This window comes from Frateuria sp. YIM B11624 (assembly GCF_049727805.1).
Lineage (GTDB): Bacteria > Pseudomonadota > Gammaproteobacteria > Xanthomonadales > Rhodanobacteraceae > Frateuria_A.
Window position 1 is genome coordinate 57,672 of sequence record NZ_JBCNYA010000009.1, and the last position, 56,130, is coordinate 113,801.

49 protein-coding genes and 1 pseudogene (2 of these 50 running past the window's edge) are annotated in these 56,130 nt (G+C 69.7%); 27 read left to right on the top strand and 23 right to left on the bottom strand.

Features of this window, described 5'->3' with window-relative positions; genetic code table 11:
- Positions 1 to 1,095, top strand: partial view of a monovalent cation:proton antiporter-2 (CPA2) family protein gene (locus AAIL17_RS06390; protein WP_424681991.1) — the 3' portion only. Its footprint begins 714 nt before the window's first position; only the last 1,095 of its 1,809 coding nucleotides appear in the window; its start codon lies beyond the left edge, outside the window; the stop codon is at positions 1,093 to 1,095.
- Between the two features lie 133 nt (positions 1,096 to 1,228).
- On the opposite strand, the gene AAIL17_RS06395 is transcribed toward AAIL17_RS06390, so the two are convergent.
- Positions 1,229 to 4,657 carry an ankyrin repeat domain-containing protein gene (locus AAIL17_RS06395; RefSeq protein ID WP_424681992.1) on the bottom strand — a complete coding sequence of 1,143 codons (3,429 nt, stop codon included), beginning with the start codon at positions 4,655 to 4,657 and terminating at the stop codon, positions 1,229 to 1,231.
- 64 nt (positions 4,658 to 4,721) lie between these two features.
- Positions 4,722 to 5,009, bottom strand: a complete 288-nt coding sequence (locus AAIL17_RS06400; protein ID WP_424681993.1) for a YcgL domain-containing protein — start codon at positions 5,007 to 5,009, stop codon at positions 4,722 to 4,724.
- Positions 5,010 to 5,207: 198 nt separating this feature from the next.
- Between AAIL17_RS06400 and AAIL17_RS06405 the strand changes: the two genes are divergently transcribed.
- Positions 5,208 to 6,647, top strand: coding sequence for an OmpP1/FadL family transporter (locus AAIL17_RS06405; protein WP_424681994.1), 1,440 nt, complete (start codon positions 5,208 to 5,210; stop codon positions 6,645 to 6,647).
- A gap of 58 nt (positions 6,648 to 6,705) precedes the next feature.
- Here the strand turns inward: AAIL17_RS06405 and AAIL17_RS06410 are convergent, their stop codons facing one another.
- From AAIL17_RS06410 to putA, 7 genes are all read right to left on the bottom strand, one after another.
- Complete coding sequence (locus AAIL17_RS06410; RefSeq protein WP_424681995.1) at positions 6,706 to 7,032, bottom strand: hypothetical protein; 327 nt, start codon at positions 7,030 to 7,032, stop codon at positions 6,706 to 6,708.
- 78 nt (positions 7,033 to 7,110) lie between these two features.
- Complete coding sequence (locus AAIL17_RS06415; protein ID WP_424681996.1) at positions 7,111 to 8,508, bottom strand: coniferyl aldehyde dehydrogenase; 1,398 nt, start codon at positions 8,506 to 8,508, stop codon at positions 7,111 to 7,113.
- On the bottom strand, positions 8,508 to 10,922 hold the full coding sequence (locus AAIL17_RS06420; protein WP_424681997.1) for a TonB-dependent receptor: 2,415 nt from the start codon (positions 10,920 to 10,922) through the stop codon (positions 8,508 to 8,510). Before AAIL17_RS06420 ends, AAIL17_RS06415 begins: the two co-directional genes overlap by 1 nt.
- Before the next feature lie 41 nt (positions 10,923 to 10,963).
- Entirely contained in the window at positions 10,964 to 12,103 is a 1,140-nt protein-coding gene (locus AAIL17_RS06425; RefSeq protein ID WP_424681998.1) for an SO2930 family diheme c-type cytochrome, read from the bottom strand.
- A 17-nt stretch (positions 12,104 to 12,120) separates the two neighbouring features.
- The gene (locus AAIL17_RS06430) at positions 12,121 to 13,359 is read right to left on the bottom strand and encodes a parallel beta-helix domain-containing protein (protein WP_424681999.1); all 1,239 of its coding nucleotides are present in this window, start codon (positions 13,357 to 13,359) and stop codon (positions 12,121 to 12,123) included.
- 122 nt (positions 13,360 to 13,481) lie between these two features.
- Entirely contained in the window at positions 13,482 to 14,558 is a 1,077-nt protein-coding gene (locus AAIL17_RS06435; RefSeq protein WP_424682000.1) for an AraC family transcriptional regulator, read from the bottom strand.
- 189 nt (positions 14,559 to 14,747) lie between these two features.
- A complete protein-coding gene (gene putA / locus AAIL17_RS06440; protein WP_424682001.1) occupies positions 14,748 to 17,903 on the bottom strand; it encodes a bifunctional proline dehydrogenase/L-glutamate gamma-semialdehyde dehydrogenase PutA in 3,156 nt (1,051 codons plus the stop codon).
- 375 nt (positions 17,904 to 18,278) lie between these two features.
- On the opposite strand from putA, the gene AAIL17_RS06445 reads away from it, so the two are divergent.
- The 5 genes from AAIL17_RS06445 to AAIL17_RS06465 all read left to right on the top strand — a co-directional run bounded on the left by AAIL17_RS06445 (position 18,279) and on the right by AAIL17_RS06465 (position 22,541).
- Positions 18,279 to 18,719, top strand: coding sequence for a DUF2244 domain-containing protein (locus tag AAIL17_RS06445; RefSeq protein WP_424682050.1), 441 nt, complete (start codon positions 18,279 to 18,281; stop codon positions 18,717 to 18,719).
- 20 nt (positions 18,720 to 18,739) lie between these two features.
- Positions 18,740 to 19,696, top strand: a complete 957-nt coding sequence (gene coxB / locus AAIL17_RS06450; protein ID WP_424682002.1) for a cytochrome c oxidase subunit II — start codon at positions 18,740 to 18,742, stop codon at positions 19,694 to 19,696.
- A 57-nt stretch (positions 19,697 to 19,753) separates the two neighbouring features.
- Positions 19,754 to 21,370, top strand: a complete 1,617-nt coding sequence (gene ctaD, locus AAIL17_RS06455; RefSeq protein ID WP_424682003.1) for a cytochrome c oxidase subunit I — start codon at positions 19,754 to 19,756, stop codon at positions 21,368 to 21,370.
- Between the two features lie 49 nt (positions 21,371 to 21,419).
- Positions 21,420 to 21,554, top strand: a complete 135-nt coding sequence (locus AAIL17_RS06460) for a hypothetical protein (RefSeq protein WP_424682004.1) — start codon at positions 21,420 to 21,422, stop codon at positions 21,552 to 21,554.
- A gap of 99 nt (positions 21,555 to 21,653) precedes the next feature.
- A complete protein-coding gene (locus tag AAIL17_RS06465; RefSeq protein WP_424682005.1) occupies positions 21,654 to 22,541 on the top strand; it encodes a cytochrome c oxidase subunit 3 in 888 nt (295 codons plus the stop codon).
- A 127-nt stretch (positions 22,542 to 22,668) separates the two neighbouring features.
- On the opposite strand, the gene AAIL17_RS06470 is transcribed toward AAIL17_RS06465, so the two are convergent.
- The gene (locus tag AAIL17_RS06470) at positions 22,669 to 22,884 is read right to left on the bottom strand and encodes a twin transmembrane helix small protein (protein WP_424682006.1); all 216 of its coding nucleotides are present in this window, start codon (positions 22,882 to 22,884) and stop codon (positions 22,669 to 22,671) included.
- A gap of 59 nt (positions 22,885 to 22,943) precedes the next feature.
- Between AAIL17_RS06470 and AAIL17_RS06475 the strand changes: the two genes are divergently transcribed.
- From AAIL17_RS06475 to cyoE, 5 genes are read left to right on the top strand one after another with little or no spacing between them, the layout of a single operon-like run.
- Positions 22,944 to 23,684 carry an SURF1 family protein gene (locus AAIL17_RS06475; RefSeq protein ID WP_424682007.1) on the top strand — a complete coding sequence of 247 codons (741 nt, stop codon included), beginning with the start codon at positions 22,944 to 22,946 and terminating at the stop codon, positions 23,682 to 23,684.
- Positions 23,681 to 24,256, top strand: coding sequence for a hypothetical protein (locus tag AAIL17_RS06480; protein WP_424682008.1), 576 nt, complete (start codon positions 23,681 to 23,683; stop codon positions 24,254 to 24,256). Before AAIL17_RS06475 ends, AAIL17_RS06480 begins: the two co-directional genes overlap by 4 nt.
- Before the next feature lie 20 nt (positions 24,257 to 24,276).
- Positions 24,277 to 25,494, top strand: a complete 1,218-nt coding sequence (locus tag AAIL17_RS06485; RefSeq protein ID WP_424682051.1) for a COX15/CtaA family protein — start codon at positions 24,277 to 24,279, stop codon at positions 25,492 to 25,494.
- Between the two features lie 17 nt (positions 25,495 to 25,511).
- Positions 25,512 to 25,919 (top strand): hypothetical protein, encoded by a 408-nt coding sequence (locus tag AAIL17_RS06490; protein WP_424682009.1) that lies wholly within the window; start codon positions 25,512 to 25,514, stop codon positions 25,917 to 25,919.
- Positions 25,920 to 25,938: 19 nt separating this feature from the next.
- A complete protein-coding gene (gene cyoE, locus AAIL17_RS06495) occupies positions 25,939 to 26,922 on the top strand; it encodes a heme o synthase (RefSeq protein ID WP_424682052.1) in 984 nt (327 codons plus the stop codon).
- A gap of 34 nt (positions 26,923 to 26,956) precedes the next feature.
- On the opposite strand, the gene AAIL17_RS06500 is transcribed toward cyoE, so the two are convergent.
- Both AAIL17_RS06500 and AAIL17_RS06505 read right to left on the bottom strand, forming a co-directional pair.
- The gene (locus tag AAIL17_RS06500; RefSeq protein WP_424682010.1) at positions 26,957 to 28,552 is read right to left on the bottom strand and encodes a sulfotransferase; all 1,596 of its coding nucleotides are present in this window, start codon (positions 28,550 to 28,552) and stop codon (positions 26,957 to 26,959) included.
- 121 nt (positions 28,553 to 28,673) lie between these two features.
- Positions 28,674 to 30,266, bottom strand: a complete 1,593-nt coding sequence (locus AAIL17_RS06505) for a sulfotransferase (protein ID WP_424682011.1) — start codon at positions 30,264 to 30,266, stop codon at positions 28,674 to 28,676.
- 354 nt (positions 30,267 to 30,620) lie between these two features.
- Between AAIL17_RS06505 and AAIL17_RS06510 the strand changes: the two genes are divergently transcribed.
- From AAIL17_RS06510 to AAIL17_RS06520, 3 genes are all read left to right on the top strand, one after another.
- On the top strand, positions 30,621 to 30,806 hold the full coding sequence (locus tag AAIL17_RS06510; protein WP_424682012.1) for a hypothetical protein: 186 nt from the start codon (positions 30,621 to 30,623) through the stop codon (positions 30,804 to 30,806).
- A gap of 141 nt (positions 30,807 to 30,947) precedes the next feature.
- Positions 30,948 to 33,599 carry a magnesium-translocating P-type ATPase gene (gene mgtA / locus AAIL17_RS06515; protein WP_424682013.1) on the top strand — a complete coding sequence of 884 codons (2,652 nt, stop codon included), beginning with the start codon at positions 30,948 to 30,950 and terminating at the stop codon, positions 33,597 to 33,599.
- Positions 33,600 to 33,740: 141 nt separating this feature from the next.
- Entirely contained in the window at positions 33,741 to 36,176 is a 2,436-nt protein-coding gene (locus AAIL17_RS06520) for a CehA/McbA family metallohydrolase (RefSeq protein WP_424682014.1), read from the top strand.
- Between the two features lie 22 nt (positions 36,177 to 36,198).
- Here the strand turns inward: AAIL17_RS06520 and AAIL17_RS06525 are convergent, their stop codons facing one another.
- The 3 genes from AAIL17_RS06525 to dnaG form a co-directional block, all read right to left on the bottom strand.
- Positions 36,199 to 37,203: a bile acid:sodium symporter family protein gene (locus tag AAIL17_RS06525; RefSeq protein WP_424682015.1), complete on the bottom strand. Its 1,005-nt coding sequence runs from the start codon at positions 37,201 to 37,203 to the stop codon at positions 36,199 to 36,201.
- Positions 37,204 to 37,255: 52 nt separating this feature from the next.
- Positions 37,256 to 37,879 (bottom strand): DedA family protein, encoded by a 624-nt coding sequence (locus AAIL17_RS06530; RefSeq protein ID WP_424682016.1) that lies wholly within the window; start codon positions 37,877 to 37,879, stop codon positions 37,256 to 37,258.
- Between the two features lie 82 nt (positions 37,880 to 37,961).
- Positions 37,962 to 39,695, bottom strand: a complete 1,734-nt coding sequence (dnaG, locus tag AAIL17_RS06535) for a DNA primase (RefSeq protein ID WP_424682017.1) — start codon at positions 39,693 to 39,695, stop codon at positions 37,962 to 37,964.
- A gap of 244 nt (positions 39,696 to 39,939) precedes the next feature.
- Here dnaG and AAIL17_RS06540 point away from each other — a divergent pair, with 244 nt between their 5' ends.
- Entirely contained in the window at positions 39,940 to 40,581 is a 642-nt protein-coding gene (locus tag AAIL17_RS06540) for a GNAT family N-acetyltransferase (protein ID WP_424682018.1), read from the top strand.
- Between the two features lie 75 nt (positions 40,582 to 40,656).
- Here the strand turns inward: AAIL17_RS06540 and AAIL17_RS06545 are convergent, their stop codons facing one another.
- From AAIL17_RS06545 to rpsU, 3 genes are all read right to left on the bottom strand, one after another.
- Positions 40,657 to 40,827: a DUF1328 domain-containing protein gene (locus tag AAIL17_RS06545; RefSeq protein ID WP_424682019.1), complete on the bottom strand. Its 171-nt coding sequence runs from the start codon at positions 40,825 to 40,827 to the stop codon at positions 40,657 to 40,659.
- Between the two features lie 160 nt (positions 40,828 to 40,987).
- Positions 40,988 to 41,434 (bottom strand): GatB/YqeY domain-containing protein, encoded by a 447-nt coding sequence (locus AAIL17_RS06550; protein WP_424682020.1) that lies wholly within the window; start codon positions 41,432 to 41,434, stop codon positions 40,988 to 40,990.
- 101 nt (positions 41,435 to 41,535) lie between these two features.
- Entirely contained in the window at positions 41,536 to 41,751 is a 216-nt protein-coding gene (gene rpsU, locus AAIL17_RS06555; protein ID WP_055999514.1) for a 30S ribosomal protein S21, read from the bottom strand.
- 73 nt (positions 41,752 to 41,824) lie between these two features.
- On the opposite strand from rpsU, the gene tsaD reads away from it, so the two are divergent.
- From tsaD to AAIL17_RS06575, 4 genes are all read left to right on the top strand, one after another.
- Entirely contained in the window at positions 41,825 to 42,886 is a 1,062-nt protein-coding gene (tsaD, locus tag AAIL17_RS06560) for a tRNA (adenosine(37)-N6)-threonylcarbamoyltransferase complex transferase subunit TsaD (RefSeq protein ID WP_424682021.1), read from the top strand.
- 58 nt (positions 42,887 to 42,944) lie between these two features.
- Positions 42,945 to 43,301 (top strand): dihydroneopterin aldolase, encoded by a 357-nt coding sequence (folB, locus tag AAIL17_RS06565; protein WP_424682022.1) that lies wholly within the window; start codon positions 42,945 to 42,947, stop codon positions 43,299 to 43,301.
- Positions 43,298 to 43,780, top strand: a complete 483-nt coding sequence (gene folK / locus AAIL17_RS06570) for a 2-amino-4-hydroxy-6-hydroxymethyldihydropteridine diphosphokinase (protein ID WP_424682023.1) — start codon at positions 43,298 to 43,300, stop codon at positions 43,778 to 43,780. Before folB ends, folK begins: the two co-directional genes overlap by 4 nt.
- An 83-nt stretch (positions 43,781 to 43,863) precedes the next feature.
- Positions 43,864 to 44,718: a DUF6159 family protein gene (locus AAIL17_RS06575; protein ID WP_424682024.1), complete on the top strand. Its 855-nt coding sequence runs from the start codon at positions 43,864 to 43,866 to the stop codon at positions 44,716 to 44,718.
- Between the two features lie 3 nt (positions 44,719 to 44,721).
- On the opposite strand, the gene AAIL17_RS06580 is transcribed toward AAIL17_RS06575, so the two are convergent.
- Entirely contained in the window at positions 44,722 to 45,465 is a 744-nt protein-coding gene (locus AAIL17_RS06580) for a pteridine reductase (protein ID WP_424682025.1), read from the bottom strand.
- A gap of 31 nt (positions 45,466 to 45,496) precedes the next feature.
- The gene (locus AAIL17_RS06585; protein WP_424682026.1) at positions 45,497 to 46,207 is read right to left on the bottom strand and encodes a hypothetical protein; all 711 of its coding nucleotides are present in this window, start codon (positions 46,205 to 46,207) and stop codon (positions 45,497 to 45,499) included.
- 151 nt (positions 46,208 to 46,358) lie between these two features.
- Between AAIL17_RS06585 and AAIL17_RS06590 the strand changes: the two genes are divergently transcribed.
- From AAIL17_RS06590 to AAIL17_RS06600, 3 genes are all read left to right on the top strand, one after another.
- Positions 46,359 to 48,476: a TonB-dependent receptor gene (locus AAIL17_RS06590; protein ID WP_424682027.1), complete on the top strand. Its 2,118-nt coding sequence runs from the start codon at positions 46,359 to 46,361 to the stop codon at positions 48,474 to 48,476.
- Between the two features lie 174 nt (positions 48,477 to 48,650).
- Positions 48,651 to 49,844 carry a class I SAM-dependent methyltransferase gene (locus tag AAIL17_RS06595; protein WP_424682028.1) on the top strand — a complete coding sequence of 398 codons (1,194 nt, stop codon included), beginning with the start codon at positions 48,651 to 48,653 and terminating at the stop codon, positions 49,842 to 49,844.
- Between the two features lie 26 nt (positions 49,845 to 49,870).
- Positions 49,871 to 50,260, top strand: a complete 390-nt coding sequence (locus AAIL17_RS06600; RefSeq protein WP_424682029.1) for a VanZ family protein — start codon at positions 49,871 to 49,873, stop codon at positions 50,258 to 50,260.
- Between the two features lie 89 nt (positions 50,261 to 50,349).
- Here the strand turns inward: AAIL17_RS06600 and hemH are convergent, their stop codons facing one another.
- Positions 50,350 to 51,420: a ferrochelatase gene (gene hemH / locus AAIL17_RS06605; protein ID WP_424682030.1), complete on the bottom strand. Its 1,071-nt coding sequence runs from the start codon at positions 51,418 to 51,420 to the stop codon at positions 50,350 to 50,352.
- A 266-nt stretch (positions 51,421 to 51,686) separates the two neighbouring features.
- Between hemH and AAIL17_RS06610 the strand changes: the two are divergent.
- The 4 genes and pseudogenes from AAIL17_RS06610 to tatC form a co-directional block, all read left to right on the top strand.
- Positions 51,687 to 52,370: pseudogene (locus AAIL17_RS06610) on the top strand (lipid-binding SYLF domain-containing protein); the annotation flags it as partial.
- A 71-nt stretch (positions 52,371 to 52,441) separates the two neighbouring features.
- Positions 52,442 to 52,687: a twin-arginine translocase TatA/TatE family subunit gene (gene tatA / locus AAIL17_RS06615; RefSeq protein WP_424682031.1), complete on the top strand. Its 246-nt coding sequence runs from the start codon at positions 52,442 to 52,444 to the stop codon at positions 52,685 to 52,687.
- Positions 52,688 to 52,705: 18 nt separating this feature from the next.
- The gene (gene tatB, locus AAIL17_RS06620) at positions 52,706 to 53,155 is read left to right on the top strand and encodes a Sec-independent protein translocase protein TatB (RefSeq protein WP_424682032.1); all 450 of its coding nucleotides are present in this window, start codon (positions 52,706 to 52,708) and stop codon (positions 53,153 to 53,155) included.
- A complete protein-coding gene (gene tatC, locus AAIL17_RS06625; RefSeq protein WP_424682033.1) occupies positions 53,142 to 53,900 on the top strand; it encodes a twin-arginine translocase subunit TatC in 759 nt (252 codons plus the stop codon). Before tatB ends, tatC begins: the two co-directional genes overlap by 14 nt.
- 183 nt (positions 53,901 to 54,083) lie before the next feature.
- On the opposite strand, the gene AAIL17_RS06630 is transcribed toward tatC, so the two are convergent.
- The gene (locus AAIL17_RS06630; protein WP_424682034.1) at positions 54,084 to 55,427 is read right to left on the bottom strand and encodes a S41 family peptidase; all 1,344 of its coding nucleotides are present in this window, start codon (positions 55,425 to 55,427) and stop codon (positions 54,084 to 54,086) included.
- Between the two features lie 86 nt (positions 55,428 to 55,513).
- Positions 55,514 to 56,130, bottom strand: partial view of a murein hydrolase activator EnvC family protein gene (locus AAIL17_RS06635; RefSeq protein ID WP_424682035.1) — the 3' portion only. The gene runs 556 nt beyond the window's last position; only the last 617 of its 1,173 coding nucleotides appear in the window; the start codon falls outside the window, past its right edge; its stop codon occupies positions 55,514 to 55,516.

Sequence of the window (56,130 nt, forward strand, 5' to 3'; positions counted from 1 at the left end):
TCTTCCACGCTGGGCGCGTTCCTGGCCGGCGTGCTGCTGGCCGATTCGGAATACCGGCACGAGCTCGAGTCGCACCTGGAGCCGTTCAAGGGCCTGCTGCTCGGGCTGTTCTTCATCAGCGTGGGCATGTCGATGGATCTCTCGCTGCTGCTGAGCGAGCCGCTGCGCGTGCTGGCGCTGGTTGCCGGACTGCTGCTGCTCAAGGGCGTGCTGCTGTGGCCGCTGGGACGGCTGCTGGGCGGGCTCGACCGCGGCGAGTCCCTGCGGCTGGCCGTGCTGCTGGCTTCCGGCGGCGAGTTCGCCTTCGTGGTGTTGAACCTGGCCGCCGGGCAGCGCGTGCTCGACGGCGTGCTGCACAACCGGCTGGTGCTGGCGATCACGCTGTCGATGGCGCTGACGCCGCTGCTGGTGGCGCTCACCGGGCGGCTGCTCGGCGCGCGGCCGAAGAAGGCGGTGCGCGAGTACGACACCATCGAGACCGAAACGCCCAAGGTGATCATCGCCGGCTACGGCCGCATGGGACAGATCGTGGCGCGCGTGCTGCGCGCGCAGGGCATCCGCTTCGTGGCGCTGGACCACTCGGTGGAGCAGATCGACCTGGTGCAGCGCTTCGGTGGCTGGAACGACATCTTCTACGGCGATCCGGCGCGGCCGGAGCTGCTGCGCGCGGCGCAGGCGGACAAGGCCGAGGTGTTCGTGCTGGCCAGCGACGATCCCGAGTCCAGCCTGCGCGTGGCGCGGCTGGTCCGGCGGCAGTACCCGCACCTGAAGGTGATCGCCCGCGCGCGCAACCGCCAGCACGTGTGGCGCCTGATGGACCTGGGGATCGAGGCGCCGGTGCGCGAGACGCTCTGCTCCAGCCTGGAAATGACGCGCATGACGCTGGAGGCGCTGGGCGTGGCGACGGACGTGGCGGCGGCGCGGGTGGAGCGCTTCCGCCAGCAGGACGCCGAGCTGCTCAAGCGGCAGTACCTGGTCTACGACGACGATGCGCGCATCGTGCAGACCACGCGCGAGGCGCTGGCCGACCTGGAGCAGTTGTTCGAGGCGGATGCGGAGCGCGAAAGCTCGGGGTCGCCCTCGCCTTCCGCGTGATTCGCTTCCGTTCGCCCGCCGTGGGATGGGCGATGGAAGCTGCCGGCGGCCTCGATGGGCTTCCGCACGAGCCCCGGTCCCACCCGAGCCCTCTCCCCCGCAGGGAAGAGGGCTTCACATCGGCGCGGGTTGGTTACTCCGCAGGTTGCGCCGGCTGGCGCAGCATCTGCCGCACGCTGGGCACGGCGTTGCTGCGCACGGCCAGTTCATGCGCGATATCGACCAGGCCCAGGTGGCGCGCGACGTCGGCCGCGGTACGGCCGAAGGCGTCGGCGGCCTGGCGATCGGCACCGCGCGCGAGCAGCACGCGCGCGGCCGGCAGCAGCGCATGCATGGCGCAGGCGTGCAGGGCGGTGACGCCGCGCTGGTCGGCATGTTCCAGTTGCGCGCCGGCATCGAGCAGCACCGGCAGCAGCGCGGCCAGGTGGGTGGCGTCGCCGTCGGCGCCCGGCTTGAACTGCGCGCCGAGCAGCAGCAGCAGCGGCGTCTTGCCTTCGTGGTCGGCGCGGTTGACCTCCGCGCCGTGCTTGAGCAGCACGTCGAACAGGCGCCGTGCGCGCAGGCTGTCGTTGTGCTCGAAGCCGAACTGCGCCGCCGCATGTAGCGCGCTGCGTCCGCGCAGGTCGACCGCGTGGACGTCGGCGCCTCCGCCGAGCAGGTGCTCGGCGATGTCCGGATAGCCCAGCGCGGCGGCGACCATCAACGCGGTCGACTCGCCGGGCAGGCGCTGGTCGACCGCCACGCCATGGTCGAGCAGCATGCCGACCAGCCCGTCGCGGCGCGCGCCCACCGCGGCGGCGAGCGGCGTGACGCCGGTGCCGGCGGCCAGCGTGGCGTCGGCGCCGGCCTCGAGCAGGCGCGCGGCGATCTCGCGGTGGCCGGCGCCGCAGGCATGCAGCAGCGCGGTGGCGCCCTGGGCGTCGCGGGTATCGACGTCGAAGCCGAGTTCGAGCAGGCGCTCGACCGCGGTCAGCGCGCCGGCGCGGGTGGCGGCCGGCAGGTCCGTCGCGGTCAGCGCGCGGCGCGGGCGCGCCCAGTCGCCCCAGTCCAGCCAGTGCTGGACGACGCCGTGTTCCAGCGCGAGGCCGAGCGGCGTCTCGCCGTTGACATCGGTCGCCTCCGCATCGGCGCCGTGGGCGATCAGCGCGCGCACCAGTCCGAGCCCGCCCTCGCCGTGTTCGATGGCGGCGAACAGCGGCGTACGGCCGGCACCGTCGCGCGGGTTGGGATTGCAGCCGCGCGCCAGCAAGGCGTCGAGCAGTGCGGCGTGGCGGTGCAGCGCGGCCAGGTGCAGCGGCGTGCGCTCGCGCGCATCCGCGCCGAAGGCGTCGGCGCCGCCGTCGAGCAGCTTCAGCGGCAGCGCCGCGCCCTGCGCGTTGTCGCCCAGCGCATCCAGCGCCTGCGCGAGCAGGCCGGCGCCCGCGGGCGTGGCGCCGGCCTTGAGCAGGTCGTCGATGGCCTCGGTGGAAGCGGGCAACTGCATCAGCAAGGCATCGAACAGGCGCCGGCCAGGCGTGCCATCGCCCGCTTCGTCGGCCACGGGCAGACGTGCCTCGGCCGCCAGGCCGTGGTCGAGCAGCCAGCGGCGTGCCGCGCCCAAGCCGGGCGCCGACACGTCCAGATACAACTGCGCGAGCTGGGCCTGCGGCCACTGTGGCGTGAGTTCGGCGAAGGTGGCGACCATCGCCCACTGGCCCTGGCGCAGGGCGCCGAGCAGGCGCACCGGGGTATCGGCGTCCTCCTGCGTATCGCCGCCCAGGCTGGCGGGCAATGGTGACTCGGGATCGAGCAGGGCGACCAGATCCCAGCGGCCGGCCGCGGCGGCGTGATCCAGCGCGCTGCGGCCGTCGCTGCCGGGACGCTTGGGCTCGGCGCCGAGCGCGAGCAGTGCGCGCACCGTGTCGGCCTGCGCGCGCGGCGACTGGCAGGCGAGGGTCAGCGCGTCGCGATCGTGGCTGTCGCGCGTGCGGGCGTCGGCGTGGGCCTCGGCCAGCACCTGCACGATGGCGCTGGCGCCGCTGCGTGCGGCCTCCATCAGGGCCGTGGTGCCGTGGCGGTCGGCCAGGTTCGGGTCGGCGCCGGCGGCCAGCAGCGCGCGCGAAATCTGCAGGTGGCCTTCGGCGGCGGCGGCCAGCAGCGCCGTGCGCTGGTGCGCATCGGTCGCATTGACTGGCGCGCGGTGCTTGAGCAGCACCTTGACGCCTGCCGGGTCGTCGTCGGCGATGCCGGCGGCGGCCACCAGTGCAGGCTCGCCTTCGGCCGGTGCCGGCTTCGCGCCGTGCTCGAGCAGGAACCTGGCAAGCGGCCAGTTGGCGGCGCGGCAGGCGGCGGCGAGCGGGCTGATGCCCGCCTTGTTGAGCGCGTTCACCGGCGCGGCGGCATCCAGCAGCATGGCCGCCACGATCGGCTCCTCGCTCAACGCCGCGCCGTGCAGGGCGGTGTTGCCTTCGCCATCGGCGACCAGCGGGCTGGCGCCGTTGGCGAGCAGCGTCATCACCGCCTCGGCGCGGCCGTGCCAGCTGTCGCGGGTGGCGGCCAGCAGCGCGGTGAGGCCGCCGCTGGCGCGGTTGACCTCGGCGCCCTTGGCGATCAGCGCGCGCAGCAGGCGCGTATCCGGCAGCAGCGCGGCCAGGGTAAGCACCGGGCGCTGGTCGCGTTCGCCCGGTGCCGGCGTGGCGTCGGGGTCGGCGCCGGCTTCCAGCAGGGCGAGCGCGCGTTCGATGTCACCCTCGCGCGCGGCGGCCAGCAGCGCAGCGCCCTGCGCGGGCGCACCCGCGGTGCTTTCCTCCTCGCTCAGGGTGACCGGGCGCGGGCTTGCGGAAAAGTCGGCCGGCAGCGGTGCGTCCTCGGCGCGGCGGCGTGGCCGCGTGCGCTCGCACAGCAGCGCGCGCAGGGTACGGTTGGCGATCACCAGGCAACCCAACGGCAACAGCGCCAGGCCATAGACGACCAGCGCCGCGGTACGCAGCTCCGGCGGCAGCACGCCATAGAGGCCGGTCAGCGCGATGGCGCCGTAGGCCATCACCAGCAGCGCGAACGCCGCCGGCAGGAAATGGGTGAAGAAGCGCTCCTCGCGCGCCAGGTGCCGGCCGAAGGCGAGACTGCGCGCGGTCGCGGTGAAGATCCACGATCCGTCGCTCTGCGCCGGGTAGGCATCGTCCCACACGAACACCAGCCCGAACGCCGGCCACACCCGCCACAGCGCCACCAGCGCCACCACCAGCGCCGCGGCCAGCAACAGCGCGCCGCCCAGGCTCGGCTGCTGGTGCAACTGCAGCATCGGCCAGGCGATCAGCAGGAACACCAGCGCCACGTAGCCGGTGAACATCACCATGTGCGCCGCGCCCCGGCGCAATACCGTGCGGCGGAAACGCGGCTCGGGATCGAAGCCGATCGCGTGGCACACCGCCGCCATGGTCAGCGCGTTGGCCGCCAGCAGAGGGATCAGCGCGAGCGGGTGCGCACCGAGCGCGGCGATCGCCACGGCAATCCATCCAGGCAGGAACCAGGCCGCACCCTTGAGCAGGGGCGGCGGACGATGGCGCGATCGGGGCTCGTTCATTGCACGAGTATAGGAAGCGTGGGCGCCGCAGACGGTAACGGCACGTTAACCCCGGCGCCACACTTCATTCGTCGCGATCGTCCGGCATGCTGCGCTGGAGCTGGTTGGCCACCGCCAGCGTTTCCTGCGGCGGCAGCTGCAGGTGCCAGCCCTGCGTGCGCAGGTTTTCGAGCACGGCGAGACTGTCCTCGTGCGGCAGGCGGCGCTGCTCGTCCAACTGGACTTCGAGCACGAAGCGGAGATCGCCGAGCAGCATCGACAGCGACTCGGGAAGCACGCCGAATTCATCGCGCGTGGCGAGCCACACGTAGGTATCGGGTTTGCGCTGGCTGGCGTAGACAAAACAGTGCATGGGTCGGCTCCGACGACGGGGACGCGAGGGCGGGTCGCGAAGGGTAGCAGCGCGACCGGCAAATGCTGCGGTCGCACTTGCAAGCCTCAGGACGGCTGGGCAGAGTGACGCGCGGGAACGTCAAACGCGCGTATGAATTCGCCGGGACGCTCCCGTTGCCACCCCGAGCCGCGTCTTAAGATAAGCAGGAGCTTAGCGATGCCTACGTCTTTTCGTTCCCTTCCGGGCGCCGCCCGGCCCTTTGCGCTGGCCGCGCTGAGCCTTGCCGTCGCCGGTGCGCTGGCGTTGCCGCAGGCCGCGGACGCCAGCGCCTTCCAGCTGAAGGAAAACAGTGCCAAGAGCATGGGCCGCGCCTATGCCGGCTCGGCGACCGCCGGCGGCGACGCCTCCGTGGTGGTGAACAACCCGGCCGCGATGACCGACCTGGACGGCACCTACCTGCAGGCTGACGTCACTGCGATCAACTTCAGCGCCAAGTTCAACGGTACCGCGCATGACGCGCTGGGTCGCCCGATCAGCGGCGGCAATGGCGGCGACGCCGGCACCACGCTGCCGATCCCGGCGCTGTTCATCGCCAGCAAGGTGTCCGACCGCGTGCATCTGGGCTTCGGCCTGTCGGTACCGTTCGGCTTCCAGACCGAGTACGACTCCAACTGGATCGGCCGTTACCACGCGATCAAGTCGCGCTTCGAATCGCTGGATGCGACGCTGTCCGCTTCGTTCGACGTCAACGACCAGTTGAGCCTGGGCGTCAGTGCCATTGCGCAGAAGACCTCGGCCGAGCTCACCTCGGCGATCAACTTCAACGGCGTGGCGCTGGGCATGATCCAGCAGGGCGTGGCCGGTGGGCTGATCCCGCCTGCGGCGGCACCCACCTACCTGAACCTGGTCGGCACGGTGGTGCCGCCGGGCTCCGACGGCACGGCGCGTATCAAGGGCGACGACTGGGGCTACGGCTGGCAGGCCGGTGCGTACTGGAAGCTCACCCCGAACGACAAGCTCGCGCTCAACTACCGCTCGAAGATCGACCACAAGCTGTCCGGCACCGCCAACTTCACCGTGCCGGCCAACGTGAGCGCGCTGCTGTCCAGCCCGCAGATCGCTCCGCTGCTGGCCGCCGCCGGCGGCGTGCCGTTCACCCACAGCACCGGCACCGCCGACTTCACCACGCCCGCCACGGCCGGCATCAGCTACTGGCACCAGGCCGAGAAGTTCGGCCTCGGCATCGACCTGAACTGGACCAAGTGGGACGTGTTCAAGGAGCTGCGCGTGCAGTACGGCAACCCGGCGCAGCCTGACAGCGTGGAGCCCTTCAACTGGCGCAACACGTGGTACGCGGCGATCGGCGGCGACTACTACGTCAACGACAAGCTGACCCTGCGCGCCGGCATCTCGGTCGACACCACGCCGACCTACACCGCCACCCGCGACGCCCGCGTGCCCGATTCCACCCGCAAGTTCGCCGCGGTGGGCATCGGCTACAAGGCCAGCGAGAACTTCGAGATCAACGCCTCGTACGCGCACATCTTCGTCAACCATGCGCACGTCAACACGGTGAGCCCCACCGGTGACGTGCTGACCGGCGATTTCGACGACTACGGCAACCTGCTGAGCCTGTCGGCGCAGTACAAGTTCTGATCCTGTTCCAAGCAAAGCCTCCCCGTGCGAGCGGGGAGGCTTTTTTGTTGTCCGTCGATCAACCGTTGCGCAGCGGCTTGTCGCCGCGGTCGGTGGCGATGTAGTTGCCTTCGCCCCGCGTCTCGCGCAGCGGTGAGGGGCGGTCGGGCTGTTCGCCGAGCCCACTCTGCCCGGCGGGACGTGCGCGATAGCCGGGTTGGTCCTTGTCCGAGGAGTGGCCGGAGCGGCGCTTGTCTGCTTCGGTCTCCTGGTCCGGAGCCGGCCGATCGTGTCCCTGGGCTTGCAACCGCGTGCCCTTGGGTTCGCCGCCCGCGCCTTCCGCACCGCTTTGCGGTCCGGCGTCGGCGCCCGCGGGCGCCGGAGTCTGTTCGTTCGAGTTGGCCATGGCGGGCTCCTGCAGGTTCCGGCGGCCAGTGTCGGCCGGTCGCCGTCGGCATCGCGTGCAAACCCGTCGGCGCTTTGCTCAGCCGCGCCGCAGCAGCAGGTCGAGCATGCGCCGGAAGCGCTTGCCATAAGGCGGGTTGAGCAGCCCGGCGCCGTTGAAGCGCGCCTGCCGGAACACCGGTTTGAAGTGGGAGAACGTGCGGAAGCCCGCCTCGCCGTGGTAGCCGCCCATGCCGGAGGCGCCGATGCCGCCGAACGGCAGGCCGTGCTGGGCGATGTGGTAGAGCGTGTCGTTGACGGTGACGCCGCCGGCCTGCGTGCGTGCGAGCACGCGCCCGATCAGCCGCTCGTCCTGCTCGAACAGGTACAGCGCCAGCGGATGCGGGCGTGCGGCGATCCAGGCCAGCGCCTGGTCGAGGTCGTCGTAGGGCACCAGCGGCAACAGCGGGCCGAAGATCTCCTCGCGCATCACCGCGGTGTCCTCGCTGACGCCGGCCAGCAGGGTCGGCGGCAGCACGCGGCGTGCGGCATCGCCCTCGCCCAGCGGCTCGGCACGGGCGCCGGCTGCCACCGCCTCGTCGCGCAGCGCGAGCAGGCGCTCGTAGTGGCGGTCGCTGGCGATGCTGGCGTACTGGCGGTTGTTGGCCAGGTCCGGATACAGCCGCGCGGCGACGCTGCGCGCGGCGGCGACGAAGTCGGCGACCCGCTCGCGCGGCAGCAGCACGTAGTCCGGCGCGATGCAGGTCTGCCCGGCGTTGATCGCCTTGCCGAACAGGATGCGCTCGACGGCCGTGTCGAAGCGGGCGCCGGGGCCGACGATCGCGGGCGACTTGCCGCCCAGTTCCAGTGTCACCGGCGTCAGGTTGGCGGAGGCCGCGCGCATCACCTGGTGGCCCACCGCGGTGGAGCCGGTGAACAGCAGGTGGTCGAACGGCAGCGCGGTGAACGCCTGCGCCACCGCCGCGTCGCCAGTGACCACCTGCACCTCGTCGTCGTCGAAGTACTTCGCCGCCCGCTCGGCGAACAGCGCCGAGAAGCGCGGCGTGTACTCGCTCATCTTGACCATCACGCGGTTGCCGGCGGCCAGCGCATCGACCAGCGGCCCCACCGCGAGATAGAGCGGGTAGTTCCACGGCACCACGATGCCGGCCACGCCGCGAGGCTGCGGCAACAGCGTGGTGCGCGCGGGCAGGAACATCCAGTCGGCCAGTGCGCGGCGCGGCGCCATCCAGCGCCGGCCGTGGCGCAGCGCGTGGCGTACCGCCGACAGGCTGGGGAAGATCTCCAGCAGGTCGGTTTCCTCTGCCGGACGCCGGCCGAAGTCCGCGTCGATGGCGGCGGCGAAGGCGTCACGCTGCTCGCGCAGCATCGACTCCAGCGCGCGCAGGCGGCGCGCCCGCACGCTCCAGTCCGGCAATGGTTCGCGTGCCTGCGCGCGTCGCAGGTGGGCGAAGGCGGTGTCGAGGTCGATGCTCATCAGAATTTCGCGCGCAGCTCCACGCCCCACATGCGGGGCGGCGTGATGCTGGCATACGGCGTGCCGAACACGCTGGCCGAGATGTTGCTCACGCCCGTGACGTAGCGCTTGTCGAACAGATTGTTGACGTAGAGCGCCACGCCCCAGTGGTCGCCGGCCGAGCTCCAGTCCAGCCGTGCGTCGGTGCGCTGCTGCGCGGCGCCGGTGTCGAAGTTGGGGCTGATCTGGCATTCGCCCTGCAGCTGCGAGTCGCGGTTGCAGCGCGACTTGCCGCGGTAGGCGTGCGACAGGTCGAACTCCAGCGCGCCGCCGGCGACGTTGCGCCAGGTGTAGGCGATCGACGTGGCAAAGGACAGGTACGGCTCGCCGGTAGCCTGCCCGGACAGGTCGGCACCGGAGGCGGCGGTGGCGTCGCGGTAGGTGGCGTCGATCCACGCCGCGTTGGCGTTCCAGCGGAACGCGTCCACCGGCTGCCACTGCGCTTCCAGCTCGACGCCCTTGGCCTGCTGATCGGTGCTGCTGACCAGGTAGCGCGGTACGCCGGAGCCGGCACTGTTGGGATCGAGCGTGAGCGACTGCTTGTTGTCGTAGCGGTAGGCGTAGACCGAGCCGTTGAGCAGCAGGTGCTGCTCGGGGAACACGGTCTTCAGGCCCGCCTCGACGTTGACCACCTTCTCCGGCGCGAAGCGCGAGCCGATCTGCACGCTGTTGTAGCCGCCGGCCTTGTAGCCGCGCGCCACCGACACGTAGCCCATCACGTCGGGGGTGAACTTGTAGTCCAGCACCGCGCGCGGACTGAAGTCCGTCCAGCTGTCGCCGCGGCGCACCGTCCCGCCGACCGGGGCGCCGCTGCCGTCGTTGAAGATGATGTTCTGGCCGAACGCGGCCAAGGCGAACTGCGCCTCGGGCGGCAGCAGTGCGAGGATGCCGGCCTGCTGCAACTCGGCGACGGTGGCGTCGAACTCCGGTGCGCTGCGCGGGCGGTTGTACCAGGAGAAGTCTTTCTGGTCGCGCGTGTAGCGCAGGCCGGTGGTGAGGTTGAGGCGGTCGGACAGGTGCCAGATCACGTCGCCGTAGGCGGCGTAGGCCTTGAAGCGGCCGGTGTTGTCGATCGCCTCGTGCCACGGGTCGCCGAGCAGCGTATAGGGCAGGCCAAAGGAGGCCAGCGCGTTGCTGATGTCGGTCAGCGGCGTGCCTGCGCCCATCACGTTCTGCGCCAGCGTGTCCAGGCTGTCGGTGAAGATGTTGGTCTCGCTGGTCTGGCGCGCGCGCTCGTCGTACCAGCTCACGCCGGCGACCCAGTCGGCCAGGTCGTTGTTGCCGGCCAGCTTGAACTCCTGGTACCAACTGGTGTTGCGCTCGAGGTTGGCGGTGTCCAGGTAGCTGACGATGTGGTTGGTGCCGTCGTAGTCGCCGCGGTTCTCGGTGTTGAAGTGGCGCCAGGCGGTGATCGAGGTGAGGCTGCCCCAGGCGAAGGCGTGGTCGATGTTGAGCGTGCCGCCGTCGAAGCGACGCGTCTCGATGCCACCGACCGTGTCGTTGTAGAGCGGCGCGTGCAGCGGATTCAGGTAGGTCGACGGATCGGGCGGGAAGGGCGGACGTTCGTTCGTGTCGGTGGACAGCGGGATCAATCCGATCGCCGGCTTGGCCGGCTGCTTGAGCCGCTCGTGGTCCCACGAGAGCAGCACGCGGGTAGTGTCGGTAAGGTTCCAGCGCCACGCGATGCGGCTGCCCCAGTCATCGTCCTTGCCGTAATGGCGGCCGCTGGCGGCGTCCTCGATCCAGCCGCGGCTCTGGTTGTCCAGCACGCTCACGCGCAACGCCATGTCGTCGTTGAGCGGCAGGTTGAGCAGCGCGTCGCCGTAGCGCCGGCCGTAGTTGCCGAAGCGCAGGCGCGCCTTGCCCTCGAAGGTATCGGACGGCTCGTTGGTGACGATCGAGATCGCGCCGGCCGCCGCGTTGCGGCCGAACAGCGTGCCCTGCGGGCCCTTCAGCACCTCGATGCGCGCGATGTCGTTGAAGGCGAGCAGCGCGCCGCCGGAACGCGCGGCATAGACGCCGTCGATGTACACGCCCACCGCCGATTCGGTGCCCACGCCGAAGTCGCTGGTGCTGATGCCGCGCAACTGGTAGCCCGGCTGCGTCGGCTGGTCGCCGTAGACCACCAACCCGGGCACGAACAGGCTCATCTTGCTCAAGTCGGTGGCCGCGAGCGTATCGACCTGCTTGGCGGTGACGATCTGCAGCGGGATCGGCACCTCCTGCATTTCCTGCGAGCGGCTCTGCGCGGTGACGGTGATCTGGCCGAGCTGGGTCGGCTTGGACTGGTCGGCGTCCTGCGCCGCCACGGCGGGCGCGCACGCCAGCAGCGCCAGCTTCAGGCCGAACGACAACGGATGGTGACGCATGCTCATGCCGTGCTCTCCCCTCGGGCTCGGATGGTGATGGGCTGTTTTCAGTGGATGGCCACGCAGCCGCCCTGCTGCGCCGCGATCCAGGCGCGGATCAGCGCCACGCCTTCGCGATGCGAGGTGCTGCGGCCGATCTCCGGCATCATCACGCCCGGCTCGGTCGACTCCAGGCGATAGGTGATGATCGAGGCGTCGGGCTGGCCGGGCACGATGTCGAACAGGCGGTCGCCGGTGCCTTGGCCGGCCGCGGTCGGCGGCTTGCACAGTCCCAGGTGGCGATCCTCCGGCGTGCGCCAGTCCAGCGTCAGGCCGGTGGTGTTGGCCGCGCCACGCGCGTTGTGGCAATGGCCGCAGTTGATGTCGAGATAGGCGCGCACGCGGGCGTCCAGCGGCGCACGTTCGTCCGCCCAGTTGGCATCGCGCGGCGCGTCGCCCGGCACGGGCGCGCCGCTCAGGTAGCCCACGCGGGTCCAGTGCGCGAGCTGGTTCTCGGCACCGCTGGCGTAGGCGTAGTCCTTGTTGAGGTGGCGCGCCTTGGGACCGATCGGGTGGATCTTGCGGTCGACCCAGTCCTGCGCGTGGCAGCTCTGGCACTGGCTCTCGTCGGGCACGATGTAGTTGAAGTCTTCGCGCGCGCCCGCGGCATCGACCAGGGTCAGCGGCAGCACCGCGCCGGTGCGCTGCAGCGTGGCCTCGGTCTGCGCCTCGTTCCACACGTACGGGATCGCCGCCCATCCCTCCTGGCGGCGGACCAGGATGCGCGTCTCGACCAGCCGCACGTGCTTCAGGTCCAGCCCTTCGCCGGCAAAGTCGTGCGAGTAGTCGTCCGTGCGCGCGACGTCGCCCGTTTTTCCGTCGCCCGTGCGCGGGTAGTAGAAGGTCTTGCTGATCACCGTGCCGACGGGAAAGTCGAAGCTGTCGGCCGTGTCGTACTTGGCGCTTGCGCCCTTGGGCATCCATACGGTGCGCAGCTTGTGCGCGTAGTCGGTGAACAGGGGCGTGTTGAGGTCGTAGGGCAGCACGCCCTGGTTGAGTACCAGCTTGTCGCCCTGCACCTCGACCACGTGCCAGTCGCTGAGCTTGGCGGGCCGGCCTTCGGCGTGGAAGGCGACCGGCGCCATCTCGTGCGAGCAGCCGCACAGCAGCAGGACCAGCGCCAGCAGCGCGGCCCGGGTGGAACGCATGCGCATCGCCGCCAGCCTCATGCCTTCGGCGCCGGTTCGAGCGTCACCGGCGGCAGCGGGGGCAGGGTGCACTGGAACGGCTTGGTGTCGGTGCTGGGATTCTTGTAGTCGTGCGGGCCGTCGGCGTTGAGCACGCCGTTGGCGCCCTGAATGCAGATGCGGTCGGCCGGCGGCGGCAGGCCGTCGACCAGTGACTTCTCGTCCATGTAGCCATCCCACAGCACGTCGGGGAAGTGGCCGGTGAGCCCGTACACGGCCGTCTTGAGCGCCTTGAACTTCAGCCCGTCGGGCGAATCGCCGCCGCCCTTGAAGCGGTTGTCGTGGATGTAGATGCCCTTCGGGTAGGGGTTGTAGTCGGCGGCGACGCCGCGGGTGTTGTAGTAGTTGGTGGAGAAATAGCTCGAGACGATCACGTTCGCCGTCTGGTGGTCGGCGATGTCGTTGTCAAAGATCTCCACCCGGTCGTTGGAGTTGATCACCACGCCGGAACCGGCCGGCACGCTCGCCACCGCCGCACCCTTGGCGGCGAAGTTGCCCAGGTTGTTGGCCAGCACCTTGTTGCGGTACACGCGCGTGGAATGCCCGGCCTGCGACAGGTTGGGCATGTTGAACACCAGGATGCCGCCGGTGTTGCCGGTGGCGGTGTTGCCGTAGACGTCGGCGCCCACCGAGTTCTCGATCTCGATGCCCGCCACGTTGCGCTCGGCGCGGTTGTTGCGCACCACGATGGTGTTCGACTGGCCGACATAGATGCCGGCATCGGAGGCGCCGATCACCACCGAGCCCTCGATCAGCACGTTCTGCGTCTTGACCGGGTACAGGCCGTAGGCGCCGTTGGTGGTCTTCGGGCCGCCGGTCCATTCCACCCGCACGTTGCGGATGGTGATGTTCCTGCCCTGGTTGATCTTCAGCGCGTCGCCCTTGGTGTCCTCCAGCGCCAGGTCCTGGATGGTGAAGTCGCTGGCGTTGACCAGCAGGCCTTCGGGGCCCACCACCTGGCCCTTGAACGAGAGCACCGTCTTGTCCATGCCGGCGCCCTTGATGGTCACGCCGTCGGTGCGCAGGCTCAGACCGCGCTTGAGCGCATAGTGGCCGGCCGGGATCTCGATCACGCTGCCGGGCTTGGCGTCGAGCAACTGCTGCTGCAGCCTGGCCTGGAAATCGACGTCGGCCTGCGCCTGCGGTGCGTTGTCCTGGCTGCTGCTGCAACCGGCGAGCGCCGCACCCAGCGCGGCGGCGAGTATGAATTTGCGCATGATCGAAAGTCCCCCGTTCGAACGGATGTCGCGAGGGTTCCACTGTCGCCCATGCGCCCCGGCAAGGGGAGGGCAAAACGGCCAGGGAACGGGGGGCAAAGCGGCCAGCGTGGCGTCGGGGGTCAGGCGGCGCGGCGGGCGTCCTGCGGCGCCATGCCGGTCCAGCGCTTGAAGGCGCGGCGGAATTCGCGCGGGTCGCTGAAGCCGACCTCGCCGCCGATTTCCGCCACGCTGAGCGCGCCGGCCTGCAGCAGCGCCAGCGCGCGCTCGGCGCGCACGCGGTCGTGGATCTCGCGGAACACGCGCCCGCTCTCGGCCAGCTTGCGCCGCAGCGAGCGCTCGCTGAGATTGAGCGTCTGCGCCACGTCGGCAATGGTCGGCTGCTGCTGCAACCGGCTGCGCAGCAGGCGCTCGACCGCCGCGACGATTTCCTGGTGCGGTTCGCCGCCATCGGGCGTGAGCTGCTGCGCGCACAGCGCCAGCGCCTGGCGCGCGGTCAGCGGGTTGTGTCCGGGCAGCGGATGGGCCAGCCACTGCGCGTCGATCAGCAGGCGGCACTGCGGCGTGCCGAAGCGCAGTTCACAATCGAACAATGCGGCGTACTCGTTCTCGTAGGCCGGTTGCGGGTAGCCGAACTCCACCCGCACGGGTTTCAGCGTCGGGCCGACCAGCTCGCGGGCGATCATCAGGCAACTGGCGAACAGCTCCTCGCAAAAGAACGGCAGCAGTTCGATATCGCCGAAACGCGGCCAGGCGACCAGCGCGACCTCGCGCTCGCTGACCGCCTCGAAACTGAGGTCGAGCAGGCAGCCGCAGATTTTGTGGTGGGCGATGCCTGCGAGCATCGCCTCGCCCAGCGTGCGCGAGGTCATCATCGCCAGCCCGAGCAGGCCGAAGCCGCCGATGGTGCCCTCGCGGCCGACGCGCAGGCCGGCATCGGGCACGTCGAGCGCGGCCAGCGCGCGACGCACGAACACGCTGGCCTGGCGGTAGGACACGCGCAGCGCCGGGTCGGCGATCTGCGCGCGCGACAGCGCCAATCCGGCGAACCAGCCGCGGCTGTCGATGCCGCGCGACTCGGCCAACTGCACCAGGTAGAGCAGCTTGTTCGGCGGGAACTGCGCCGCGGTGTAGCGCGGGTCGTCGGTGGCCAACGCGGCCCCGGAAGCCAGGCCGATCATGCCGGCGGGACGTGCCATGCTGCGTGCTCCAGCGTCAACGGCCGGCACGCGGCCGGCATCGGGCGGGTTGTAGCACGCGGGGTGCACAGGTGGTTGGCGCGGCGCACAAGATGCGCCCGCGCAGGCACGTGGCATGGTCGTGATGTGCTCCCTCTCCCATCCTTAGTCAAAGACGGGAGAGGGAGCGGCATCCGCGAGAGTCGGCCTTTACTCGCCGATCGTCAGCAGCGAGGCGTTGCCGCCGGCGGCGGTGGTGTTGATGGTGAGCGTGCGCTCGCCGGCGAAACGCAGCAGGTAGTGCGGGCCGCCGGCCTTCGGACCGGTGCCGGAGAGCGCTTCGCCGCCGAACGGCTGCACGCCGACCACCGCGCCGATCTGGTTGCGGTTGACGTAGCAGTTGCCCACGCGCGCGCGGCTCTGGATGAACTGTACGGTGTCGTCGATGCGGCTGTGGATGCCCAGCGTGAGGCCGTAGCCGGTGGCGTTGATCTGGTCGATCACGTTGGCAAGCTCGCTGGCCTTCCAGCGGATCACGTGCAGCACCGGACCGAAGATCTCGCGGGTGAGCGTCTTGAGCGAGGGGATCTCGTAGGCGCGCGGCGCGAAGAAGGTGCCGTTGCCGGTGCTCGCCGGGTCGAGCGGGACCTCGGCGATCTTCTTCGCTTCGGTGTCCATGCGCGCGGCATGCTCGACCAGGATCTTCAGCGCGTCCGCATCGATCACCGGGCCGACGTCGGTGGAGAGCAGGCCCGGGTCGCCGACCTTGAGCTCCGCCATGGCGCCGGCGAGCATGCCGATCACCTTGTCGGCGATGTCCTCCTGCACGAACAGCACGCGCGCGGCCGAGCAGCGCTGGCCGGCGGACTGGAAGGCGGCGGAGATGACGTCCTTGACGATCTGCTCGGGCAGCGCCGAGGAGTCGGCGATCATCGCGTTCTGGCCGCCGGTCTCGGCGATCAGCGCGGCGATCGGCGCGTTGCGGGACGCCAGCGCGCGGTTGATCGCCCAGGCGGTCTCGGTGGAGCCGGTGAAGGCCACGCCGGCCACGCGCGGGTCCTTGGTCAACGCGGCGCCGACCACGGCGCCGTCGCCCGGCAGGTACTGCAGCACGTCGGCCGGGATGCCGGCCTCGTGCAGCAGCCTGACCGCCATGTAGCCGATCAGCGAGGTCTGCTCCGCCGGCTTGGCGATCACCGCATTGCCGGCGGCGAGGGCGGCGGACACCTGCCCGATGAAGATCGCCAGCGGGAAGTTCCATGGGCTGATGCAGACGAACACGCCGCGGCCGTTGAGGAAGAGCTGGTTGCTCTCGCCGGTCGGCCCCGGCAACTGCTCGGGCTGACCAAATAACCGGCGCGCCATGGTGGCGTAGTAGCGCAGGAAGTCGGCCGCCTCGCGGATCTCCGCGATGGCGTCGGGCAGGCTCTTGCCGGCCTCGCGTACGCACAGCGCGATGAACTCGCCGCGACGTGCCTCGAGCTGGTCGGCGGCGTGCTCCAGGATCGCCGCGCGGCTGGCGGCCGGCAGGCGGTCCCAGCCCGGCTGCGCGGCGACCGCGTTGGCCAGCGCCCGGTCGGCCATGGCGGCGTCGCCGGCGACGTAGCTGCCGATCACCTGGCGGCGATCGGAGGGATTGGTGACCTGCACGTTCGGGCCGTTGGCGTTGGCACCCGGCACCAGCGGGGTCGCCTGCCACGGGCCGGCATGGCTGTTGACCGCCTCGGCGAGCGAGCGGAGTTCGTTGTCGTTGGAGAAGTTCACGCCCATGGAATTCTTCCGAAGTTCGCCATAGAGGTTCACCGGCAGCGAAATGCGCGGGTGGGGGATGGAAACGAACGAGCGCACTGTCTCGCACGGATCGGCGACCAGCTCGCGCACCGGCAGGCTCTCGTCCACCACGCGGTTGACGAAGCTGGTGTTGGCGCCGTTCTCGAGCAGGCGGCGTACCAGGTAGGGCAGCAGGTCCTCGTGGGTGCCGACCGGCGCGTAGACGCGGCAGGGCACGTTCAAGTTCTGCGGCCCGATCACCTCGGCATAGAGGTCGGTGCCCATGCCGTGCAGGCGCTGGTACTCGAACGGCCGGCCCTTGGCCAGATGATGCACGGCAGCGATGGTGTGCGCGTTGTGCGTGGCGAATTGGGGATAGACCAGCTCCACGCCGGCATCGAACAGCTTGCGCGCACAGGCGAGGTAGGAGACGTCGGTGTTCGGCTTGCGCGTATACACCGGGTAGCCGCACAGGCCGTTCTCCTGCGCGCGCTTGATCTCGGCATCCCAGTAGGCGCCCTTGACCAGGCGCACGTACCAGCGCCGGCCAGTGGCGCGGGCGGTCTCGATCAGCCAGTCGATCACGAACGGCGTGCGCTTCGAATACGCCTGCACGACGATGCCTAGGCCGTTCCAGCCTTCCAGCGAGGGATGTGCGAAGACGTCGCCGATGATGTCCAGCGACAGCTCCAGGCGGTCGGCTTCCTCGGCGTCGACGGAGAGCGCGATGCCCTGCTTCATGGCCAGCTGTGAGAGTTCCAGCAGCTTCGTGGTCAGGTCGCGGCGCGCGTCGGCACGGTTCGCCACTTCGTAGCGCGGATGCAGTGCGGACAGCTTGACCGAGATCGACGGCGCATCGGTGTGGTTGGCGAACGGGCCGCGCGCGCCGATGCGGGCGATCGCGCGGCGGTAGTCCTCCTGGTAGCGCTCGGCCGTCTCGGCGGTGAGCGCCGACTCGCCCAGCATGTCGTAGGAATAGCGGTACATCGCGTATTCCTTCTTCGCGCAGCGGTCCAGCGCTTCGTCGATGGTGCGGCCCATCACGAACTGGTGGCCCATGATGCGCATCGCCTGGCGCACCGCCAGGCGGATCGCCGGTTCGCCGGCGCGCGCGACCAGGCGCTTGAGCGCGCCGGTGAAGTCGTGGCGGGTTTCCTCGGCCAGGTTCACCAGCTTGCCGGTGAGCATCAGGCCCCAGGTGCTGGCGTTGACGAACAGCGACTCGCTTTGGCCCAGGTGCTTCTTCCAGTTCGCGTCGCCGAGCTTGTCGCGGATCAGCTTGTCCGCGGTGGTCTTGTCGGGGATGCGCAGCAGCGCTTCGGCCACGCACATCAGCAGCACGCCTTCCTCGGAGGACAGGTCGTACTGGCGCATGAAGGACTCGACCGCGCTCTGGTCCTTGGCGCGCGCACGCACGCGGGTGACCAGGCCGGCGGCCAGGTCGATCACCTGCTCGCGCTCGACGGCGGGCAGCGTGGCCTGGGTGAGCAGGTCGTTGACCGCCTCGGTCTCGTCGCGCAGCCACGCGGCGGTGATGCGCGCGCGGGCCGGCTCGGCGCCGGCGGGGACTTCGGGGCTGAGGATGGGTTCGATCACGGGGATGTTTCGTTGGAACCGCGGACGCGGCGGGGAGCCCGCGATTGTACGCCCCGCGCGCAGGCGCACGCATCCGTGCGCGGGCGCATGCCGGCGTGGTCACCACGCCGGCCTCATCACTCCAACTGGTGACTCGCATGATGCTGGCGGGGCAGGGAAGCCGGGGAAACACGCGGCGCGCGGGCGTCGCGTGCGGGCCTTGGGCGGCAGTCCTGGCGTGCCCGTGCGCGGTTCGCGGCGGCCATGACCCAGGTCATCGGGGTGCGACATTCTTGCCTCGCGGCGATGCCGCGGCCTATCATTCCGCTGTTCCAGGCACGCCGGATCCCCATGATCGTGCTTCGACCAGCTGCCGCCGGCCTGCCGTGCGTGACGATGTGGCTACGGCCCAATCGCGCACTCAGCCGACGCGGACTGCGTCGCTTGATCGTGGTACTGGCGGCCCTGGTGCTGACGACGGCCGGGCTGGGCGCGTGGCAGGGGAACGTCTTCGCTCCGCTGTTTGCCCTGATCGAGTCCTGCGCGATGGCCCTTGCCCTGCGGCAGGCCTGGCGCGCGGGCGACCGCAGCGAACGCATCCGCCTCGACGAGGAGTCGCTGGAGGTGCGCGCGCTGCCCGGGCGGCGATGCGCGCGCTTCCAGTCCTACTGGGTGCGCGTGCGGCTGGCGCCCGGCAACGGGCACGACCGTCTGCTGCTGGGGTCGCATGGACGCGAGCTGGAGATCGGAGCCTTCCTCGCCGACGAGGAGCGCGCCGAGGTGGCGGGGAAACTCAAGGTGTTGCTGGCGGATGTGCAAGGCCAGCCGCGCAGGTAGCTACAACAAAGGTGCAGGACATGACATCTGGCGGCATCAGGATCAAGGCATGGGCGGCAGCGGCCTGTGCGCTGTTCAGCAGCGCGGTCTGGGCCAACCCCCAGCCTGGCCAGCTCAACATGACGCGCGGCGTGACCGAGTGGTCGCCCGAGCCGTACTTCCTCAACAACGTGGCGCTGGGCGTGTGCACGGCCATCGGCCTGCTGGTGTTCGGCGCGATGTTCGTTGCCATGTTCCGCTTCCGCAAGTCGCGCGGCGCGGTGGCGGAGAAGTGGTCGCACAACACCATGCTCGAGGTGGTGTGGACCACCATCCCGGTGATCATCCTGATCGTGCTCGCGTGGATGTCCACCGGCGGCCTGGTCTCCTTCGCCGACACCACCGGCTCGCAGATGACCGTCAAGGTCACCGGCTACCAGTGGAAGTGGCGCTACGACTACGTCGACTACCAGGGCAAGGCGATCGACAAGGTCGGCTTCATGTCCAAGCTCGACGACCAGAGCAACGACACCCGCCAGCTCCGCTCGGGCCTGGACCCGCATGCGGTCAAGGTCGGTGACGAGAACACCTATCTGCTCAACGTCGACAAGCCGCTGGTGGTCCCGGTCGACACCAAGATCCGCTTCGTGATCACCGCCGGCGACGTGATCCACTCCTGGTGGGTGCCGGCGCTGGGCTGGAAGATCGACGCGATCCCGGGCATCGTCAATGCCGCCTGGACCAACATCAAGGTGCCGGGCACCTATCGCGGCCAGTGCGCCGAGCTGTGCGGCCAGGACCACGGCTTCATGCCGATCGTGGTGAAGGCCGTCTCCAAGGCCGAGTTCGCGCAGTGGCTGGCGCAGCAGGAGGCCGCCAACCAGGCGCCGCCGGCCACCCCCGCGACGCCGGCCTCGCCGGCACCGGCATCGACCGCCGCCGCCCCGGCTACCGCCCAGGCAACCCCGGTGGCAACGACTTCGGGCAAGCGGGGCTGATCGCTCCGCTTGACCCATCCGCTTTCAAGCATTCGCATTAGGTAGAGGTGCAAGGCCATGGCCCACGCAGCCACCCACGATCACCACGACGAGCACCACGGCGCGCCGTCCAATTTCTTCACGCGCTGGTTCATGTCCACGAACCACAAGGACATCGGCACGCTGTACCTGATCTTCTCGCTGACGGCGTTCTTCGTCGGCGGCAGCTTCGCGATGGTGATCCGCGCCGAGCTGTTCAAGCCCGGCATGCAGCTGGTGCAGCCGTACTTCTTCAACGAGATGACCACCATGCATGCGCTGGTGATGATCTTCGGCGCGATCATGCCGGCCTTCGTGGGCCTGGGTAACTGGATGATCCCGTTGATGATCGGCGCGCCGGACATGGCGCTGCCGCGCATGAACAACCTCTCGTTCTGGATCCTGCCGTTCGCCTTCGCGCTGATGCTGTCGACGCTGTTCATGCAGGGCGGCGGCCCGGCTGGCGGCTGGACCATGTATCCGCCGCTGTCGCTGCAGAGCGATTCGCTGGCCTACGTGGTGTTCGCGATCCACCTGATGGGCATCAGTTCGATCATGGGCGCGATCAACATCATCGCGACCATCCTCAACATGCGCGCGCCGGGCATGGATTTGCTGAAGATGCCGGTGTTCGTGTGGAGCTGGCTGATCACCGCCTTCCTGCTGATCGCCGTGATGCCGGTGCTGGCGGGCGCGGTGACCATGCTGCTCACCGACAAGTACTTCGGCACCAGCTTCTTCAACGCCGCCGGCGGCGGCGACCCGGTGCTGTACCAGCACATCTTCTGGTTCTTCGGGCATCCCGAGGTCTACATCATGATCCTGCCGGCGTTCGGGATCATCTCGGAGATCGTGCCGACCTTCTCGCGCAAGCCGATCTTCGGCTACAAGGCGATGGTGTTCGCGATCGCCGCGATCGCCTTCCTGTCGTTCATCGTGTGGGCGCACCACATGTTCGCGGTGGGCCTGCCGCTGGGCGCCGAGATCTTCTTCATGTACGCCACCATGCTCATCTCGGTGCCCACCGGCATCAAGGTGTTCAACTGGGTGAGCACGATGTGGGGTGGCTCGCTCACCTTCGAGACGCCGATGCTGTTCTCCATCGCGTTCATCATCCTGTTCACCATCGGCGGCTTCTCCGGCCTGATGCTGGCGTTGGTGCCGGCGGACTTCCAGTACCACGACACCTACTTCGTGGTGGCGCACTTCCACTACGTGCTGGTGACGGGTGCGGCCTTCGCGATCATGGGCGCCACCTACTACTGGCTGCCGAAGTGGACCGGCCGCATGTACAGCGAGTTCTGGGGCAAGGTGCACTTCTGGAATTCGGTGGTGTGGGTCAACGTGCTGTTCTTCCCGCAGCACTTCCTGGGCCTGGCCGGCATGCCGCGCCGCATCCCGGACTACAACGTGGCCTTCGCCAACTTCAACATGATCAGCTCGATCGGCGGCTTCCTGTTCGGCGCTTCGCAGCTGATCTTCCTGGGCGTGGTCATCCACTGCGCGTTCTTCTCCAAGAAGAAGGCCGCCGACCGCGTGTGGGAAGGTGCCAAGGGTCTGGAGTGGACGGTGCCTTCGCCGGCTCCGCACCACACCTTCGCGCTGCCGCCGGTGATCCACGACGACGAGCTGGCGCACGGCCACGTCGAGGATTGATGGCCTTTCGGCGCGCCGTCCCGCGGGGCGGCGCACCGGGCGCGAAGCGATGAACGAACCGATCAAGGAAAACACAGCGGAACTGGCGCGCCGGAAAGGCGTGCGGCTCACGCTCTGGGTGACCGGCACGATCGCGGTGGTGTTGTTCGTGCTATCGATCGTGAGCATGCTCAGGATCGGCTAGCTAAGGTATTCCGCGGGTCCGCTCGGCGGGCCCGACGCAGTACCCCGCGGTGCATCGCGGGGATGGAAGCAAATCAAGAGATATCCACGGGGATCAACCATGGGTCAGCAGCAAGGCGCTTATTTCGTACCGGCCAAGAGCCAATGGCCGATCGTGGCCGCGGTGGTCATGTTCCTCACCGTGTTCGGTGCCGCGCATTGGTTGAATGCCGCGCCGGGCGAGGCGGGCTTCGGCAAGACCGTCATCAGCATCGGCTTCATCGGCGTCCTGCTGATGTTCTTCGGCTGGTTCCGCTCGGTGATCCACGAGTCGCTCGCCGGCCGCTACGACGCGCAGGTCGACCGCTCGTTCCGCATGGGCATGATGTGGTTCATCTTCTCCGAGGTGATGTTCTTCGGCGCGTTCTTCGGCGCGCTGTTCTACACCCGCATGTTCTCGGTGCCGTGGCTGGGCGGCGAGGGCCATGGCGTGCTCACCCACCAGTTCCTGTGGAGCGACTACGCCGCGGCGTGGGGCGCCGGCGGCGGCAACGGCCCGGCCAATATCGGCGGTAATTTCCAGACCGTCGCGCCGTGGGGCCTGCCGCTGCTCAACACGCTGATCCTGCTCACCTCCAGCGTCACCGTGACCATCGCGCACCATGCGCTGAAGTCCGGCCATCGCGGCAGGATCCTGCTGTTCCTCGGCCTGACCGTGCTGTTGGGCGCGACCTTCGTGTACGCCCAGGCGCACGAGTACATGGAGGCCTACAAGGAGCTCAACCTCACGCTGCACAGCGGCGTGTACGGTTCGACCTTCTTCATGCTCACCGGCTTCCACGGCCTGCACGTGACGCTGGGCACGATCATGCTGGCGATCATCTGGCTGCGCGTGCTCAAGGGCCACTTCACCCCCGACAGCCATTTCGGCTTCGAGGCGGTCGCGTGGTACTGGCACTTCGTGGACGTGGTGTGGCTGGGCCTGTTCATGTTCGTCTACATCCTCTGACGAGCAGGCAAGCCCGCCGCACAGCAAAAAGCCCGCCGGATGGCGGGCTTTTTGTTTGGACGGTTGTGGCAGCGGCGGTGCGCTAAATGTCGCGCTCGCGGGCCTTGCCTGCGCAGGCCCGCTACAATTACCGGCCGACGCCGTGGGGCTGCAGCCAGCCCATCCAGATGCCCAGCATGATCATGGCGATCAGCACGAGCGACAGGCCGATGCGACGGGTCAGCGCCCAGGCGGTGCGCTTGCTGGCGCCCTTGTCGGTCATCATGAAATACAGCGCCTGGCCGAGGTTGTACACCACGACCAGGAACATGATCACCACGGCGATGGGATAGATGGTTTCCACGTGAGCGGTCCGAACGACTTCCGAGCCGGCAGTATAGCCGCCGCCAGCGGGGCTCCCGCGTGACACGATGGCGCAGGCCCGCCTGGTGGAGCGTGCTGCTGACCGTGGCCGCCGCGGCGCTGTTCGTGCGCTTAGGGCTGTGGCAGCTCGACCGCGCCGCGTACAAGGAAAGCCTGGTGCAGCGCTATGCCGCCTCTGCCACGGCGTCACCGGTACCGTTCGAACAGGTGGCGGCGAACCCGCCGGCCGACGCGTTCCCGCGGGTGGCCGTACGCGGACGCTGGCTCGGCGATCGCGCCTACCTGCTCGACAACCCACGGCACGACGCGCGCGGCGGCGTCGAGGTCTACGTGCCGCTGGCGCTGTCCGGCCAGCGGCGCCTGCTGCTGGTGGACCTGGGCTTCCTGGCCGGTACGGGCAACGAGCAGGCGCCGCAACTACCGGCGCTGCCCTCGGGTGAGGTCGACCTGCACGGGCTGTACCTGCCGCCGCCGGGCGTCGGCCTGGAGCTGGGCGGCGACGCACTGGCCGCCCAGGCGCATTGGCCCAAGACCAGCATCTTCCTGGACCTCGGGCAGGTGGCGAAGGACCTGGACCGCCCGCTGTACCCGCGCGTGCTTGCCCTCGACGCCGATCCGGCGGCGATCTACCAGCGCGAGCACCCCTTCGATTTCTCCTCGATGCCGCCGGCGCGGCACCGGGCCTATGCCTTCCAATGGTTCAGCTTCGCGGTCGCCGTGCTGGCGATCTTCCTGGTCCTGCACCGCAAGCGCCGCCCCCGACGCACGGACAAACGATGAATACACCTGCGCCCCCCAACCTCAAGGCCAGCCGCCTGAAGCTGCTGGCGATCATGGCGGTCTTCGCCGCGCCGATCATCGTCGCCGGCGTGCTGACCTTCAGCGGCTGGCAGCCGAGCGGCGAGGGCTATGGCCAACCGATCCAGCCGCAGCGCAACTTCGTCGACGAACACCTGCGCGTGTCCCTCGCCGACGGCGGCGACTATGCCTGGCGTGATCCGGCCGAACCGCGCATGACCCTGGTCGCGCTGGCCGGACCCGATTGCGCCGCGCGCTGCTTCGACACGCTGACCGGCATGGCCAAGGCCTGGGTCACGCTCAACCGCAACCAGAAGCGCCTGCGCCTGCTGTACGTCGGCGCGCCGCCGGCCGACCCGGCCAGGCTGTCGGCGATGAAATCGTTCTGGACGCTCGGCCGCGATGCCGACGGCAAGCTCGAAGCGTTCCGCCCGCAGGCGCCGGACAGCGTGAGCGCGCTGCTGGTCGAATCCAACGGCACGGCGCTGGCGTACTACCCGGCGGGCTTCGACGGCACCGGCCTGCTGCGCGACATGCACAAGGTGATCAAATGAACGGCGAGGGTGGCAGCGGCATGCCGCTTGCGGAAAATCCGGCCGGTGCGTCCGCCGGGGTGCGCCGCGCCATGCGCTGGCTGGCGCTGTGTGCAGCGGTGTTCGCCTTCGGCGTGGTGATGTTCGGTGCCTTCGTGCGCCTGTCCAATGCCGGCCTGTCCTGCCCGGACTGGCCGACCTGCTACGGTCAGGTGACCTGGCCGCAGCACGAGCAGGCGGTGGCGCGCGCGGACGCCGCCTTCCCCGACCGTCCCTACGAGGCGACCAAGGCCTGGCGCGAACAGGTGCACCGTTTCCTCGCCGGCACCCTCGGCGTGCTGGTGCTCGTGCTGGCGTTGCTGGCGGCCTGGCGGCCGCGCTGGGCGCGACTGGCGGTGATCCTGGGGGCGGTGTTCGCCGCCGGTGGCGTCACCCTGTACATGCGCGGCGAGCACGCCTGGTCCTCGCTGCTGGCGGTGGTGGCGATCGCCCTGCCGCTGGCCGCGGCGGTATGCCTGCGCAGCCCCGGCGCGTGGCGCGTCGCCGTGCTGGCGCTGGCGGTGATCATCTTCCAGGCGATGCTGGGCATGTGGACGGTGACGCTGCTGCTCAAGCCGATCGTGGTGATGGGCCACCTGCTCGGGGGCATCACCACCTTCGCGCTGCTGGCCTGGGCGGCGCTGCGCTTCGCCGGCGTCGGCGCCCTCGACGAACGCCATGCGCCGCTGCGCCGCTGGATCGTGCTGGGCATCGTGCTGCTGGCCTGCCAGATCGCCCTGGGCGGCTGGACCTCCTCCAACTACGCCGCGCTCGCCTGCGGCACCGGACCCGACGCGTTTCCCAAGTGCCTGGGCCAGTGGATGCCGCCGACCGATTTCAAGGAAGGCTTCGTGCTGTGGCGCGGCATTGGCGTGAACTACGAGGGCGGCGTGCTGGACATGGCTGCGCGCAGCGCGATCCAGATCGCGCACCGCTTCGGCGCGCTGGTGGTGTTCGCATACCTGCTGTGGCTGGGCCATCGCGTGGCCAGGCGCGGCTTGCGCCTGGCCGGTGCGGCGATCGGCGTGGTATTGGTGGCGCAGGTGCTGCTGGGCATCAGCAACGTGCATTTCGGGCTACCCTTGCCTGTGGCGACCCTGCACAACGGCGTGGCGGCGCTGCTGCTGTTTACCCTGCTGGCGACGCTGGCGCGGACGCAGCCGGTCCCGGCCGTTGGCGGTGAGAGCGGCCGCATGGCCGCGCCGTCCCATCCACGTTGATCTGCGGAAGCCGGAACATGGCGAAGCCTTCGGTTCGTTTGCTCGGTTGCGCGCTTGCGGCAGCCTCCCTCGCGGGCGGCATCGCCGTGGCGCAGGAAAAGGCGCAGAAGGGCGTGGGTGTCGGCGCTCAGGAACGCCGCAGCCAGATCCACACCGGCAGCCAGGACATGCTCTCGGTGCAGCAACGGCTCAAGCAGCGCGACGATGCCCGCCCGGTCATGTCGCCGCAGCAGCTGACCGACCTGTTCCTCGGCTTCGACCGCAACCACGACCTGCGCCTGACCCGCTCCGAAGTGGCGAGCCTGCCCGGGCTGCGTGCAAGGTTCGCCGACTACGACCTGGACCACGACCACCGGCTGGACTATTCGGAGTTCGCCGATTACGCCGATACCGCCATGGACGAACTCGTCCAGCGCACGCCCTGACCGGCTGCGCGCGACGTCGATCCATGCCCCGCGAAGACCTGCCGTGACCCTGCATCTGTCCCAATACCTTCAACTGACCAAGCCGCGCGTCGTCGCGCTGCTGGTGTTCTGCGCCGTGATCGGCATGTTCCTGGCCGTGCCCGGGCTGCCGCCGTGGCGCGCGCTGGTGTTCGGCACGCTGGGCATCTGGATGGCCTCCGGCTCGGCCGCCGCGTTCAACCACCTGATCGACGAGCGTATCGACAAGCTGATGGCACGCACCCAGCGCCGTCCGCTCGCCACCGGGCAACTGACGCCGCGGCAGGTGCTGGTGTTCGCGGTGCTGCTGGGCATCGCCTCGATGCTGGTGCTGGCCCTGCTGGTCAATCCGCTGACGGCGTGGCTGACCTTCGGCGGCCTGATCGGCTACGCGTTGGTCTACACCGCTTACCTCAAGCGCGCCACGCCGCAGAACATCGTGATCGGCGGCCTGGCCGGCGCGATTCCGCCGGTGCTGGGCTGGACCGCGGTGACCGGACAGCTGCACGCCTTCGCGCTGCAGCTTTGCCTGATCATCTTCGTGTGGACGCCGCCGCACTTCTGGGCGCTGGCGATCTTCCGGCGCGACGACTACGCGCGCGCGCAGATTCCGATGCTGCCGGTGACCCACGGCGTGGCCTACACGCGCTGGCACGTGCTGTTCTACACCGTGCTGCTGGTGCTGGTGACCCTGCTGCCGGCGCTGACCGGCTTCAGCGGCGCGGTCTACCTGGGCGGCGCGCTGGTGCTCGGCGGCGGCTTCCTCTATTACGCGATCCGCCTGCTCAACCCGCCGGACGAGTTCTTCGCCATGCGCGTGTTCAAGTACTCGATCGTGTACCTGATGGCGCTGTTCGCCTTCCTGCTGGCCGACCACTGGATCGCACCGCCGCGACAGCCGTCGCTGGTGCCCGATTCGATGGCCATGCTTGCCGTCCCCGCCACGGCGCCGGCTGTCGCGCAGGCACTGCTCCGCAACGGCTGAAGCGGCACGCCAAATGCGTCCGGCGCAAACGGATTCAGCGGTCGGCGATCGCGACGCCGGCTTCTTCGAGCAGGCGTCGCAGCGGTTCGAGTTCCTTTTCGTATTTCCGCCAGCGCTGCATCGACGTGCGATAGATCGGCGAGCGCACCTGCAGCGAACTGGCGGTCGCCGTGGGCGCGGCGTTCTGTTCGAAGCGCAGGCAGTTGTCGTTCCACGGCAGGCCGCAATGGGCGAGCAGCTTGCGCGAGCTGGCTTCCTGCCCGGCGACCACCGTCTCGTAGTCGATCTCCAGCAACCTGCCGGGCAACACCCGCTTCCAGTGCGCCATGAGCCGGCGGAACTGCAGGTAGTAGCGGCCGATGTCCAGCAGATCGAATGCGTAGCGGTGGGACGGTGATGCCGGGTTGAACGCCTCGCGGAAGTTGCTGAGGCAGGTGTCCATGGGGTCGCGCTGCAGGCAGATGATCCGGGCCTGCGGCAGTGCACGGGCGATGAAGCCCAGATGCAGGAAGTTGTGCGGCCGCTTGTCGGTGAAGCGGGGTTTCATCGCGGTCATCGGACGCGTGCTGTCGAGGTAGTGTGCGCCGAGGCGGGCCGGATCGACGCGCAATGCCGCTTCGACGAAGCGCGTGTCCATGGGGGCGCCGGCGCTTGTGCCCGCGAGCCGCTCCAGTTCCGCGGGAAAGTTTTCCAGCTCGCCTGCCGAGTACACCTCCGGGTGGCTCGAGACGATGCGCTCCACCAGCGTGGTACCGGTGCGCGGCATGCCCACGATGAAGATCGGTTCATCCGCAGGGCCATGGTCATCGGCGAGCGGCTCCGGGAACGCCTCGACCAGGGCATCCACCAGCGCCTCGTGGGCGCGGGCGTCATAGCCTACGACTCGCCTGACCGCCGCCTTGCCGCGGCTGAAATGGACGAACGCCCTGGCAGGGTCGCCCAGATCTTCGTATTCCTTGCCCAGGGCGGTATGCAGATGCAGTTGTGCCTCGACGTCCTGGGGCGTCGAAGCGGCCAGAGCGCCCAGTCGCTGGATGTGGTTGTGCTGCGGCGTCTGCCTGCGCAGCTGCGAAAGCATGCCGTGCGCCCGCCACAGGTCCGGCCGCAGCGAGAGGCAGGCTTCGAGCGCGCCCTCGGCCGCCACCGTGTCGCCCAGGGCGATCAGCGCCATGGCAAGGTTGAACTGCACGAAGGCATTGCCGGGCGCGGCGCTGGCCGCCTGGCGGAAAACGCTCAGTGCGCGCTCGTGCGCATTGGCCTCCACGTATACGCAACCCAGGTTGAGCAACATGATCGGGTCGGTCGGGCGCAGCCCCAGCGCGTGGTTGGCGGCCGCCAGTGCCTCGCCGGTCCGTTGCTCCGCACAGAGGGCACGCGCGAACTGCACAGCGTAGTCGGCGCGCCCGGGATCGCGTTTTACCGCTTCCCGTAGATGGTCCAGCGCGATCGCCGGGCGCGATGCCGCCAAGGCCGCCAGGCCGGCCAGGTAGTGGCCTTCGGGATGGCCGGGGTCGAGACGTAGCGCGTGTTCGGCCAACTGGCATGCGCGCAGCGGGTCGCCTGCATTGAAGGCCTGGCCTGCCTGCTGGAGGAGTGACTCGCTCTGCGGCGGGGCCTGCGATGGATCCATCTGGGTGGGCCTGCTCGGTAGGATGCCTTGCCTGCACTGCCGGCGGCGGCGTGCCGCGCGTCGGCGTCGCGCGCGTTCTATTCAATCAGTCGGGCGGGGGGACGTCTACCCGCACGGCGCTTCAGTCGCCGCAGTCGATGCCTTCGTCGAGCAGCAGCTGGCGCAGGCCGGTCAGTTGTGGCGCGTAGTGCTTCCAGCGACCGACGCCGGCCCGGTGGATGGGGCTGCGCACCTGCAGGGCGCTGGCGGTCGAACTGACGGCGCGGTTGTGCTCGAAATGCAGGCAGGCATCGTCCCAGGGCAGCTCGCAGTGTTCGAGCAATTGCCGTGTGGTGGTTTCCGGCGACTGCACCAACGCCTCGTAGCCGACTTCCAGGATGCGCCCGGGGAACCCCCGCCGCCAGTGCGCCATCAACCGGTCGAACAGCGCGTAATAGCGACCGGTGTCGAGCAGATCGAAGGCGTAGCCGTGGAAGAACGAAGCCTCGGCGAACGGCTCGCGAAAATTCCCAAGGCAGGTATCGAGCGGATGACGACGCAGGCAGATCAGCTTCGCATTGGGCAGCGCCGCCGCGATGAAACCCGCATAGAGGAAATTGTGCGGGAACTTGTCGACGAAGCGTGGCTTGGGCGTAGTCAGCGGCCGCGTACTGGCCAGGTAGAGCTCGCCCAGCTGCGTCCAGTCCAGCTGCGCGGCGCGCGCCACCACGCCGGGGCTGAGCGGCACCGGCTCGGGGCCACCGGCCATGCGACGCACGGACACGCTGAAGTTCTCCAGTTCGCCGGCCGCGTACACCTCGGGGTGGCCGGCGATGATCCGCTCGACCAGCGTGGTGCCGCTGCGCGGCATGCCCATGACGAAGATCGGCTCATCGCTCAGGCATCCGGCGGCCGTTGCCGGCGCTTGCGGGAAGGCGCGGACCAACGCGTCCACGATCGCCGCGTCCTGCGCCTGTGCGTAATCCAGCGCCGCCCTGGCGGCGGCCTTTCCGCGGCTGAAATGGGCGAACGCCTGCGCGTAGTCGCCGAGGTCCTCGTATTCCTTGCCCAGCGCCATGCCGAGCCGGTAAGCCGCGGCCGGATCGTCGCCGTGCGCTCGGAGCAGCGCGGCGAGGGAATCGAGATGGTTGCGCGCCGCATCCTGACGGCGCAGGCGCGATAGCACACCATGGGCCTGCCAATGATGCGGCGCCAATGCCAGGCAGGCCTCCAGCGCACGTTCGGCCTCGCCGCCCCGGCCGGCGTAGACAAGCGACATGGCAAGATTGAACTGGCAGGTGGGATTGTCCGGCGCCACGGCGACGGCGCGGCGATACAGCGCGGCCGCGCGCTCGTGGGCGTGGCATTGCGTGCATACCGTGCCCAGGGCATCCAGCAGCAGCGCGTCGCGCGGCGCCAATGCGCTGGCGACGAGCGCCACCTGCAAGGCATCGCCGGGCCGATGGCCACGTACCAGCGCGCGGGCGAACTGCACGGCGTACTCCGCGCGGCGCGGCTCGCCGCTCGCGGCTCGGTGCAGGTGTTCCAGCGCGGCACCGGTCTGGTGCAGCTCCAGTGCGCCGACGCCGGCCAGGTAGTGCGCTTCGGGGCTGGACGGTTGCAGCCGCAGCATCTGTGCGGCGAGCGCGGCGGTGCGCGCGGGGTCGCGCCCGTGCAGCGCGGCGTGGGCCTGCTCGCGCAGGTGGTCGAACGAAGGATGCGCCGCAGGCGTCACGGGCCGGTCCGCAGGAAAAGGTGCGCAGCATGACCGATCGGGAGCGCCGCGGTCATGTGAAAGATGGCAGGCTGCCATCGGCTCGTGCGCCCGGGCCATTGACAGGCGCGCGTGCGGACACCAGAATGCGCGCGCCCTCCGGCGCGCCGCGCCGCGGCATTTCCCAAGACCTTCCAAGGCATATGGACGTCTACCCTAGTCGCAACGTCGACATCCGCGAGCATCGGGTGCCGGCGTCGCATTACAAGCTGATCGTCTGCGGCGACCGCCTGCGGTCGGCCGGCGCTTTCCTCGACTAGGAACGCCCGGCCCACTCCCGGCGGCGCCATAGGCACCGTTACGAGGAGATGGGTCATGAACCTCCTTCGCGCTTCTTCGTTGCTGCGCCTGTGGCGCCGCATCGCCGTGCGCCGCCGTGCGGCGCGCGCGGTCTATACCGTCACCGTGCCAGCGCCGCTGGCCGGCGCCAGCGTGGTCGAGCTGCGCCGCCCGGTGGTGGTGACCCGGCCGGCGCCGCTGCCGCGCGTCGTCAACGGATGAACCTGCGTCCGCTCCGCAGGGGCTGGCCCCCGCCAGCGCCGCAACGCGTCCGGCCACCCAGACGGCCGGGCCTGCGGTAGCCGGCGCGCGCCTGGTCGATGGCAAGCGCCGGCCGTTGAAACGACAGACGGAAGCGGACAGATGATCAGGCAGACCCTCCAGACCGCCGCGGCCCGGGCGACCGGCAGGAGCGCGGCACCGGCGCGCGTGGCGGCGGCCGAACACGCGCTGCTGCGCAACGACGAGCTGCTGGCCCGGCTCGACACCGGCACCGCCGGCCTGGACGCCGAGCAGATCGCCGAACGCCTGCACCGCGACGGCGCCAACGAGGTCTCGCACGAGAAGCCGCCGCACTGGTCGCGCCAGCTGCTGCGCGCCTGCCGCAATCCCTTCATCGCCGTGCTGGTGCTGCTGGCGATCGTGCAACTGGCAACCGATCGCGGCGACCTCACCGGGCCGCTGATCATCGCGGTGATGGTCGGCATCAGCGTGTTGCTGAGCTTCACCCAGGAATACCGTTCCTCGCGCGCCGCCGAGCAGCTCAAGGCGATGGTGCGCAACACCGCCACGGTCACCCGCCGCGCTGCCGACGGCCACAGCGAGCGGATCGAGGTGCCGGTCGGCGAGCTGGTCGCCGGCGACATCGTGCACCTGGGCGCAGGCGACATGGTGCCGGCGGACCTGCGCCTGCTCTCGGCCAAGGACCTGTTCATCAGCCAGGCCATCCTTACCGGGGAATCGCTGCCGGTGGAAAAGGCGGCACCGAACGCGCGCGACCTGGTCGGCGCCGACCCCAGCCATCCGCTGGAGCTGCCCAGCGTCTGCTACATGGGCACCAACGTGGTCAGCGGCACCGCCACCGCCGTGGTGGTGGCGACCGGCCCGCGCAGCTACCTCGGTTCGCTGGCACACACGCTGTCCGGCCAGCGCGTGCAGACCAGCTTCGACCGCGGCGTGCGCTCGGTGAGCTGGCTGCTGATCCGCTTCATGGCGGTGATGGTGCCGGTGGTGTTCCTGATCAACGGGCTGGACAAGCACGACTGGCTGCAGGCCTTCCTGTTCGCGCTGTCGGTGGCGGTGGGCCTGACGCCGGAGATGCTGCCGCTGATCGTCACCGCCAATCTCGGCAAGGGCGCGCTGGCGATGTCGCGGCGCAAGGTGGTGGTCAAGCGGCTGAACGCGATCCAGAACTTCGGCGCGATGGACGTGCTGTGCACCGACAAGACCGGCACGCTCACGCTCGACCGGATCGTGCTGGAGCGCCACCTCGACCTCGACGGCGAGGCATCCGACGAGGCGCTCGAGTACGGCTACCTCAACAGCCGCTTCCAGACCGGCCTGAAGAACCTGATGGACAAGGCGGTGCTGTCGCACCGCGACCTCGAACCGATGGCCACGCGCTTCCGGCTGGTCGACGAGATCCCGTTCGACTTCCAGCGCCGGCGCATGTCGGTGGTGCTCGCCGGCGGCGACGGGCAGCACCTGCTGGTGTGCAAGGGCGCGGTGGAGGAGATGCTCTCGATCTGCACCGCCGCGCGGCTGGAGGGCATCGACACCACGCTGGACGACGCGCGCCGCGCGGAGATCCGCGCGATGACCCGTCGCCTCAACGAGGACGGCCTGCGCGTGCTGGTGGTCGCGATCAAACAGCAGAATCCGAGCGGTCGCGCCTATGGCCTGGCCGACGAATCGGGCCTGACCGCGATCGGCTGTCTTGCCTTCCTCGACCCGCCGAAGGATTCGGCGGCCACCGCCATCGCCGCGCTGCGCGAGCACGGCGTGGCGGTGAAGGTGATCACCGGCGACAACGAGGCGGTCACGCGCAAGATCTGCCGCGAGGTCGGGCTGGAAGTGGCGCATTCGGCGCAGGGCCGCGACATCGAGCCTCTGGACGAGGCCACGCTCGATGCGCTGGTCGCGCGCACTACCGTGTTCGCCAAGATGTCGCCGCTTGAGAAGGCGCGCGTGGTCAAGTCGCTGCAGCGCCAGGGCCACACGGTCGGCTTCCTCGGCGACGGCATCAACGATGCGCCGGCGCTGCGCGAGGCGGACGTGGGCATCTCGGTGGACAGTGCCACCGACATCGCGAAGGAGTCGGCCGACATCATCCTCTTGGAAAAGAACCTGATGGTGCTGGAGGAGGGCGTGATCGAGGGGCGCGTCACCTTCGGCAACGTCATGAAGTACATCAAGATGACCGCCAGCTCGAACTTCGGCAACGTGTTCAGCGTGCTGGTGGCCAGCGCTTTCCTGCCGTTCCTGCCGATGCTGCCGCTGCAGCTGCTGGTGCAGAACCTGCTTTACGACATCTCGCAGCTGGCGATTCCGTTCGATCGCATGGACGAGGAGTACCTGCGCCGTCCGCGCCAGTGGGATGCCAGCGACATCGGCCGCTTCATGGCGTGGGTCGGACCGGTCAGCTCGATCTTCGACCTCACCACCTTCTGGCTGCTGTGGCACGTGTTCGGCGCCAACGGTCCGGCGCACCAGTCGCTGTTCCAGTCGGGCTGGTTCGTCGAGGGGCTGCTCTCGCAGACGCTGATCGTGCACATGATCCGCACGCGGCGGATCCCGTTCGTGCAGAGCATCGCCGCGGCGCCGGTGCTGGCGCTCACCGTGGCGATCGGCGCGATCGGCCTGTTCGTTCCGTTCAGTCCGCTGGGCGCCAAGCTGGGCATGACCGCGCTGCCGCTGGCCTACTTCGGCTGGCTCGCGTTGACGCTGCTTTGCTACGCAGGACTCACGCAACTGGTGAAGACCCTGTACATCCGCCGCTACGGCCGCTGGCTCTGATGCGCCGGGTCCATGCGCGCAATGTCCTGCGTGAGCGTCTAAGAATTTTACCGATACCGCCGCCGTCGGCCGATCGCTATAAAAGCTGTCGGGGGAATCCTTACGACATGTAGGGGTTCGATCATGCAAGCAAGGATCTTGATGGCCCGCGCGCTGATGCTCGCGGGCCTGGGTTGCTGCGGCCTGCCGGCCGCGCGGGCAGGCACGGCGCTGCCCGACCACCGGGAGTTCGAGGCGTCGCTGCAGGTGCCGTTCCAGGCGGCGGCCGCACGGACGATTGCGCTGCACTTCGCGTACCCGGGCGCCGCCAGCGGCACGCCGGTCGCCTGGGAAGTGGCGCTGCTCGACCGCGATGGCCGCGTGCTACGCCGCTGGGACGGTCACACCACGCTGCGCGCGCGCACCGCCACGGCGAGCGTGCGCTGGGATGGCAGGGATGACGCCCACCAGGCGTTGCCGGTCGGCTACTACACCGTGCGCCTGCGCGCGATCGCGCTGGACGAAGACAATACGCGGCGCCTGGGTACGGGCCTGCCGGGCCAGGCGCTGGCGCTGGCCGCCCGCCGCGCACCCGGACACATCGAGGAACAGCGCTACGACATCCAGGTCGGCGCCGTGGCACCCGCCGCGATGCCCTCGTTCCGCGCGCTGCCGCGCCACGGCGCGCTGCAGGTGCAGTCGGTCGGTGCCGGTTCGCTGCCCTACACCATCTACTACGGCGACCTGCACAGCCAGACCAACCACAGCGACGGCGGCGGCGACCTGGCCACCTGCCACGGTGAGCAGCCGCCGCAGAGCAGCGCCTACGGCCCGGCCGACGCCTACCAGTACGCGATGAACCGCGGCCTGGACATGCTGATGACCTCCGAACACAACCACATGTTCGACGGCTCGACCGGCACCAACACCTCGGCCGATCCGGCCACTGCGAAGAACCTGTTCGCCTCGGGCCTCCAGGCGGCATCCTCGTTCCGCGCCGCGCATCCGAACTTCCTCGCCGTCTACGGCCAGGAGTGGGGCGTGATCAGCAACGGCGGCCACATGAACATCTTCAACGCCGACGGCCTGATCGAGTGGGAGAAGAACAGCGCCGGCCAGTTGATCGGCGACTACTACATCGCCAAGGGCGACTACGCCTCGCTGTACACGCTGATGCGTCAGCACGGCTGGATCGGCCAGTTCAACCACCCGGCCTCGAGCGGCCAGTTCGTGGTCAACGGCACCAACTTCGGCTACACCGCCGACGGCGACGCCGTGATGGTGCTGGCCGAGGTGCTCAACAGTTCGGCGTTCTCGGTCAACACCAGCGAGACCGAGACCTCGCGCCCGAACTACGAGGCCGCCTTCAACACCATCCTGGAACGCGGCTACCACGTGGCGCCCAGTTCCGACCAGGACAACCACTGCGCCAACTGGGGCGCGAGCTACACCAACCGCACCGGCGTGCTGATCCCCAGCGGCACCGCGCTCAGCCTCGCCAGCTTCCTCGATGCGCTGCGCGCGCGGCGCGTGTTCGCCACCGAGGACAAGGCCGGGCAGATCGTGCTCACCGCCAACGGCCATCTGATGGGCGAGCGCTTCGGCAACAGCGGGCCGCTCACGCTGACCGTCGACTACGCCAGCACCGCCGGCGACAGTGCGCAGCGCGTGCAGGTGTTCCAGGGCGTGCCCGGCAGCAACGGCACCGTCACCGAACTGTCCGAAACCGCGACGACCACCGTCACGCCGGCCGCGGGCGAGCACTTCTACTACGCCAAGATCACCCAGGCCGACGGCAACCGGCTGTGGTCGGCGCCGGTGTGGGTGACCCAGGGCAGCGGCGGTGGCGGCAGCGGCGACACCACGGCGCCGACCGTCAGCGCATCGGAGAGCGGCAGCGCCGGCACCATCACGCTGATGGCAAGCGCGAGCGACGACATCGGCGTGAGCCGCGTGGAGTTCTACGTCGATGGCGCGCTCAAGGCCACCGACAGCAGCGCGCCCTACCAGGCCAGCCTCGACTCGATCACGCTCACCGACGGCTCGCACACGCTCGTCGCCAAGGCCTACGACGCGGCGGGCAACGTCGGCAGCAGCAACGGTGTCGGCTTCAGCGTGGCCAACGGCAGCGGCGGCAGCAGCCAGTTGCTGAGCAACGGCGGCTTCGAGAGCGGCGCCACCGCGTGGACGCAGACCAGCGGCGTGATCACCAGCAACAGCGGCGAGCCGGCGCACGCCGGTAGCTGGAAGGCATGGCTGGACGGCTACGGCAGCAGCCATACCGACTACGTACGCCAGCCCGCGAGCATTCCCGCCACCGCGACCAGTGCGACGCTGGACTTCTACCTGCACGTCGACAGCGCCGAAGGCACCGGCACCGCCTACGACACGCTGCAGGTGCAGGTGATCACCTCCACGGGCAAGTACGTCACGCTGGCCACCTACTCCAACAAGGACGCCGCCAGCGGCTACCAGCACCACACCCTCAGCCTGGACGGCTACAAGGGCCAGAGCGTGCAGGTGAACTTCTACGGCACCGAGGACAGCAGCCTGCAGACCTCGTTCGTGGTGGACGACGTGGCGGTCAAGGTGCAGTGACGCGCGTGCCGGCGCTCTCCCGTCAGGGCGGGCGCCCGGCCGTGGACGGTGCCGGCCGCCGCGCATACCGGCGTGCCAGCACCGCGCACACCATCAACTGCAGCTGGTGGAAGATCATCAGCGGCAGCAGCAGTGCGCCGAGCCCGCCGGCCTGGCTGGCGAACAGGATCTTGGCCATCGGCACGCCGCTGGCCAGGCTTTTCTTCGAGCCGCAGAACACCAGCGTGATGCGGTCGGCGCGGGCGAAACCGAGCAGCCGTCCGACCGTGGCGGTGCAGGCGAGCGCCAGCGCCAGCAGCAAAGCGCCCACGCCCAGCGTGGCCACGAGCGCCAGTGGCGCGGTGGCGCGCCACAGGCCGTCGACCACCGCCTCGCCGAACGCCGCGTAGACCACCAGCAGGATCGTGCCGCGGTCGGTCAGCCCCAGCAGCGGGCGATGGCGGTCGACCCAGCCGCCGATCCACGGCCGCAGCAGGTGCCCGACGGCGAACGGCAACAGCAGCAGCCTGACGATCTCCCACACGCCGGCGGCGCCGGGCCCGTGGCCGCCCTGCGTGGCCAGCAGCAAGCCGACCAGCAGCGGCGTGAGCACGATGCCGATCAGGCTCGACAGCGAGGCGCTCACCACCGCGGCGGGCACGTTGCCTCCGGCGATGGAGGTGAAGGCGATCGACGACTGCACCGTGGACGGCAGCGTGCAGACATAGAGCATGCCCAGCGCCAGCTCGGGCGTGAGCAGCGAGCGCGTGAGCGGCCCCAGCAGCCAGCCCAGCAGCGGGAACAGCACGAAGGTGCTGGCGAACACCGCCAGGTGCAGCCGCCAGTGCGTCACGCCGCGCAGGACCGCTTCGCGCGAAAGCTTCGCCCCGTGCAGGAAGAACAGCAGCATGATCGCCGCATCGGTCACCCGGTCCAGCCACAGCGCCGCCACGCCACGGCAGGGCAGCACCGTGGCCAGGCCGACGGCGGCGAGCAGGGCGAGGGTGAAGCCGTCCGGAAGGAGCCGGCGCAGCGAGGCAAGGGACATGGGCGAAGGCGCAGCCGCGAAGAACGGAAAGTGTAGCGGGCGGTCCGCAGGCTCAGTCGTCGAGACCGCAGCGCGCGCGGCGGCGGTGCCGCCACCACAGCACCAAGGCCACCAGCACGGCGAGTCCGGCGAGGATCCACAGCCCGTTCTGGCCGCGGCCGATCCACATCGCCAGCCACTCGCGGTTGTTGGCGCCGACGTAGCCCAGGTACACCCATACCGGCACGCTGATCAGCGCGGCCAACCCGTCGAGCAGGAAGAAGCGCAGGAACGACACCCGATGCGTGGCGCCCGCGGTGACGTAGACCGCCGTGCGCATGCCGGGCAGGAAGCGCGCCAGGAACAGCAGCCGGTTGCCGTAGCGGGCGAACTTCTCCTGCACCCGCGCGTAGCGCGCCGGCGTGAGCAGCCGCGCCACCAGCGGCCACTGCATGATGCGCGCGCCGTGCCGATGCCCGAGCAGGAACATCGCCGAATCGCCGACCAGCACGCCGACCAGCGCGACCGCCGCCATCACGTGCACGTTGGCGTAGCCCAGCCCGGCGATCACGCCGCCGGCGACCAGCGTGATGTCCTCCGGCAACGGCGCACCGGCGCCGCACAGCAGCAGCGCGGCGAACACCGCGAGGTAGCCGCTTTCGGCGAACAGCACGATCAGCCGTTCAAGCAATGGCATCGGCAGGCCTGGCTGGCGCGCGCGCCGGTGTGTGATGGAACGCGCTGTGATGGCGCACGCGCCAGGAAACGAAACGCATCGATCAGCCCTGTGCGGCGGAAGGATGGCGCGCCGCCAACAGCTCGCGCAGCTCGGCCTTCTCGGCCTGACTCAGCGTGCCGTCTCGGTGCTTGGCGGTGAGCGCCTCGCGGCGCAACGCAACGGCCTGCTCTTCCATCCGCGCCAGCGCGTCGAGGAACTCGGCGCGTTGGGTTTCCGGTTCACCCACCACCATCGCCGCCATCAGCTTCTGCAGCGCCGAATATTCCGGCCGTTCGGCGAAGTGCTCGACCAGCATCGCCGGGTTGATGCCCGGCCGCGCGCGGCACAGGTCGACCAGTTCGGCCAGCAGCCCGATGCCCGGTTTGTCCAAGCGCAGGAAGCGGTAGGGCGGCTCGACCAGGTCAGCCAGCCCGGGCTGGGCCAGCAGCAGCGCGATGGCGCTGCGCACCAGCGAGCGCTGCACCGCCACCGGCCGCTGCACCGCGCGCCGCGCCGCGGGTTCGGGCGGCACGTTGGCGCGCGCGCCGGTGCGCTTCTCCAGCTCCTGCGCCATCAGGTCACGGAACGCGCCGTCGGGCAGCCGGGCGATCAGCGGCCGTGCGCGCTCGGCCAGCCGCGCGCGGCCGTCGAGGCTGGCGGTGTCGACGTCGTGCGCCAGCTCGCCGAAGAAGTAGTCCGACAGCGGCGTGGCCTCCTTCAGGCGCTTCTCGAAGCCTTCCTTGCCTTCCTTGCGCACCAGCGAATCGGGGTCCTCGCCCTCGGGCAGGAACAGGAAGTACGCCTGGCGGCCATCGCGCAGCCGTGGCAGCGCGGCGTCCAGTGCCTTCCACGCGGCAGCGCGTCCGGCGCGGTCGCCGTCGAAGCAGAACACCACGTCGGGCGCGGCGCGGAACAGCACCTCGGTGTGCTCGGGCGTGGTCGCGGTGCCGAGCGTGGCCACCGCGATCGGCAGGCCGGCCTGGTGCAGCGCAATCACGTCCATGTAGCCCTCGACCACCACGATGCGCGCCAGGTTGCTGTTGGCCTGCTTGACCTGCCACAGCGCGAACAGCTCGCGGCCCTTGTGGAACAGCGGGGTCTCGGGCGAGTTGAGATACTTGGGCGACTGCTCCGCGCTCAACACCCGGCCGCCAAAGGCGATCACGCGGCCGCGGCGGTCGAGGATGGGAAACATCAGCCGCTCGCGGAAGCGGTCGTAGCGATGGCCGCGCTCGCCGGTGGCAACCATGCCGGCCTCGGTGAGCAGTTGCATGCGCCGGTCGCTGCCGCCGAGCGCCTTGATCAGGCCGTCGTAGCCGGCCGGCGCCCAGCCCAGGCGGAAGCGCGCGATGGTGTCGGCATCCAGCCCGCGCTTGCGGCAGTAGGCCTGTGCTTCCGCATGCTTCGGCAGCTCGCCCTCGTACCAGCGCGCGGCGCCGTCGAGCAGTGCATAGAGATCGCTCTTGTCCTCGCGCGGCGCCGCCTCGCGGCTGCCCTCGCGCGGCACGGTCAGGCCGACCGCTTGTGCCAGCTCCTCCACCGCGTCCGGAAATTCCAGCCGCTCGTAGTCCATCAGGAACTTCACCGCGCTGCCGTGCGCACCGCAGCCGAAGCAGTGGAAGAACTGCTTGGCCGGGCTGACGTAGAACGAGGGCGTGCGCTCGTTGTGGAACGGGCAGCAGGCGGTCCATTCGCGCCCGGCCTTCTTCAACGGCACGCGCCGCTCGATCACGTCGACGATGTCGACGCGGGCAAGCAGTTCGTCGATGAAGCTGTCGGGGATACGGCCGCGCATAGGCTTGCTAGTCTAGCTTGCGGGCCGGTCCGGACGCGGATGCTGCCGGGGCGGGAAGCCTGCGGTTCACATCGGTGCCGGGCGGCTCGGCGTGGCGCGTCGTGCTTCAAGGCAGGCGTTTCCCGCATGCTGCGGCAATATGCCTCGGTCAACGGCTGCCGAGGAATGTGCGCATGCCGGTATCCCGGTCGGCGCGACCGGGTGGCCTCCCGGCGCGAGCGAAGCGCAACAGGGGAGGACGTGAATGTCTGGAAACGGTCCAACAGCGCTCGGCTTCCGCCAGGCGGCACCTGCCGACGCGGCTGCCGCGGTACCGCTGATCTACAGCTCCGGCCCGGCGGCGTTCGATTACGTGTTCGTGGTGGACGGGCATGCCACCGCGCAGGAGTTCCTGCGGCGTGCCTTCGTTGACGGCGCCGGGGAATTCGGTTGGCGCAACCATTGGGTCGGCGAGCTCGACGGCGAAGTGGTGGCGGTCGGGGCTGGCTACGGCGGCGAATCGAGCCTGGCGTTCATGCTGGCGGCGGCCCGGCAGATCCTGGCGCACTACGGACCGCGCTACGCGCCGGGTGTGATCATGCGTGGGCTAAGGGTCGAGCGGGTGATCCCGCCGCCGGAGCGGCGGTTGCACTACCTGGCGCACCTGGGCGTGGTGCCGGCGCTGCGCGGGCAGGGCATCGGACGGCAGCTGATCGAGTACCTGGTCGCCCAGGGCCGGGTGCAGGGGAAGCAGCGCCTGGTGCTGGACGTCGCCGTGGGCAATCCGCGCGCACAGGCGTTGTACGAGCGGCTGGGTTTCAGGGTGACGGCGGAACGGCGGTCGCAACTGGCCAGGGACCAGGCGGCGGTGCCGGACCATCGGCGGATGGAGCGGGCGCTGGACTGATCGGCCGTCTGTCCGCTCCGCGCAACCCGAGGCTGGCCACCGGGCGGCAGGTGCGCCGCCCGGTGGTTAGGTCCGCTACAGGATGTGGAACACGCCGATCACCGCCAGCAGGGCGATGATGAACAGGATCACGAAGATCGCGAACAGCACCTTGGCGATGGTCGCGGTGACACCCGAGATGCCGCCGAAACCGAGCCAGCCGGTGACCAGCGAGATGATGGCGAAGATGATGGCCCACTTCAGCATGCCGCTTCTCCCGTGCCGCGCGGCCGGTGGCGGATGCCTCCGATCAGGCGGCGCCCGGTCGTTGTAGGCGATGGGGCGTGAATGCTGCGCATCAGCTCGCTGTGCACGGCGTGAGGGCAGCTCTGGCTCCCTCTCCCCGGAAGGGAGGGGAAGCGCAACGTCAGCCGCCCAGGCGCGCCTTGATCCGCGCGGATACCTGCGCCATGTCGGCGCGCCCGGCGGCGTTCTGCTTGACCACGCCGACCACCTTGCCCATGTCGCGCTGCGAGCTGGCACCGGTCTGCGTGATGGCCGCGTCGATGAGTGCGTCGATCTCGGCCTCGGAAAGCTTGGCCGGCAGGTAGGCCTCGATCACCACCATTTCGGCGCGCTCGACGTCGGCCAGGTCGACCCGGCCGGCGGCGTCATACTGCACGATCGAATCGCGCCGCTGCTTGAGCATCTTTTCCAGCACGGCGAGGGTCTGCGCCTCGTCCAGCTCGATGCGCTCGTCCACCTCGCGCTGCTTGATCGCGGCGAGGATCAGCCGGATCACCGCCAGGCGGTCCTTCTCGCCGCCGCGCATGGCGGCCTTCATGTCGTCGGTGATGCGCTGCTTGAGGCTCATGGGCTGTCTCCGGAAACGCGAAAGGCCGGTGTCGCCATGGGGCGACACCGGCCTCGGGATGTCAAACCACCGTGCCGCGCGCTACGCAGCGGCGACGGGGATCAATACATCCGGGTCTTGCGCGAGACGTCGCGCGAGAGGCGGCGCAGGTGGCGCTTCACCGCGGCGGCACGCTTGCGCTTGCGCTCCTGGGTCGGCTTCTCGTAGAACTCGCGCTTGCGGGTCTCGGCCAGGACGCCGGCCTTTTCGCAGGTACGCTTGAAGCGGCGCAGGGCAAGCTCGAACGGCTCGTTCTCGCGGACTTTGACGCTGGGCATGAAAACTCCGAGTGGTAAACTGGCCCGCCAACCTGGCGCGCCTTAAGGAATAGGGCGAGCCGCGAAGTATAGCGTGCATACCAGCCAACTTTCAAACCTGCCCGGCAAGCCCGTCCTCGGCGTGGAAAGCTCCTGCGACGAGACCGGCGTCGCGATCCTGCGCTGGGTGCCCGAGGCGCCCGGCAGCGGCCTGGTGGCGCACGCCCTGTACAGCCAGGTCAAGCTGCACGCCGACTACGGCGGCGTGGTGCCGGAACTGGCCAGCCGCGACCACGTGCGCAAGCTGCTGCCGCTGGTGCGCGAGGCGCTGGCGCAGGCGGGCATGACTCCCAGCGACCTCGGCGGCGTGGCCTACACCGCCGGTCCCGGCCTGGTCGGCGCGCTGCTGGTCGGCGCGGCGGCGGCGCGGGCGCTGGCCTGGGCGCTGGGCGTGCCGGCGATCGGCGTGCACCACATGGAAGGCCACCTGCTGGCGCCGCTGCTGGAAGCCGACCCGCCCGAGCCGCCGTTCGTGGCGCTGCTGGTGTCCGGCGGACATTCCATGCTGGTCGAGGTGGCCGCGATCGGCTCCTACCGCATCCTGGGCGACACCCTGGACGACGCCGCCGGCGAGGCGTTCGACAAGACCGCCAAGCTGATGGGCCTGCCGTATCCCGGTGGCCCGGCGCTGGCCAAGCTGGCCGAGCAGGGCCGGCCCGGCGCGTTCCGCTTCTCCCGCCCGATGACCGACCGGCCGGGGCTGGATTTCAGTTTCTCGGGCCTGAAAACGCAGGTCCTGCTGGCCTGGCAGCAGTCCGACCAGTCCGAACAGACCCGCGCCGACGTCGCGCGCGGTTTCGAGGAAGCCATCGTCGACACGCTGGTGATCAAGTGCCGCCGGGCGCTGGAGGCCACCGGCACGACGCGACTGGTGATCGCCGGCGGCGTCGGCGCCAACCGGCGCCTGCGCGAGACGTTGGCGGCGGCCGGCCAGCAGGATGGCTTTCGCACCTATTTCCCGCGGCTGCAGTTCTGCACCGACAACGGCGCGATGATTGCGCTGGCCGGGGCGATCCGGCTGGCCGCGGGACAGGGCCAGGACGAGGCGGTGCGGGTATCGCCGCGGTGGGATCTCGAAAGCCTGCAGCCGGTGTAGGGGACGTCACCGGCCTGGCGGCGCCAGGCTGCGCCGCCACATGTCCTAGACTGACGCGATGGACATCGTTTTCATCGAAGACCTGCGCATCGACGCGGTGATCGGCATCTACGACTGGGAGCGGCGCGTGCGGCAGACGCTCGCCTTCGACATCGAGATGGCGTTCGACAATACCGTGCCGGCGGCCAGCGACGACATCGCGCTCACGCTCAACTACAAGGATATTTCCAAGCGGCTGATCGAGTACGTCGGCAGCTCCAGCTTCGGCCTGGTCGAGACGCTGGCCGAGCGCTGCGCGGCGATCATCCGCGAGGAGTTCGGCGTGGCCTGGGTGCGCCTGAAACTGTCCAAGCCCGGCGCCGTGCGCGGCGCGCGTGCGGTGGGCGTGCGCATCGAGCGCGGCACCCGGCCGTGACCCGCGCCTACCTCAGCCTGGGTTCCAACCTCGAACCACGGCGGCACCTGCGCGCGGCGCTGGATGAATTGCGCGCGCGCTTCGGCGCGATCGAGGTGTCGCCGGCGTACCGCAGCCGCGCCGTCGGCTTCGACGGCGCCGACTTCGTCAACCTGGCGGTGGCGCTGGACACCGAATTGGAACCCGAAGCGCTGAACGACTGGCTGCACGCGCTGGAGGATCGCCACGGCCGGCGCCGCGACGTGCCGCGCTATGCGGACCGCACGTTGGACGTCGACATCGTGCTGTACGACCAGCGCGTCATCGACGGTCCCGGCCACCTGCAGATCCCGCGCACCGAGCTGAAGCACGCCTTCGTGCTCAGGCCGCTGGCCGACATCGCGCCGCAGCTGCGCCACCCGCTGAGCGGACACAGCATGGCCGAACTGTGGGCGGCCTTTCCGCAGCAAAGCGAACCGCTGGAACCGATGTCCCTGTAGAAAATCGCCGTTGCAGGCGCCACTGTCGGCCCGCTCGGCCGGGTGCTAGAAAGGCGCCTGGCATTCACGGAAGGGGGACAGGCATGGCCGGCAAGTTTGCACGCAGTTGGGGGTTGATGAAGGCGAGCGCCGCGGTGCTGCGCTCGGACAAGGCGCTGCTCGCCTTTCCGTTGCTGTCGGGATTGTGCTCGCTGGTGGTGGCGGCGAGTTTCCTGCTGCCGGTGGCGCTGGCGGTGATCGCCAGCGATGGTCAGGCGCTCGACCACGACCGCTGGTCGCCAGCTACCTGGCTGCTGATGTTCGCCTTCTACCTGGTGCAGTACTTCGTCATCGTGTTCTTCAACACTGCGCTGGCCGGCTGCGCGCTGCGCCACCTGCGCGGCGAGCCGACCAGCCTGTCCGATGGCCTGGCGCTGGCGCGCTCGCGCTGGGCGAGCATCCTCGGCTACGCGCTGATCGCCGCCACCGTGGGCCTGGTCCTGCGCGCGTTGCAGGAACGGCTGGGACTCATCGGGCGGCTGGTCGTCGGCCTGCTCGGCTTAGCATGGACCGTGGCGACCTTCCTGGTGGTGCCGGTGCTGGCCAGCCAGGACGTGGGGCCGGTGGATGCGGTCAAGCGCAGCGTGGAGCTGCTCAAGCGCACCTGGGGCGAGAACCTGATCGGCAACGTGGGACTGGGCGCGGCGTTCGGGCTGATGACCTTCCTCGCCATGCTGCTCGGTGCGCTGTTGATCGGTGGCGCCGTCGCGCTGCACTCGCTGCCGGCGATGGTGACCGCGGTGGTCGTGGTGGTGGTCGCGCTGGTGCTGCTGAGCCTGGTGCAGGCATCGCTGCAGGGCATCTACGCCGCTGCGCTGTACCGCTATGCCGAGGATGGCGAAGTCGGCGCCGGCTTCGAGCCGGCGTTGCTGCAGGGCGCGTTCCGCGCGAAGAAGTAGCCGCTATACGGCGAGCGTGCGCCCGCCGTCGACGCGGATGATCTGTCCGGTCACGAAGGGCGCATCGCGCAGCAGCCAGAGCACGGCGGAGGCGACGTCTTCCGGCGTGCCGGCGCGCTGCAGCGGGGTGCGCGCCAGCAGCGCCTCGCGATCGGCGTAGTCCTTGCCCTCGGCCGGCCACATCACCGCGCCGGGGGCGACGCCGTTGATGCGCACCTCGGGTGCCAGGTCCTGCGCCAGTGTGCGCGTCATCGCGGCCAGCGCAGCCTTGGCCATCACGTAGATCGGATGCTCCGGCAGCGCGCGCTCGGCGTAGATGTCGACCAGGTTGACCACCGCGCCGCGCGATTCGCGCAGCGCCGGACAGGCGGCCTGGACCAGGAAGAACGGCGCCTGCGCGTTGGAGGCGAACAGCTCGTTCCACTGGGCCGGCGTGGCGCTGCCGATCGGCGTGGGATGGAACGCCGAGGCATTGTTGACCAGCGCGTCGAGCCGGCCGAAGCGTACCGTCACCTGTTCCACCAGTGCGGGTAGCTGAGCCAGATCGGCCAGGTCGGCCTGCACGCCCAGCGTGCTGCCGGGGCGCACGCGCTCCAGTTCCGCGATCAGCGCATCGGCGTCGCCGGCGGAGTGGCGGTAGTGCAGCGCCAGGTCGTAGCCGGCCGCGTGCAGGGTGCGCGCGATGGTGGCGCCGACGCGGCGTGCGGCGCCGGTGACCAGTGCGACGGGTGGATGTCCGGTGTCCATGCGGCGAGCTTGCCGCAAAGCGGGCAGGGCGTCACTGCCCGGGCCGCGCGTCGTCCGGTTCGATCGTGTCACCCTGGATCACGTCGTCATGGATCACATCGTTCCGGATCGGGTCGTCCGCCGCGTCGATCGGTTCGGTGCGGATCAGGCTGCCGCTGCCGAACAGCTCCATCGCGGTGCGCGCCACGCTGCGCGTGTCGTACCACGCGTAGGCGCCCACGCCGGCGGCGCCGATCACCGGCAGCCAGCGCGAGATGCCGGCGCCGACCGCACGCTGCGACAGGCTCACGCCGATCCGCTTGGCCACCCGTTCGGCCAGCGTGGCCGAGAGCTGGCGGAACAGCAGCCGGTCGCCCATCCGCACCACCAGGTCGCGGAACGCCTGCGCCGCGGTGTGACGGAACAGGCACCAGAGCATCTGCTCGCGGCCCAGGCTGGCGTGCTGGCCGTAGGCCGCCGCGATGTCGCTGACCATCTGCGCCTGGATGCGCCAGATCGCCACCAGCTCGGGCAGCACGGTCAGCCAGCCCAGCGGCCCGGGCGGCAGCGCCAGCGAGCCGGCGGTGAGCGCCGCCTTGCGCGAGGCCTGGCGGGCCAGTTCCCAGGCCTTTGCTTCCGGGTGGAGGCCGCGATGGACCTGGCTGCCGGGAATCTGGCTGGCGAAATCGAGGATCGCCGTGGCGATGCGGCCGTGGTCGGCGGTGGCGGGCACGGCGGGGATCTGGATCGGCGGCTCGGCCATGGTGTGTCCTTCCAAGCGGAGGGCGCCAGTGTGGCCGGGCGTACGTGAATGGGTCGGAAGGCCATGCGCGGGCATGACTTTTGGCGCAGGTGATACGTAACGTTATAATATAACGTTCCTGCCGCTACTCCTTTCCGCCCACGGAGCCATGATGACCCGCACCCTGCTCGCCGCCAGCCTTGCCCTGGCACTCGCCGCCCCGGCCTTCGCCGCCGACGACACGGCGGCGCCCGTCGCCCCGCAGCAGGTCCGCCAGCTGGACACGGTCGACGTCAGCGCCGCGCTGGACCGCTCGCGCAACGCGCTGTCGCCCGATACCGGCTCCAGCCAGTACGTGATCGACGAGAAGGCGATCCGGCAATTGCCGCTGGGCGAGTCCACGCCGCTCAACCAGGTCGTGCTGCAGGCGCCCGGCGTGGTGCAGGATTCCTACGGCGGCCTGCACGTGCGCGGCGACCACGCCAACCTGCAGTACCGCATCAACGGCGTGATCATCCCCGAATCGATCGCCGGCTTCGGTCAGGCGCTGGATGCGCGCACCGTGCAGAACGTGAAGCTGCTCGACGGCGCGCTGCCGGCGCAATACGGCCTGCGCACCGCCGCCGTGGTGGACATCACCACCAAGAGCGGCCACCAGCTCGGCGACGGCGGCAGCGTCGGCATCACCGGCGGCTCGTTCGGCATGCTCAATCCGAACGCCTCGCTGTGGGGCAGCAACGACCGCTGGAGCTACTTCTTCACCGCGAACTACCTGGAAAGCGACGTGGGTGTGGAAAACCCCACCGCCAGCCGCAAGCCGATCCATGACCACACCAACCAGGTGAAGGGCTTCGGCGACATCTCCTACCTGATCGATGACGACACGCGCCTGAGCCTGCTGTTCGGGGTCAGCAACAACCGCTTCGAGATCCCGAACAATCCGGGACAGTCGCCGCAGTTCGGTTATCTGGACACCGTGGACTTCGACTCCGCCCTGCTCGACGAGCGCCAGCGCGAGAACACCCGCTTCGGCGTGCTTTCGCTGCAGGGCAAGCTCGGCGCGACCGACTACCAGGTCGCGCTCGGCCAGCGCTATTCGAGCCTCGCGTTCAGCCCTGACCTGGTCGGCGACCTGATGTTCAACGGCGTCGCCTCGACCATCGACCGCAGCAACCGCGCCAGCACCCTGCAGGCCGACTTCGCCACGCCGCTGGGCGCCAGCCACACGCTGCGCTACGGCATCTACGGCAGCTTCGAGCGCGCGCCGAGCCGCAACGACGCCTACGTGTTCCCGACCGACGCCGACGGCAACCAGGCGAGCACCACGCCGATCCTCGTCGCGGACGGCAACCGCCTGACCGCCAGGACGTGGTCGGCGTATCTGCAGGACGAGTGGAGCATCGGCGACAGGTTGACGGTGAACTACGGCCTGCGCGGCGACCGCTACCAGGCATTCCGCACCGAGAGCCAGCTCAGCCCGCGCCTGGGCCTGGTGTACCAGGCGACCGACAGCACGGTGCTGCACGCCGGCTACTCCCGCTACTTCACGCCGCCGGCGACCGAGGCGATCACCACGACGAATATTGCGCGGTTCGAGGGCACGACCAACGCCCTGCCGGACAACGGCGACAACACGCCGCTGAGCGAGCGCAGCGACTACTTCGACGTCGGCGTGCAGCAGCAGTTCGGAGCGCTCACGCTGGGCCTGGACACCTACTACCGCAAGGTGCAGCGCCTGCAGGACGAAGGCCAGTTCGGCGCCGCGCTGGTGTACTCCACCTTCAACTACGCCAAGGGGCGGATCAAGGGCGCGGAGTTCACCGCCAACTACGACAGCGGCCCGTTCAGCGCCTACTTCAACCTGGCGGCCAGTCGGGCGATCGGCAGCCGGGTCATCACCAGCCAGTACAACTTCGACCCGGACGATCTCGCCTACGTCGCCGACCACTACATCTTCCTCGACCACGACCAGGCGTATTCGTCCTCCGGCGGCGTCAGCTACGCGCTCTCGGACAAGACCCGCGTGGGCGCCAACTACCTGTTCGGCAGCGGCCTGCGCAAGGACGGCGAGGTGCCCAACGGCGCCTCGCTCCCGGCGTACTTCCAGCTCAACCTGAGCCTCGCGCACGACTTCAGCCTCGACCGCTTCGGCGACCTGCACACGCAGCTCGCGGTGATCAACGCGCTCGACCGCAGCTACGAGCTGCGCGACGGCAGCGGCATCGGCGTGGGCGCGCCGCAGTTCGGGCCGCGCCGCGGGGTGTACCTGAGCCTGCAGAAGGATTTCTGATCACCACACAGCACCGCTGTTGCTCCCTCTCCCCTCCGGGGAGAGGGTTGGGGTGAGGGGCCGGGGCTCGCCTCAGGCTGATGCTTTGGTCGCGCAGCATCGCTTCAATGTCGCCGCACAAAGCCCCCACACCGCATCGGCTACCCTGTGCACCTTTTGCACACCCCCGAAGCCATGGCCTCCCGACTCCCCGACCCCGGCCCCGACGAGCGCGCCCATTCCGACCGCCTGCTGCAACTGCTGCGCACGCAGATCGCCTCGCACGGCCCGATGCCGTTCGCGCAGTACATGGAGCGCTGCCTGTACGCGCCGGGCCTGGGCTACTACAGCGCGGGCAAGACCAAGTTCGGCGAGGCCGGCGACTTCGTCACGGCGCCGGAACTGGGCGGGCTGTTCGCGCAGTGCGTCGCCAATGCGGTGCAGCCGGTGCTGGCGATGCTGGGCGCCGACGCGGATTTCCTGGAACTCGGCGGCGGCAGCGGCGCCTTCGCCGAAGCCGCGCTGCGCGCCTTCGATGCTGTCGGCACGCTGCCGCGCCGCTACCTGATCCTGGAGCCGAGCGCCGACCTGCGCGAACGCCAGCGCGAGCGCCTGGCCGCCGCGCTGCCCGAAGCGCTCAACGCGCGCGTGGCCTGGCTGGATCGCCCGCCGGAAGCCGAGTGGCGCGGCGTGCTGTTCGCCAACGAGGTGGTCGACGCGTTGCCGACCACGCGCTTCACCCTGCGCGCGGGCGAGGTCTACGAGGAGCACGTGACGCTCGACGGCGAAGGCCGCCTGATGCGCACCGACCGTCCCGCCGATGCGCTGGTCGCCGGTGCCGTGCGCCATCTCGAACGCGACCTGGGCCAGCCCTTCGCCGACGGCTATCGCTCCGAAGTGCTGCCGCAGCTCCCCTACTGGATCCAGGCGGTGGCCGGCACGCTCACCGCCGGCGTGATGTTGTTCGTCGACTACGGCTACGTGCGCCGCGAGTACTACCTGCCCGAGCGCAGCGACGGCACGCTGATGGCGCATTACCGCCACCACGCGCACAACGATCCGCTGCACTGGCCGGGCCTCAACGACCTGACCGCCTCGGTCGATTTCACTGCGCTGGCCGAGGCCGGCAACAGCGCCGGCTTCGGCGTGGCCGCCTACCTGCCGCAGGCGCAGTTCCTGCTCGCCAGCGGGCTGCAGGCGGCGTTCGAGCAGGCCCACGCCCAGGCCGGCGACGACTTCGCGCGGCATCGGCTGGCCCAGGAAGTCCGTCGGCTGACCATGCCCGAGCAGATGGGCGAGCGTTTCCAGGCGATGCTGTTCGCCCGCGGCCTGGACGTGTTGCCGCTGGCCGCCGAGCTGCTCGCCGCCGACCAGGGCGGGCGGCTTTGAGTGCGGCAGCCGCACCGCAGTGGCGCATGGGTTGGGTGGCCCTGGGCGCGGTGCTGATGGCGGCCGTGGCGGCCCTTGCGCTGTTGCCGGCCGCGCGGCAGCTCAACGCGATGGCGCTGGCGTTGCCGCAGGGCGACAAGCTGCTGCACGTGCTCGCCTTCGCCATGCTGATGGGTTGGTGGGGCAACCTCTATCACCGCGCGCGCCAGCGCCTCGGCGTGGCGGCCGCCTGCCTGGTGTTCGGCCTGCTCATCGAGTGTGCGCAGTGGCCGCACGACCCCGAGGACGCAAGCGTGTGGGATCTGGCCGCCGACGCGCTGGGCCTGGCCCTGGGCGCACTGCTGCTGCGTACGCCGCTAGCCGGCGTGCTGGCGTGCGCCGAACGCTGGCTCGGCCTGACGCAAGCGCGTTCCTGATCTTTTGCGAGAGCGCCGTAGGGTGGGCTTCAGTCCACCAGCCGGTGGTCTGGAGCGTGGCCGTAGAGCATGGTGGGCTTAAGCCCACCCTACGGAAGCGGACGGCGATCCGCTGGTGCGAAGCCGGGCCAGCCCTGCGCGTGGCGACGAACGATCGCCGCCAGGCTCGCCACCTGTTCGGGCGAATCGTTGAGCGCGGGGATGTAGCGCACCTCCTGGCCCCCGGCGGCGAGGAAGAAGTCGCGGTTCTGCATGGCGATCTCCTCCAGCGTCTCCAGGCAGTCGACCGCAAAGCCGGGGCAGGCCACGTCCAGCCGCTGGACGCCCTCGCCGGCGAGCCGGCGCACGGTGGCGTCGGTGTACGGCTGCAGCCACGGCTCGCGGCCCACGCGCGACTGGAAGCTCAGCAGCAACTGCGTCTCGTCCAGTCCCAGCCGCTCGCGCAGCCGCGCCGTGGTCGCCTGGCACTGCGCCAGGTAGGGATCGCCCAGGCGCACATAGCGCTCCGGAATGCCGTGGAAGGAAAGCAGCAGCTTGTCGCCGCGGCCGTGCGTTTCCCACCAGCGCTCGATCCGCCGCGCCAGCGCCTCGACGTGCGCCGGATCGTCGTGATAGTCGTTGATCAATCTCAGCTCCGGCGGCCAGCGCAGCTGCTTGAGCGCGTCGGCCACGGCGTCGATCACCGAGCCCGTGGAGGTGGCCGAGAACTGCGGATACAGCGGCAGCACCAGCAGCCGGCGCACGCCGGCGGCCTGCAGTCCGGCGATCGCCGCGGCGACCGACGGTGCGCCGTAGCGCATCGCCAGCGCCACCCGCGCCTGGCCGGCCAGCTCGGCCTGCAGCGCGCCGGCCAGCGCTTCGCTCAGCACGCGCAGCGGCGAGCCGGCCTCGGTCCAGATCCGCGCATAGGCGTGCGCGGAACGGCGCGGGCGGATCGCCAGGATCACCTGCAGGATCGGCCACCATCGCCAACGCGGGTAGTCGATCACGCGGCGGTCGGACAGGAACTCGGCCAAATAAGGCCTGAGCGCACGCGCCGTCGGCGCCTCGGGCGTGCCCAGGTTGACCAGCAGCACGCCGGTCTCGCCGGCCGCGCCTGCCTGAACGTTCCGGTCAGGGGCGCGGTCTGAAGGGTCGGTATAGTGGTCGGGCTGTGGCATCGTGGCGGAAGACGGCGTGCAGGCGGTGGAGTCTGCCACAGGCCGCCGGGCGCGCCGCCGGCGCGGTTGCCGCACCCAGGAGCCTGGGCGGCGGAAGCCGCCCGGGCTGCAAAGCCCGCTGCGCGGTCAGGATTTCCGCCGGCTCTTGACCCATGGAACCACCATGGGCCGGCGAGCCGACGAAAATCCCGCCTCGCACAGCGAACTTTTCGCCTCGGGCGTTTCCACCGCCCAGGCTCCCCATCCCCCCATGCGGAGGAGTACCCATGTTCAAGGCATTGCGTCGTTGCTCGCTGATCGCACTGGCCCTGCTGCTGCCGGCGGTGGCCGCCCAGGCGGAGGATCCGCCGCTGGTTCGCGCGCAGAACAGCGTGCGCGTGCTGCGCGAGATCATGCAGGCGCCCGACAAGGCCATTCCGAAGGACCTGCTGCAGAACGCCAAGGCGATCGCGGTGATTCCGGACATGGTGAAAGCCGGCTTCATCTTCGGCGGCCGCCGCGGCGAAGGGCTGATCTCGGTGAAGAGCCCGGACGGCACCTGGTCCAACCCCAGCTTCATCACCCTGACCGGCGGCAGCGTGGGCTTCCAGGCGGGCGTGTCCTCGACCGACGTGATCCTGGTCTTCCGCACGCAGCGCGGCGTCGACTCGATCGTCAACGGCAAGTTCACCCTCGGCGCCGATGCCGCGGCGGCGGCCGGTCCGGTCGGGCGCACCGCCAGCGCCGCGACCGATTCGCAGATGAAGGCGGAGATCTACTCCTACTCGCGCTCGCGCGGCCTGTTCGCCGGCGTCGCGCTGGATGGCTCGGTGCTGCGCATCGACTACGATGCCAACGCAGCGGCGTACGGCGCGGGCATCACGCCCAGGCGCATCTTCGAGGGCGGCGTGAACAACGTGCCGGGGCCGGTCGTGGACTTTCGCGACCAGCTCGAGGAGTACACTGCGCGTTGATCCCGTTGCTGGCATAGCGCCTGCAACCCAACGGTTTTCGGACAAAAGTCCGTGCGAGGTTTGAAGTCATGGGTCTGGACAGTTTTTGGCATTGGATCATCCTGCTGATCGTGGTGCTGGTGATCTTCGGCACCAGCAAGCTCTCCAAGATCGGACCTGATCTTGGCAACGCCGTGCGCGGCTTCAAGAAGGCCATGCAGGGCGACGAGGACGAGGACGAGGCCAAGCGCAAGGCGCAGGAGCAGCTGCGCGCCGATCCGCCCGCTTCGGAAGGCACCGCCAGCAAGGCGCGCGACACCAGCGAAACCAAGTAAGCGCGCGGTGGCGCGGCCATGATCGAGATCAGCTTCGGCAAGCTGCTGCTGCTGGCGCTCATCGCGCTGCTCGTGCTCGGCCCGGAGAAGCTGCCTGGCGCCGCGCGCACCGCCGGCGCGCTGGTGCGGCGCGTGCGCAACAGCTGGGACAGCGTGCGCGCCGAGGTCGAGCGCGAGCTGCAGGTGGAGGAAATCAAGCGCACCGCGCGCGAGGCCGCCGCGCGCGCCGAGGCCGCGCAGGCGCAGATGAACGCCACTGCCCGCGAGGTGCGCGAAGCCGTTGGTGCGGTGGCCGCCGTACCGGCAGACGAAAGCCCGGCGGAGGCGACGCCGGACCCGATCGACGAGACGGATGCCGGGCCCGACCTGCTCGATGCGCCGCCCGAGCGCGACACCCGCACCGGCGACCTGTTCGCCGACGATCCGGAGCATGCCCCGGTGAAGGAACATCCGCATGGCCTCGCCTGAGCCCGAGCCGCAGCTCGACCTGCAGCAGGGCCTGTTCTCGCACCTGATCGAGCTGCGCTCGCGGCTGATCAAGTCGTGTGCGATGGTGCTGGTGGTGCTGCTGGCGCTGATCCCCTTCGCCAACCGGCTCTACTCGCTGCTGGCCGAGCCGCTGGTGGCGCGGTTGCCGCAGGGCGCGCACCTGATCGCCACCGAGGTCGCCAGCCCGTTCATCACGCCGCTCAAGCTCGCCTTCTACACGTCGCTGTTCATCAGCATGCCGGTGATCCTCTACCAGCTGTGGGCGTTCGTCAGCCCGGGCCTGTACCGGCACGAGAAGCGCCTGGCGCGTCCGCTGCTGCTGGCGGCGCTGGTGCTGTTCTACATCGGCTGCGCGTTCGCCTACTTCCTGGTGCTGCCGGCAGCGTTCCGCTTCCTCACCGCGGTGACCCCGGTGGGCGTGGAGATGATGACCGACATCACGCATTACCTCGACTTCGTGATGCTGATGTTCTTCGCCTTCGGCCTGTGCTTCGAGGTGCCGGTGGCGGTGGTGATCCTGGCCGCAGTGGGCGTGGTGGACGTGGCCAAGCTGCGCAGCATGCGCCGCTACGCCATCGTCGGCGCATTCGCCATCGCCGCGGTGATCACGCCGCCGGACATCACCTCGATGATCATGCTGGCCGTGCCGATGTGCCTGCTCTACGAGCTGGGCGTGCTGGCGGTGCGCTGGCTGGTCAAGCCGCGCGAGGCGACGACCGAGTAACGCTTTAGCTCCCTCTCCCCGCAGGGGAGAGGGTCGGGGTGAGGGGGACCAGGCTTGCGGGTAATGTGGGGCGAGCCGGCGCTTTTCACCAATGCATCAGCAAAGGTCGCCCGGTCAGAGTTTCGGGCGAGCCCCGACCCCTCACCCCAGCCCTCTCCCCGCAGGGGAGAGGGAGCTGAAGCACTACTTCGCGACGCTCGCGCGATGCCCCAGCGCCAATCCCTTGAGGATGTTCAACGCCTGCGCCAGCGTGTAGTCCTCGGTGGCCAGCTTGGCATTCTCGGCGCTGCCGTCGTTGTCGATGTCCTGGCCGGCGGCGGCGTTCTCGTTGGCCAGGTGGTGCCTGAGGTCCGCTTCGGAATTGATCAGCTCCGGCCCGTTGTCGGCCGGATTGACGGTGAGGTCGGCCAGCGCGATGTCGGGCTTGATGCCCTCGGCCTGGATCGAGGTGCCGTTGGGCGTGTAGTAGCGCGCGGTGGTGAGCTTGACCGCGTGGTCGGCATCCAGCGGCAGCACGGTCTGCACCACCCCCTTGCCGAAGGTGCGCCGGCCTACGATCAGCGCGCGGTGATTGTCCTTCAATGCGCCGGCGACGATCTCGGCCGCCGAGGCGGTGCCGTTGTCGGCCAGCAGCACGATCGGCGCACCGTTCAACAGATCGCCCGGATGCGCGGCGAACTTGAGGTTGGAATCGGCCAGCCGGCCGCGCGTGCTGACGATGCCGCCGGCGTCGAGGAAGTCGTCGCTGACCGCCACCGCCGAGGTGAGCAGGCCACCCGGATTGGAGCGCAGGTCGAGCACCGCACCCTTGGGCTGGCCGTGCTTGGCCACGTAGTCGGCGAACTTCTTCTCCAGGTCGCCGGCGGTGTCGTCCTGGAACTGGCTCAGACGGATGTAGACGTAGCCGGGCTCCAGTTCGCGCAGCTTCACGCTGGTGACCGAGATCCGCTCGCGCACCAGGTGCATGTCGACCGGCTGGTCGCTCTTCTCGTGCAGGATCGTAAGGGTGACCTTGCTGCCCGGATCGCCGCGCAGCCGGCGGAACATGTCGTCGACGTTGTCCGGGTCGACCGCCTTGCCGTCGATCTTGACGATGGTGTCGCCGGGCTTGATGCCGGCACGGGCGGCGGGCGTGTCGTCGATCGGCGAGATAATGCGCAGCGCCCCGTCGACTTCCAGCACCTCGATGCCCAGCCCGCTGTACTGGCCGGTGGTGTCCTCGGAGAGTTGCTCCAGGCCCTGCTTGTCCAGGTATTCGCTGTGCGGATCCAGTCCGCTCAGCATGCCGCTGATGGCAGCCTTCATCAGGGTCTTGTTGTCGACCGGCTCGACGTAGGCCTGACGGATCACCTCATAGACGCGGCTGAAGTTGCGCACGTCGTCCAGGTCCACCCGGTCGGGTGCGCTGGACGCCACGGCCGGCGCCGCCGAACTTGCCGCGCTGGCCGGGGCCTCCTGCGCATGCAGGGGCGCGAACGCCAGCGCGGCGGTCACGGCGCAGGCCAGGGCACGGGGGGACGGTTGCATGCGAAGACTCCTGGTGGTCCGGCGGTTTTCGACCGCACGCGGGCGCAGTCGTTCCAAAGCTAGCCTGCGGGGCGGCGGGCGGGGCGTCAACGGCGCTTGGCCAGCCAGCCGCGCGGGTCGACCGGCTTGTTGTCGTGGCGCAGTTCGAAATAGACGCCGGTGTTGACGCCGGTCGGCGGCGTGGCGGTGCCGATCGCCTCGCCGGCCTCGACCTGGTCGCCGACACCGTGCAGCACGCTTTCATTGTTGCCGTACATGCTCAGCCAGCCGTCGCCGTGGTTGAGGATGACCAGCAGCCCGTAGCCGCGCAGGAACGCCGCATAGACGACCCGGCCGCGCGCCACCGCATGTACCTCGCTGCCGCCGGCCGCCTTGATCAGCACGCCGTTGCCGTAGCTGACCACGCTGCCCGCCGCCGGCCACGGCAGGTTGCCGCGGATGTCGGCCTTGCCGCCGGCGCGGCTGGGCGCGGCGGGGCTGCTGCGCGATTCGCGCGCCGCTTCGCGCGCGGCTTGGTCGATCGCGCGCTGCAGCTTGTCGACCAGTTGATCGAGCGATTGCGCGTTGCGCTTCATCGCGGCCAGGCGCTGCGCCTCGTCCTTGTACTTGGCATCGGCCTGGGCGACCAGCTTCTGCTGGGCAGCGCGCTGCGCGGCCAGCGCCTGCGTCTTTTCGGCCCGTTCGGCGCGGGTGGCGGCCAGCG

Excerpts from the sequence above, each read along its gene's own strand:
- AAIL17_RS06510 (WP_424682012.1), top strand. The coding sequence starts at position 30,621 with ATGAACCTCCTTCGCGCTTCTTCGTTGCTGCGCCTGTGGCGCCGCATC.
- AAIL17_RS06500 (WP_424682010.1), bottom strand. The coding sequence starts at position 28,552 with ATGGATCCATCGCAGGCCCCGCCGCAGAGCGAGTCACTCCTCCAGCAG.
- AAIL17_RS06630 (WP_424682034.1), bottom strand. The coding sequence starts at position 55,427 with ATGCAACCGTCCCCCCGTGCCCTGGCCTGCGCCGTGACCGCCGCGCTG.
- coxB (WP_424682002.1), top strand. The coding sequence starts at position 18,740 with ATGACATCTGGCGGCATCAGGATCAAGGCATGGGCGGCAGCGGCCTGT.
- AAIL17_RS06425 (WP_424681998.1), bottom strand. The coding sequence starts at position 12,103 with ATGCGTTCCACCCGGGCCGCGCTGCTGGCGCTGGTCCTGCTGCTGTGC.
- AAIL17_RS06395 (WP_424681992.1), bottom strand. The coding sequence starts at position 4,657 with ATGAACGAGCCCCGATCGCGCCATCGTCCGCCGCCCCTGCTCAAGGGT.
- AAIL17_RS06410 (WP_424681995.1), bottom strand. The coding sequence starts at position 7,032 with ATGGCCAACTCGAACGAACAGACTCCGGCGCCCGCGGGCGCCGACGCC.
- AAIL17_RS06530 (WP_424682016.1), bottom strand. The coding sequence starts at position 37,879 with ATGCCATTGCTTGAACGGCTGATCGTGCTGTTCGCCGAAAGCGGCTAC.
- AAIL17_RS06465 (WP_424682005.1), top strand. The coding sequence starts at position 21,654 with ATGGGTCAGCAGCAAGGCGCTTATTTCGTACCGGCCAAGAGCCAATGG.
- AAIL17_RS06595 (WP_424682028.1), top strand. The coding sequence starts at position 48,651 with ATGGCCTCCCGACTCCCCGACCCCGGCCCCGACGAGCGCGCCCATTCC.
- AAIL17_RS06415 (WP_424681996.1), bottom strand. The coding sequence starts at position 8,508 with ATGAGCATCGACCTCGACACCGCCTTCGCCCACCTGCGACGCGCGCAG.
- AAIL17_RS06600 (WP_424682029.1), top strand. The coding sequence starts at position 49,871 with ATGGGTTGGGTGGCCCTGGGCGCGGTGCTGATGGCGGCCGTGGCGGCC.
- AAIL17_RS06485 (WP_424682051.1), top strand. The coding sequence starts at position 24,277 with ATGCCGCTTGCGGAAAATCCGGCCGGTGCGTCCGCCGGGGTGCGCCGC.
- tatB (WP_424682032.1), top strand. The coding sequence starts at position 52,706 with ATGATCGAGATCAGCTTCGGCAAGCTGCTGCTGCTGGCGCTCATCGCG.
- AAIL17_RS06520 (WP_424682014.1), top strand. The coding sequence starts at position 33,741 with ATGGCCCGCGCGCTGATGCTCGCGGGCCTGGGTTGCTGCGGCCTGCCG.
- AAIL17_RS06540 (WP_424682018.1), top strand. The coding sequence starts at position 39,940 with ATGTCTGGAAACGGTCCAACAGCGCTCGGCTTCCGCCAGGCGGCACCT.
- mgtA (WP_424682013.1), top strand. The coding sequence starts at position 30,948 with ATGATCAGGCAGACCCTCCAGACCGCCGCGGCCCGGGCGACCGGCAGG.
- AAIL17_RS06525 (WP_424682015.1), bottom strand. The coding sequence starts at position 37,203 with ATGTCCCTTGCCTCGCTGCGCCGGCTCCTTCCGGACGGCTTCACCCTC.
- AAIL17_RS06445 (WP_424682050.1), top strand. The coding sequence starts at position 18,279 with ATGTGGCTACGGCCCAATCGCGCACTCAGCCGACGCGGACTGCGTCGC.
- folB (WP_424682022.1), top strand. The coding sequence starts at position 42,945 with ATGGACATCGTTTTCATCGAAGACCTGCGCATCGACGCGGTGATCGGC.
- AAIL17_RS06430 (WP_424681999.1), bottom strand. The coding sequence starts at position 13,359 with ATGCGCAAATTCATACTCGCCGCCGCGCTGGGTGCGGCGCTCGCCGGT.
- AAIL17_RS06480 (WP_424682008.1), top strand. The coding sequence starts at position 23,681 with ATGAATACACCTGCGCCCCCCAACCTCAAGGCCAGCCGCCTGAAGCTG.
- AAIL17_RS06590 (WP_424682027.1), top strand. The coding sequence starts at position 46,359 with ATGACCCGCACCCTGCTCGCCGCCAGCCTTGCCCTGGCACTCGCCGCC.
- rpsU (WP_055999514.1), bottom strand. The coding sequence starts at position 41,751 with ATGCCCAGCGTCAAAGTCCGCGAGAACGAGCCGTTCGAGCTTGCCCTG.
- AAIL17_RS06545 (WP_424682019.1), bottom strand. The coding sequence starts at position 40,827 with ATGCTGAAGTGGGCCATCATCTTCGCCATCATCTCGCTGGTCACCGGC.
- AAIL17_RS06580 (WP_424682025.1), bottom strand. The coding sequence starts at position 45,465 with ATGGACACCGGACATCCACCCGTCGCACTGGTCACCGGCGCCGCACGC.
- AAIL17_RS06585 (WP_424682026.1), bottom strand. The coding sequence starts at position 46,207 with ATGGCCGAGCCGCCGATCCAGATCCCCGCCGTGCCCGCCACCGCCGAC.
- AAIL17_RS06405 (WP_424681994.1), top strand. The coding sequence starts at position 5,208 with ATGCCTACGTCTTTTCGTTCCCTTCCGGGCGCCGCCCGGCCCTTTGCG.
- tatC (WP_424682033.1), top strand. The coding sequence starts at position 53,142 with ATGGCCTCGCCTGAGCCCGAGCCGCAGCTCGACCTGCAGCAGGGCCTG.
- AAIL17_RS06435 (WP_424682000.1), bottom strand. The coding sequence starts at position 14,558 with ATGGCACGTCCCGCCGGCATGATCGGCCTGGCTTCCGGGGCCGCGTTG.
- AAIL17_RS06420 (WP_424681997.1), bottom strand. The coding sequence starts at position 10,922 with ATGAGCATGCGTCACCATCCGTTGTCGTTCGGCCTGAAGCTGGCGCTG.
- dnaG (WP_424682017.1), bottom strand. The coding sequence starts at position 39,695 with ATGCGCGGCCGTATCCCCGACAGCTTCATCGACGAACTGCTTGCCCGC.
- AAIL17_RS06490 (WP_424682009.1), top strand. The coding sequence starts at position 25,512 with ATGGCGAAGCCTTCGGTTCGTTTGCTCGGTTGCGCGCTTGCGGCAGCC.
- AAIL17_RS06400 (WP_424681993.1), bottom strand. The coding sequence starts at position 5,009 with ATGCACTGTTTTGTCTACGCCAGCCAGCGCAAACCCGATACCTACGTG.
- AAIL17_RS06575 (WP_424682024.1), top strand. The coding sequence starts at position 43,864 with ATGGCCGGCAAGTTTGCACGCAGTTGGGGGTTGATGAAGGCGAGCGCC.
- AAIL17_RS06460 (WP_424682004.1), top strand. The coding sequence starts at position 21,420 with ATGAACGAACCGATCAAGGAAAACACAGCGGAACTGGCGCGCCGGAAA.
- tatA (WP_424682031.1), top strand. The coding sequence starts at position 52,442 with ATGGGTCTGGACAGTTTTTGGCATTGGATCATCCTGCTGATCGTGGTG.
- ctaD (WP_424682003.1), top strand. The coding sequence starts at position 19,754 with ATGGCCCACGCAGCCACCCACGATCACCACGACGAGCACCACGGCGCG.
- hemH (WP_424682030.1), bottom strand. The coding sequence starts at position 51,420 with ATGCCACAGCCCGACCACTATACCGACCCTTCAGACCGCGCCCCTGAC.
- AAIL17_RS06550 (WP_424682020.1), bottom strand. The coding sequence starts at position 41,434 with ATGAGCCTCAAGCAGCGCATCACCGACGACATGAAGGCCGCCATGCGC.